A 56,128-nucleotide genomic window follows, 5' to 3' on the forward strand; every position below is an offset into this window, starting at 1 on the left:
GTGTTTAAAAAGCAGGTAGACAGTGGGGGCGAGTCCATACATAGGAGCAAGCTTGCTCGCGAAAAACCTGAGATCACCGCGGGGTGTCAGGCTTCAAGCGTAATAGTTCGCCTTCATTCGCGAGCAAGCTCCTACAGCGGTTCAGCGGTGTTTACCGCCGGCGTTTTTCCAGCGAATAAACAAACGGTGCAACGATTTCGATGGAGCCGTTGGTCAACATGTCGGCCGGCGGCTTGGGCAGCGGTTGGGCGCGACGGATCATTTCCAGGGTGGCCCGGTCCAGATCCGCGGTGCCGGAGGCGCCAACCAGCTCGAACGACAACACATTGCCTTCACCGTCGACCACGAAGCGCAGACGGTTCATGCCTTCCTTGCCCCGTGCCTGTGCACTGGCAGGGTACTTTTTGTACTTCTGCAAGTGTGCCAGCAGCGTGCCTTGCCAGCTGGCCTTGGCCGCCAGTTGAGCGGGCGAAGGGCCTGGAGCAGGCTGAGCGGATTTCTCCGTCGGTGCCTGAGTCTGCTGGGTTTCGGCAGGTTTCTCTTCGGCCGGTTTTTCCTTCGGCGGCTCAGGTTTCTTTTCTACCGGCTTGGGCGGCTGTGGCTTTGGCTTGGGTTTGACGGGCTTGGGCACGGCAATTTCAGCTTTCGGCGCTTCGGCGAGCTTCGGTATCGGCAGTTCTTCAACCGGAGCCGGTGGCTGCGGAGGCGTGACGACTTTCGGCGGTGCTGGCGGTGGCGGGGCAGGAACGGGGGCCAGTTCGACCATCATTGCCTGGGGAGGCAGTTCGATGGGCGGGCGGGCGGACCAGTTCAGCGCCAGCGCGATGGCCAGCGCGTGAACGCCCAGCACCACGGCCAGGCTACCGCTGTAACGCGTCAGCTTATGGCGCGTCGTGATCATTTCTTGGCTGCCGTCTCGAGTCCGACCAGACCCACTTTCAGGTAACCGGCGGAGCGCAGGTTATCCATCACGCTCATCAGGTCACCGTAATCCACGCCTTTGTCGGCCTGGAAGAAGATCGTTGTGTCTTTCTTGCCTTGAGTCCTGGCGTCGAGGATGGCGCCGAGTGTTTCGGCCTTCACTTCTTCTTCGCCGAGGAACAGGCGCTGGTCAGCCTTGACGCTGAGGAACACCGGTTTCTCTGGTCGCGGCGCCGGTTTGGCGGTGGATGCAGGCAGGTCGACCTTGATGTCCACGGTGGCCAGCGGGGCCGCCACCATGAAGATGATCAACAGCACCAGCATCACGTCGATGAACGGCGTAACGTTGATTTCGTGGTTTTCGGACAGATCGTCGTCTGCCCCTTCCTTCAAATGCAGGCCCATGGCCGATTACCCCACTTTCACCATGTGCGGTTGCGAGCTGCTGCGCTCAGGCTGGTGGTCGAGGTCACGGCTGACCAGCAGCAGGACCTGCGCCGACGCGTCGGACACCTGGGCTTTGTAACCGGCGATGGAGCGGGCGAAAACGTTGTAGATCACAACGGCGGGAATCGCTGCAACCAGACCCAACGCTGTGGCCAGCAGGGCTTCGGCGATGCCGGGGGCCACGACGGCGAGGTTGGTGGTCTGGGTTTTGGCGATGCCGATGAAACTGTTCATGATGCCCCACACGGTACCGAACAGGCCGACAAACGGCGCGGTGGAACCGATGGTGGCGAGTACGCCGGTGCCGCTGCTCATGTTACGACCGCAGGCTGCAACCAGGCGCTCAAGGCGGAAGCTGACGCGTTCCTTGATGCCTTCTTTCTCACGGCTGCTGGCGGACAAGCGCATCTCTTCCAGGGCGTCATGCACCAGCAGGTTGGCAAGCGTGCCTTCCTTGGCCGCGGTAGCACTGGCTTCTTTCAGGGTGGCGGCTTTTTTCAGGTGGACAATTTCGGTGCGCAGGCGACGCTTGGCGCCCATCAGCTCAAGGCCCTTGGCGATCCAGATGGTCCAGGTGATGATCGAAGCGATGGCCAGGCCGATCATCACGATTTTCACGATGATGTCGGCGTTCTGGTACATGCCCCAAGGCGACAGGTCATGAGCCATGCCCAGGGTGTTGTCGGCTTCGAGGACTTCCGGCACGTCTTCACCCAGGGCGTCTGCCGGAACGGCTTGTGCTGGATCGGGCGCAGCGGGGGAGGCGTGATCGGCCGCAATTGGGGCCGAGGCGGCTGCCGGCGTGGCGGGCGCCTGAGCATCAGCGAAAGCGGCGACTGGCGCCAGCATCAGGCTGAGCAACAGGGCGGCCACCGCGCTCCAGGCGCGAGGTCGATTGGTTGGCGAAGCGGAGAAATGATTGCGTGTCATGCTGGGCCGGACCTGAGAGAAAAAAACGGATGATGTTCTTCCAGACCTCGAAAGCCCGAGAACAAAAGTGGGGCGTATTATTGCAAGTAATTCTTGTTAACAAAAGTAATAGAGTATCTTTTTTTCCTGCATTGCTAGCCGCTCGTCTATTGCCGGCGCTAGTCTGTCCGTTTCCTAGGGGAGTTTTCTGATGTCCGCGCCTTCTGTTTTGATCGCCGGTTGCGGTGATGTCGGCAGTCGTCTGGCCACCCAACTGCTGAGTGCAGGGTGGGAAGTTCATGGCCTGCGGCGCGACGTTTCACGCTTGCCCGAGGGGGTCATCGGCGTTGCCGGTGACTTGTTCAACAAGGATTGCCCGGACACCTGGCCAATCGGCGCGGTCGACTACCTGGTGTACTGCGCGGCCGCCACCGATCACGATGAAGCCGGTTATCGTGCGGCCTATGTCCAGGGCCTGGAGCATGTGCTGGAGTGGTTGAACGACTACGGGCAGGTGCCCAATCGCCTGCTGTTCGTGTCCAGCAGCAGTGTCTATGGTCAGCAGGAGGGCGAGTGGGTCGACGAGACTTCACCGGCTGTGGCCAGCAGTTATTCAGGGCGTGTGATGCTCGAAGCCGAGCAGGTCGCCCTTAAAAGCGGTATCCCGTCCAGCATCGTGCGTTTGACCGGTATTTATGGTCCGGGCCGCGAATGGCTGCTGACACAGGTGCGTCGGGGGTATCGCGTAGTAACCGATCCGCCGTTGTATGCCAACCGTATCCACGCCGACGACGCCGCAGGATTGATGGCGTGCCTGCTGGAGGCGGATCGTCGTGGCGTGGCGCTGGACGATTTCTATATTGGTGTCGACGACACGCCAGCCGCACTGGCGGATGTGGTGGGCTGGTTGCGGGAGTATCTGGGTGTGACGGAATGGGCCGATGACGCCAGCGTGCGTCGTACGGGAAGCAAGCGATGCACCAATGCGCGGGCAAAAGCGTTGGGCTGGACGCCGACGTATCCGAGTTTTCGCGAGGGGTATGCGGCGATTCTTGAGGGGCGTTGCTGATTTCCTGACAACCCGCACATTGTAGGAGCCGGCTTGCTGGCGAAAGCGGCGTACAACCAACATTGATGTTGAATGTAACGACCCTTTCGCCAGCAAGCCGGCTCCTACAGTGGGCTCAATTCAAGCTCGGATCACTGCTTTTCCAGCAACCACTTGCGATCACCCGTCGTGAACGAAGGCATTTCGTCCGCCTGGGCGGTGTTCACCGTCTGGAAAATCTCCAGCGCTTTACCCTTGCGCGCAAAGATCCAGGCATTGCCCTGGCCGTTGAGTTGCAGCCACATGTTGTCGTTGCCGCCGCTCATGGATGCGCAGTCGCCAGCCAGGCACAGCGCATAGCGATCACTGCCCGGCAGGCCGGTCACCTGGCCGTCGGCCTGAAATTGCACCGTGCCGCCTTCACCGGGGCCACTGACAATGGTCCAGCTGCCGCCCATGTAGGCTGAATACAGCGCACGTTCGAAGGTGGCACCCATCGGTGCGCCATCCGGAACCGGGGTCTGTGCGCGGTCGAAGACTTGTTCGGGCTCGTTGTCGCTAGCGGACTGGCTCAGTTGTTTGCCGTCACGCTTCAGTTCGCTGGCCGAGCTGCCATAAAAGTCGACTTTCCAGACACCGGACTGTTCACCCAGCAACTGGCCTTCGACTTTTTCAAAACCATTGGTGTAACGGGCCTGGCCGGCCTTGGGGTTGATGTCCCATTCCAGGTTCGGGCCATAGGCCTGGAGCGCTTCACGCAGGGGAACGCCTTTGGATGCAGCGTCGATCGCTACCTGGTTGATCCAGGTACCGCTGATATCACGGTCGGCAGGGTCGCTGGCACATCCGCCCAAAAACAGGGCGAGCAGCGAGAGAGCAAGCGCTTTGCGCATGGGTGGAATCCTTTCAGACTTTCTTTACAGCAGAGCAGTCGGCGCAGCCCTGGGCTGCGCCGTACGCATTACTCGATGACCAGGATGGCATCCATTTCAACCTGCGAACCCTTTGGCAGGGCTGCAACGCCGATGGCGGCGCGGGCTGGGTATGGCTGGTCGAAGTATTTGCCCATGATCTCGTTGACCTTGGCGAAGTGGCTCAGGTCGGTGAGGAAGATGTTCAGTTTGACGATGTCCTTGAACGAACCGCCGGCAGCTTCAGCCACGGCTTTGAGGTTCTCGAACACCTGGACGGTCTGGGCTTCGAAGCCTTCAACCAGTTCCATGGTTTTTGGGTCCAGAGGAATTTGACCCGACATGTAAACGGTGTTGCCAGCCTTGATCGCCTGGGAATAAGTGCCGATGGCGGCCGGGGCTTTGTCGCTGGTGATAACAGTCTTGGTCATGAATAGCTCCTTAAGGGGTGGGTCAAGCGCGCATGCGGGTGATGCGGATCACCCCGGTCAGGGCGCGCAGTTTCTTGATCACGCGGGCCAGGTGCACACGGTCGTGAACGCTGACCACCAGTTGGACCACGCTGATGCGACCATCGCGTTCGTCCATGCTGATTTTCTCGATATTGCCATCGGCCGCGTTGACGCTGCTGGCCAGCAGGGCGATCAGGCCGCGCTGGTGTTCCAGTTCGACGCGCAGTTCGACGTTGAATTCGCCGGTGACATCCTTGGCCCACGAGAGCTGGATGCATTTTTCCGGGTTGTGGCGGATTTCGGTGATGTTGCGGCAGTTGTCCAGGTGCACCACCATGCCTTTACCCGCAGACAGGTGACCGACAATCGGGTCGCCCGGGATCGGCGTGCAGCACTTGGCGTAGCTGAGCACCAGGCCTTCGGTGCCACGGATCGCCAGCGGGCCTTCCGGACTTGGCAGCTGTTCGCCTTCGCCCAGCAGGCGGCGGGCGACCACATAGGCCATGCGATTGCCCAGGCCGATGTCTTCGAGCAAATCTTCAATCAGTTCCAGACGGTACTCGGCGAGCATCGCCTTGACGCGCTCGGCCGGGATTTTTTCCAGCGAGCTGTCGAAGCCGTTGAGGACCTTGTTCAGCAGGCGTTCGCCCAGGCTGATGGATTCGGAGCGGCGTTGCAGTTTCAGTGCATGGCGGATGTGCGTGCGCGCCTTGCCGGTGACCACGAAGTTGAGCCAGGCCGGGTTCGGCCGGGCACCTGGGGCACTGACGATCTCGACCGTGGAGCCACTTTGCAGCGGTTCGGACAGCGGCGCAAGACGACGGTTGATCCGGCAGGCGATGCAGCTGTTGCCCACGTCGGTGTGCACCGCGTAGGCGAAGTCGACCGCGGTGGAGCCTTTTGGCAGCTCCATGATCCGGCCCTTGGGCGTGAACACATAGACCTCGTCCGGGAACAGGTCGATCTTCACGCTTTCGATGAATTCCAGCGAATTGCCGGCGCGTTGCTGCATTTCCAGCACGCCTTTGACCCACTGGCGGGCGCGGGCGTGAGTGCCTTTCGGCTGTTCGTCACCGCTGGATTTGTACAGCCAATGAGCGGCGATGCCGTTGTTGGCCATCTCTTCCATTTCACGGGTGCGGATCTGGATCTCGATCGGAACACCGTGCATGCCGAACAGCGTGGTGTGCAGCGATTGGTAGCCGTTGGCCTTGGGGATCGCGATGTAATCCTTGAAGCGCCCCGGCAACGGTTTGTACAAATTATGTACAGCGCCTAACACGCGGTAGCAGGTGTCGACCTTGTCGACGATGATCCGGAACGCGTAGACGTCCATGATCTCGTTGAAGGCCCGACGCTTGCCGCGCATTTTCTTGTAGATGCCGTAGAGGTGTTTCTGACGACCGCTGACCTCGCCCTGAATGCCGTCGATGGCCAGGCAGTGGCTGAGGGATTCTTCGATCTTGTTGACGATTTCCTTGCGGTTGCCCCGGGCGCGTTTGACCGCCTGGTAGATCCGCGCGGAACGCATCGGGTGCATCGCCTTGAAGCCGAGATCTTCGAATTCTATGCGAATGGCGTGCATGCCCAGCCGGTTGGCGATGGGTGCATAGATTTCCAGGGTTTCCTTGGCGATGCGCCGGCGTTTTTCGCCGGACAGCACTTCCAGCGTGCGCATGTTGTGCAGGCGGTCGGCCAGCTTGACCAGGATCACGCGAATGTCGCGCGCCATGGCCATGGCCATTTTCTGGAAGTTTTCGGCTTGCGCCTCGGCTTTGGTCTCGAAGTTCATCTGGGTCAGTTTGCTGACCCCGTCGACCAGTTCGGCCACGGTTTCGCCGAACTGCGCTTGCAGCGCTTCCTTGGCAATACCGGTGTCTTCGATCACGTCATGCAGCATCGCAGCCATCAGGCTCTGATGGTCCATGTGCATGTCGGCAAGAATATTCGCCACCGCAAGAGGGTGCGTGACGTACGCCTCACCGCTACGGCGGCGTTGGCCATCGTGGGCTTGTTCGGCGTAGAAATACGCTCGGCGGACCAGATTGACCTGGTCGTTGCCGAGGTAGGTCGATAAGCGATCGGCGAGGGCGTCTATGCTCGGCATGATGTCTCCTGCCGCAAGCTGTAATCCCGCGCCGTGCTACGTCGACCAGGCATAGGCTTAGACGGCCTCGTTGGACTCGTCCTCGAACGCTGCGAACAGCGGTTCGTCTTCGACGATTTCTGCGTTGGCGATGAACTCGTAGCTCATCAGGCCTTCCGCGATTTCACGCAGGGCTACAACGGTAGGCTTGTCGTTTTCCCACTGGACCAGTGGCTCTTTGCCGCCGGTGGCCAGTTGACGGGCACGCTTGGTAGAGAGCATGACCAGCTCAAAGCGGTTTTCCACGTGTTCTAGGCAGTCTTCAACGGTTACGCGGGCCATGGTATTCCTCGGAGCGAATGCAATATGCGCGCTGCCCGGTTGGGCGAGCGGACTCGACAGTTTAAAAAATCACCAGCGTTTAGGGAAGCGCTGATTTTTTGACCAAGCCCTCCAACGCGCTACAAGTGCCAATGTAAAGCCCCTGCAGCGGTTTTGGGAAGAGCTGTTTAGCCGAGCAATTCAGCCAACAATTTGCCGAAACGTTGCTGCTGGCGTTTCTGAATCAGCTGATTGGCGCGGAAAATCGCCTTCAAATCGTGCAGCGCATGGGCGAAATCGTCGTTGATGATCAGGTAGTCGTAGTCGACGTAGTGGCTCATCTCGCTGACGGCTTCGCGCATCCGGCCGTCAATGATCTCGTCGCTGTCCTGGCCACGGTTGGTCAGGCGCTGGTGCAAGGCTTCAAGTGACGGCGGCAGAATGAAGATCGAGCGAGCCTGAGGCATCAACTTGCGCACCTGCTCCGCACCTTGCCAGTCGATTTCCAGAATCAGGTCGTGGCCTTGATCCAGGGTCTGCTGCAAGTGGCTTTGCGAGGTGCCGTAGAGGTTGCCGAACACTTCGGCGCGCTCGAGGAAGTCCCCGTGTTCGATCATTTTCACGAACTGTTCGCGCGCGACGAAGTTGTAGTTCACGCCGTCCACTTCGCCCGGGCGCATGGCGCGGGTGGTGTGGGAGACCGAGACGCGGATCTCCGGATTGGCGTCGGTCAGGGCCTTGACCAGGCTGCTCTTGCCCGCACCCGAGGGGGCGGAAATGATGTACAGGGTGCCGGTGCTGTGGGTCATGTCGGGGTTGCCTTACTCAATATTCTGTACTTGTTCGCGCATCTGCTCGATCAACACCTTGAGGTTGACCGCAGCCTGGGTGCTGCGCGGGTCGAAGGCTTTGGAGCCCAGTGTGTTGGCTTCGCGGTTGAGTTCCTGCATCAGGAAGTCCAGGCGCCGCCCGGCCGCGCCGCCGGACTTGAGCACCCGGCGAACTTCGATGATGTGAGTGCTCAGGCGATCCAGTTCTTCGGCGACGTCGCTTTTTTGCGCGAGCATGACCATTTCCTGCTCCAGGCGCTGCGGGTCCATTTCGGCCTTCATGTCGGCGAAACGGTCGAGCACTTTCTGGCGCTGGGTGGCGAGCATTTGCGGAACGAGTTCGCGCAGGGTCACCACGTCTTCTTCAATGGATGTCAGGCGTTCGTTGATCAGTCGGGCCAGCTCCGAGCCTTCGCGTTCACGGCCGGCCTTGAGCTCTTTCAAGCCTTGATTGAACAGCGCCAATGCCTCGGCATTCAAGGCCTGCGGGTCGGTTGCGTCACCCACCAACACCCCGGGCCAGGCCAACACTTCGAGTGGGTTCAGTGCTGCCGGATTCTTGATCAGGCCGGCAATGGTTTCGGCGGCAGCGACCAGTTGCGCTGCGCGTACCTGATCCACTTGCAGTGCTTTGCCGGTGTTTTCTTCAGTGAAGCGCAGGGTGCATTCGAGCTTGCCCCGCGATACGCCTTGACGCAGGGCTTCACGCACGGCGCCTTCGAGGTCGCGAAAGGACTCCGGCAGGCGCAAGTGCGGTTCCAGGTAGCGGCTGTTGACCGAGCGCAGCTCCCAGCTCAGGGTGCCCTGGACGCCGGCTTTCTCGACGCGGGCGAAGGCGGTCATGCTGTGCACCATGGAGGTACCTCGCAATGCAGATCGGTGCAGAACTGACGTTCCGGCAATCCGCTATCAATGAATTAAAGCCGACTGGCAGCAAAGGCGCAGGATTGTAGCGCAGTGGCGCCGATGCGCCCAAACACACGGTGTGACAAACGGCTGCAGGTCGTCGGGCGTGGGCTGTTCAGCGCCTTCGCTCGTCAGAGGATTTTTTTAGAAGTGCCCAGGCGTGGCTGGCGGCTCTATAATGCTCCGCAGTTTTCCGTCCCCGTACAGGTATCCCTTATGAAACGTCCAAGTGGTCGCGCTGCCGATCAGCTCCGCTCGATCCGCATTACCCGCAACTACACCAAACACGCCGAGGGTTCTGTGCTGGTCGAGTTCGGTGACACCAAAGTCATCTGCACCGTCAGCGTCGAAAACGGCGTGCCGCGTTTCCTCAAAGGTCAGGGCCAAGGCTGGTTGACCGCCGAGTACGGCATGCTGCCGCGCGCCACCGGCGAGCGTAACCAGCGTGAGGCGAGCCGCGGCAAGCAAGGCGGCCGCACCCTGGAAATCCAGCGCTTGATCGGCCGTTCCCTGCGCGCTGCGTTGGACATGTCCAAACTGGGCGACGTGACCCTGTACGTCGATTGCGATGTGATCCAGGCCGACGGCGGCACGCGTACTGCGTCCATCACCGGCGCCATGGTTGCACTGGTTGATGCCTTGAAAGTGATCAAGAAGCGCGGCGGCCTGAAAGGCGGCGACCCGCTCAAGCAAATGATCGGTGCCGTGTCGGTCGGTATGTATCAGGGTGAGCCAGTGCTCGACCTCGACTACCTGGAAGATTCGGCTGCCGAAACCGACCTGAACGTCGTGATGACCAGCACCGGTGGCTTCATCGAAGTCCAGGGCACCGCCGAAGGCGCTCCGTTCCAGCCGGAAGAGCTGAACGCCATGCTGGAACTGGCGAAGAAAGGCATGAGCGAAATTTTCGATCTGCAAACGGCTGCGCTGGCTGACTGAACGGATTGTTCCATGCAAGGAGGACGTTATGAGTGATGAGCAACTGCCACTCCCCACGCCGAGCCGTGAGGTTCGCCAGTGGGCCATGTTTTGTCACTTGTCCGCCTTGCTGGGGATCTGGATTCCGTTCGGAACGCTGATCGGCCCGCTGATTCTCTGGCAGATGAAGCGCGAGATGGATCCGTTCATTGATGCGCAAGGCAAGGAGGCGCTGAACTTTCAGATCACCGTTGCCATTGCTTCCACCATTTGCTTCCTGCTGATGGTGGTAATTGTCGGGTTCTTCCTGCTGGGTCTGGTGGCGATCGGTGCTTTGGTGCTGACGATTATTGCCGGGGTGAAGGCCAACGAAGGGTTCCCCTATCGGTATCCGTTCACCTGGCGGTTGATCAAGTAAGCCAGGCGTCAGGTTCAAAAAAATGCCCCGACTTGTCGGGGCATTTGTATTTCTGATATCTCATTTTTCAACGAAAGTGTATTTACGCTTCTTACACTTTTAGTCACAACTGCAAAGCGTTGATACCGCCCATATGCTTGGCAATAAGACTGGGTGATTGTTAAAGTTCCACCAAGTCATATTCCTTAGAAATATTTCGATATATTCAGACCATTGACGGATCCTGAAACTAAAAATAATCAGCGTTGAGTTTAATCAGCCTGTTCGAGAGGCGTGTCCAGGTAAATAGTTCGCCCCTGAATGAATGTACAAGAATATCCCAATGGTTCAGCTTGATTTTTATGGAACACTTGTAGCCGCCTCTTTAGTCCTGCTTCTGGGTCGTGGACTTGTTTCACGAGTCGGTTTTTTGCGTGCCTACAATATCCCCGAGCCTGTAGCGGGCGGCCTGGTGGTTGCCCTGGTTCTTTTGGGTTTGCGCCTTCTTGATATTCAAGTCCAATTTGATACCTCGCTGCAAACTCCCTTGATGCTCGCGTTCTTCGCCACCATTGGCTTGAGTGCCGACTTCGCCAGCTTAAAGAAAGGCGGGCGCGTGGTGGGGGTTTTCGTACTGGCGGTCACCGGCCTTCTGGTGGTTCAGAATGCCATGGGCATCGGGCTCGCAACGGCATTTGGGCTCGATCCCCTGATGGGCTTGCTGACAGGCTCGATTACCTTGGCGGGTGGTCACGGTACAGGTGCCGCGTGGGGGGCGACGTTCAGTGAGAAGTACGGTCTGGCTTCCGCCACTGAGCTTGCAATGGCCTCTGCGACGTTTGGCTTGGTGCTGGGCGGTTTGATTGGTGGGCCGGTCGCGCGTTTGCTTATCAAGCGCATACCAGTCCCGGGTTGCGGTAATCAAGATAAGCCAAGACTGCCAAAGGGCTTTGAACAGCCGAACAAAGAGCGCTCGATCACACCCTTTTCGTTTATCGAGACACTCGCGCTGATCGCCGTCAGCTTGCTGGCGGGTAATCTGTTGAACGGTGCACTCCGAGAAACCGCCTTTGAGTTGCCGACATTCGTTTGCGTATTGTTCGTGGGCGTTCTTTTGCGCAACGGACTTTCAGCGCTTGGCTTGTATCAAGTATTCGAGAAAGAAGTTTCTGTGTTGGGGAATGTCAGTTTGTCGCTGTTCCTGGCAATTGCGCTGATGTCGCTCAAGTTGTGGGACCTGGCTGCGCTGGCTTTGCCGTTCTTCGTTATTCTGGCTATGCAAACGCTGGTCATGGCTCTGTTTGCGATTTTCGTGACATTCAGAGTGATGGGCAGTAATTACGATGCGGCGGTATTGGCGGCAGGGCATTGCGGCTTCGGACTGGGTGCCACTCCGACGGCCATCGCCAACATGCAGGCAGTGACACAACGGTACGGTCCTTCGCAGATAGCGTTCCTGGTCGTGCCGATGGTGGGGGCATTCTTCATCGACATCATCAATGTCATCGTGATCAAGTTGTACCTCACGCTGCCGTTTTTCGGCGCTGCTTGATGTTCTGATCACTGATTGCGGCTCATAAAAAATGCCCGTATCTCGCGATACGGGCATTTTTTGTCTGAGCGGTTTCTATTCGCTTAGATAGTCAGCGTCCAGTCGTAGTCCACGATCAGCGGTGCGTGCTGCGAGAACCGCGGCTGACGTGGCAGGCGTGCGCTGCGTACAAAGCGGCGCAGGCCCGGGGTCAGCAGCTGATAGTCGAAGCGCCAACCAAGGTTGAGCATTTCGGCCTGTTCGTTATCCGGCCACCAGCTGTACTGGTCGCCTTCACGGCTGACTTCTCGCAGGGCATCGACATAACCCATGTTGCCGACAATCTCGTCCATCCAGGCCCGTTCAGGCGCCAGGAAGCCCGGAGATTGCTGGCTGTCGCGCCAGTTCTTGATGTCCAGCTTCTGTTGCGCCACGTACAGCGAGCCACAGTAAATGTACTCGCGGCGTTTGCGCCGCTGCTTGTCCAGGTACTTGGCGAAGTCGTCCATGAGCTTGAATTTCTGATTCAAGTCTTCATCGCCGTTCATACCGGACGGAAGCAACAAGGTTGCAATACTGACTTTGTCGAAATCTGCTTGCAGGTAGCGCCCGTAGCGGTCGGCCGTCTCGAAACCGAGACCGCTGATGACTGCCTTCGGTTGCAACCGCGAATACAAAGCCACACCGCCTTGGGCGGGAACTTCGGCGTCGCAGGCATAAAGGAAGTATCCATCCAGTTGGAAGGCTGGATCGTCCAGTTCAAAGGCGGAGGCACGGGTGTCCTGCAGGCAGATGACGTCGGCATTCTGTGCCTGCAGCCAACTGAGCAAACCTCGCTCGACTGCGGCCTGAATACCATTGACGTTCACACTGATGATCCGCATAAATGGCCCCAAAAATCGCGTGCGTGTATGATACACGGCGTCTACCTAATTAGCTAAATCCGTGGTATTTGGGGTTTTTTACATGCAAGCGTATCAGCGCGATTTCATTCGTTTTGCCATCGATCGCGGCGTTTTGCGCTTCGGTGAGTTCACCCTGAAGTCCGGGCGCACCAGTCCTTACTTCTTCAATGCCGGCCTGTTCAACTCGGGTTCGGCGCTGGCGCAGCTGGGTCGTTTCTACGCCGCAGCCATTGCCGAAAGCGGCATTTCCTTCGACGTTCTGTTCGGTCCGGCCTACAAAGGCATCCCTTTGGCGGCGACCACTGCCGTCGCGTTGGCCGAGCATCACAACCGTGACCTGCCTTGGTGCTTCAACCGCAAGGAAGCCAAGGCCCACGGCGAAGGCGGTAGCCTGGTTGGCGCACCGTTGACCGGTGACGTGCTGATCATCGACGACGTGATCACTGCTGGCACCGCCATCCGCGAAGTGATGCAGATCATCGCTTCCCAGGACGGTGCCAAGGCCGCCGGCGTGCTGATCGCCCTGAACCGTCAGGAGCGTGGTAACGGTGAACTGTCGGCGATCCAGGAAGTGGAGCGTGACTTCGGCATTCCGGTGATCAGCATCGTTTCGCTGAACCAGGTGCTGGAATTCCTGGCGGATGATCCGCAACTCAAGCAGCACTTGCCTGCCGTTGAAGCGTACCGCGCGCAATTCGGCGTCTGACGCAGCCTTCGGCAGCTCCTACAGGTATCAGGATGCAAAAAAAGACCCCGGTCAGCCAGGCTGAACGGGGTCTTTTTATTTCTGCTGTTTTTTTGCATCAGCAGGATTATCGGTATTCGGATACGGATCTTTTACCGCGTCACCCTGGCCAGTCAGAATCTTCCAGCCATGGCGGATATGTGGGGTTTTGCGCATTTGCGGGCAGGGCGGCATCGAGGTTTTTGCCTGATTCGAATACTGATGACCGCAGTCCACGCACGCGTAAGTGCCTGCCGAAACATCGCTGCCGTAAGGCACGTAGTCTTTTTTCATGGGTCGTTCTCCTGTGGATAGAGAGAAGATCCTAGGCAGATTATTTCTTTCCCGATGTCAGACATTTCGCTGTGATCGGTCAGGCATTTCCTGTGCGCGTAAAAAAGATCGCAGACTTCGTCAGCTCCTACGGACTTTTCGTACATCTGAAAAGACTCTGTTGTAGGAGCCGCCGAAGGCTGCGATCATTTTTGTGATTTTGAATCAGGGACGCTTGCGATTGCTGATCAGGGTGCCCACACCGGTGTCGGTGAAGATTTCCAGCAGGATCGCGTTCGGTACGCGACCGTCGATGATCAGCGAGCTGCCCACGCCGCCTTGCACCGCTTCCAGCGCACAACGGATCTTCGGCAGCATGCCGCCGTAGATGGTGCCGTCGGCGATCAGGTCGTCGACTTGTTGAGTGGTCAGGCCGGTCAGGACCGTCCCCGACTTGTCCATCAGGCCGGCGATGTTGGTCAGCAGCATCAGCTTTTCGGCTTTCAGCGCTTCGGCCACTTTGCCGGCCACCAGGTCAGCGTTGATGTTGTACGACTCACCGTTGGCGCCAACGCCGATAGGCGCGATCACCGGGATGAAATCACCCTTGACCAGCAGGTTCAGCAGGTCGGTGTTGATCCCGACCACTTCGCCGACGTGGCCGATGTCGATGATTTCCGGAGTCGTCATCTCCGGCGTCTGGCGGGTCACGGTGAGCTTTTTCGCGCGGATCAGCTCGGCGTCTTTACCGGTCAGGCCGATGGCGCTGCCACCGTGACGGTTGATCAGGTTGACGATGTCCTTGTTGACCTGGCCGCCCAGGACCATTTCCACCACGTCCATGGTCGCGGCGTCGGTGACGCGCATGCCGTCGACAAAGTGGCTTTCGATGGACAGACGCTTGAGCAGGTCACCGATTTGCGGACCGCCACCGTGAACCACCACCGGGTTGATGCCCACGGCCTTCATCAGCACGATGTCGCGGGCGAAGCCGGTTTTCAGCTCCTCGCTTTCCATCGCGTTGCCGCCGTATTTGATCACCAGTGTCTTGCCGACATAGCGGCGGATATAAGGCAGCGCTTCGGACAGGACCTTGGCGGTGTTGGCGGCGGCTTCGCGTTCGAGGGTCATTCAGGGCTCCGGGTGAATCAGAACGGTAGTTGGAGATCAGGTGCAACACGCTTCAACTGGACTTTGAAAACGTCCTTGATGCGTTGCAATTCAGCCTCGTCATCGGCCTCGAAACGCAGCACCAGCACCGGTGTGGTGTTGGAGGCGCGCACCAGGCCCCAGCCTTTGGCGTAGTCGACTCGCACGCCGTCAATGGTGGTCAGGTCAGCGCCTGCGCCCCACTGTGCGTCGTGCAATGCATCAATGATGCTGAATTTGCTCTCTTCGGTCACATGGATATTGATTTCCGGCGTAGAAATATCGTTCGGGAAGGTCGCGAATAGCTCTTCGGCCGAAGATTTTTCCTTGCTGAGGATCTCCAGCAACCGCGCAGCGCTGTAAATGCCGTCGTCGAAACCGAACCAGCGCTCTTTGAAAAAGATGTGCCCGCTCATTTCGCCAGCCAACAGGGCGCCGGATTGTTTCATTTTCTTTTTGATCAACGAATGACCAGTCTTCCACATTAACGACCGGCCGCCGTATTCCTTGATCAGGGGAAACAGGCGACGGGTGCATTTGACGTCGAAGATGATTTCCGCGCCGGGGTTGCGCGCCACGACGTCGCGGGCGAACAGCATCAGCAGGCGGTCCGGGTAGACGATGCTGCCGGTGTTGGTTACCACGCCGACGCGGTCGCCGTCGCCGTCGAAGGCCAAGCCGATGTCTGCGTTGGTTTCCTTGACCTTGGCGATCAGGTCGACAAGGTTTTCAGGCTTGCCCGGGTCCGGGTGGTGATTCGGGAAGTTGCCGTCCACTTCGCAGAACAGCGGGATGACTTCGCAGTTCAGCGCTTCGATCAGTTGCGGGGCGATCACGCCGGCCGCGCCGTTGCCGCAGTCCACGACCACTTTCAGGCGGCGGGCCAGTTTGATGTCCTGGACGATTTCGGTGGAGTAACGGTTGAGAATCTCGACCTGGGTGATGCTGCCCTGGCCGCTGCTCAGGTTGTTGGTCTTGAGGCGGTCGTGCAGGGCCTGGATCTGTTCGTTGGCCAGGGTGTCGCCGGCAATGACGATCTTGAAGCCGTTGTAATTCGACGGGTTGTGGCTGCCGGTCAGCATCACGCCGGATTTACCGGCCAGCACGTTGGCGGCGTAGTACAGCGCCGGCGTCGGCACCAGGCCGACATCACTGACGTGGCAGCCACTGTCGGCGATGCCCTTGATCAACTGCGCGACCAGTTCCGGGCCGGACAAGCGGCCATCGCGACCGACGGATACGTTTGGCTCGCCCTGGGCCAGGCTTTGGGAGCCGACGGCGCGACCGATCCAGTAAGCGGTTTCAGCGTTCAGGAATTCAGGGACAGTGCCGCGAATATCATAGGCGCGGAAAATGCTGTCGGGGAACTTGGGTGCGATTTTGGCCGGGGTGTTCATCTGTGGAAGTGCTCCATCTCGAAAGTGGCTGGACAGGTCACCGAAACATTTGGCGACACGTTCAAACTGAAGGTATGACGGCGATTTCCATGGAGAGTTCGTGGTGCGAAAGGGCCATGACAGCGACTTCTTCGACTGTTTGGGTGGCCAATGCCTTGATTTCAGGCGGTCAAACCTTTCAGTTGAGCAGAGCACAATGGATCTTTATCGAATCAACGGGTGCCGGTATGGCCGAAACCGCCGGTGCCGCGCTCGGTTTCGACAAACTCTTCAACCATTTCGAAGTGAGCCTGTACCACCGGTACCAACACCAGCTGCGCCAGGCGCTCGCCAACCGGCATGGTGAACTCGGTCTGGCCACGGTTCCAGCAAGAAACCATCAGTGGGCCCTGATAGTCGGAGTCGATCAGGCCCACCAAATTACCCAGCACGATGCCGTGCTTATGGCCCATTCCCGAGCGTGGCAGGATCAGCGCCGCGAGGTTCGGATCACCGATGTAGACCGACAGGCCGGTCGGGATCAGCACGGTTTCACCCGGTTTGATCACGGTGTCTTTGTCCAGCATGGCCCGTAGGTCGAGGCCGGCGGAGCCTGGCGTGGCGTACTGCGGCAGCGGGAATTCGGTGCCGATGCGGGGGTCGAGGATCTTGGCTTGCAAAGCGTGCATGTAAATTAAACCTGGTTCAGACGTTCGGCGATAAAAGTGATCAGCTGGCGAGCAATCTTGCTCTTGCTGGTCTGGGCGAAAACTGTGGCGTGTAGCTCACGGTCGATCACGCTGCAGGCGTTTTCTTCGCTGTTGAAGCCAATGGTCGGGTTGGCGACATCATTGGCGACAATCAGATCGAGATTCTTGTCTTTCAACTTGCGGGCAGCGTAATCGAGCAGGTGTTCGGTTTCGGCGGCGAAGCCGACACTGAAAGGACGGTCGGGACGTGTGGCAATGCTGGCCAGAATGTCCGGGTTGCGGACCATTTGCAGGACAAAACCGTCGCCGCTTGTAGGGTCTTTCTTGAGTTTTTGTGGGGCGACGACTTCCGGGCGGTAATCCGCGACCGCTGCCGAGGCGATGAAAATGTCGCACGGAATCGCGGCTTCGCACGCGGCGAGCATGTCGCGGGCGCTGACCACGTCGATGCGCGTGACGCGGTCCGGCGTCGGCAGATGCACAGGGCCGGTGATCAGAGTCACGCGGGCGCCGGCTTCTACCGCGGCTTCGGCCAGGGCAAAGCCCATTTTCCCGGAGCTGTGGTTGGTGATGTAGCGCACCGGGTCGATGTTTTCCTGGGTCGGACCGGCGGTAATCAGCACGTGTTTGCCGGTCAGCGCTTGACGCTGGAAGCAGTCGGCCGCGCATTGCGCCAGATCCGTGGCTTCAAGCATGCGCCCAAGGCCCACATCACCGCAGGCCTGGCTGCCGGACGCCGGGCCGAAGGCCTTGATGTCGCGGCTTGCGAGGGTTTGCAGGTTGGCTTGGGTGGCCGGGTCGCGCCACATGGCCTGGTTCATGGCCGGGGCAACAGCAACGACGGCGTCTGTGGCCAATACCAGCGTGGTCAGCAAGTCGTCGGCAATACCTTGGGCCAGTCGGGCGATCAGGTCCGCAGTAGCGGGAGCGATCAGCACCAGATCGGCCCATTTGGCCAGCTCGATGTGCCCCATGGCCGCCTCGGCCGCCGGGTCCAGCAAGTCCAGATGCACAGGGTGCCCGGACAGTGCCTGCATGGTCAGCGGGGTGATGAACTCCGCGCCGCCACGGGTCATGACCACGCGCACTTCGGCGCCTTGGTCGATCAGGCGGCGAACCAGGTCGGCGCTCTTGTAGGCAGCGATGCCGCCGCCGACGCCCAGAACAATGCGTTTCCGATACAGCCGCTGCATAGGCCTGCCTTTCATTTCGTTGATGACTGCATGGCGATACCCCCTCCCCAGGAGTGAAATCGCCCGCAAAAAAGATGGGCTACGATATCACAGCGACCGCTACGGAACAGCGGCGCCCACAGACAGGGAGGTGCTATGAGTATTCGCGATTGGCCGGCGGCGGAACGGCCGCGGGAGAGGTTGCTGGAACAGGGCTCGGGAAGCCTGTCGGACGCTGAATTGCTGGCGATATTTTTACGGACCGGCGTAGTGGGAAAAAGCGCCGTGGATCTGGCTCGACACCTGTTGAATCAGTTTGGCAGCTTGCGCTCACTGCTTGAGGCCGATCAGGAAACATTCAGTAAGCAGTTAGGCCTAGGGCCAGCGAAATTTGCTCAGTTGCAAGCAGCTCAGGAGATGAGCAGGCGTCATCTGGCCGAACGTGCGCGTCAGAAGTCGGCACTGGAGAACCCTCAGGCGGTGCGTGACTACCTGAAGTCGATGCTGCGCCACGAGCCACACGAGGTGTTTGGCTGTCTGTTTCTCGATTCCAGGCATCAGGTACTGGGGTTTGAAACACTGTTTCGCGGCTCCATCGACAACACTAGCGTGCACCCGCGAGAGGTGGTCAAGCGAGCCTTGGCCAACAACGCAGCGGCACTGATCCTCTGCCACAACCATCCGTCGGGCAACTCCGACCCCAGCCAGGCAGATCGGAAACTGACCAAACGACTGCAAGATGCTCTGGGCCTGATCGATGTGCGGGTGCTCGACCATTTCATCATCGGCGACGGTGATCCGCTGTCGATGGCGGAGTATGGGTGGATGTAGGAGGTACACGCGGACTTTGTAGGAGCCGGCTTGCTGGCGATGAGGCCATCGGATCCAGCATAGGTGCTGAGCCTGACGACGCTATCGCCAGCAAGCCGGCTCCTGCACGTTGTGGGGTGTGGCGGTTACTTCAGGTCAACCTTCGAGTAGTCCTGCCGCCCGAACGGGCTCACTGAATAACCCTCGACATCCTTGCGCGTCAGGGCGAAGGCGGTCGGATGCGCCAGCGGCAACCACAATGCCTGCTGCTGAATCTGCGTCTGCGCCTGTTCGTAAAGTTTGGTGCGCACACCTTGCTCGCCGGTGGTCTTGCCGGCGCTGATCAGCTTGTCCAGGTCTGGATTGCAGTAGCGGGCGAAATTGGTGCCGGATTTGAGCGCGGCGCAGGAAAACTGCGGCGTGAGGAAGTTGTCCGGGTCACCGTTGTCGCCGGCCCAGCCCATGAACAGGATGTCGTGCTCGCCGGCCTTGGCACGGCGGATCAGTTCGCCCCATTCGATCACCCGAATTTCGGCCTGGATGCCGATTTCCGCGAGATCGGCTTGCAGCAGTTGGGCGCCGAGGCTTGGATTGGGGTTGAGCAGGCTGCCCGACGGACGGGTCCAGATCGTGGTCTGAAAACCGTCCTTGAGCCCGGCCTTGGCCATCAATGCCTTGGCTTTCTGCACATCATGGGGGTAGCCCGGCAAGCTCTTGTCGTAGCTCCAGGTATTGGGCGGATACGGGCCATTGGCGGGCTCCGCGGTGTCTTCGAACACGGCTTTGACGTAGTTGGCCTTGTCGAAGGCGAGGTTGATCGCCTGACGCACTTCAGGCTTGTCCAGCGGTGGATGCTGGCTGTTGAGGGCGACGAACGCGGTCATGAAGGCGTCAGTTTTTTCCACTTTCAGCGTCGGTTCTTTCAGCGCGGCTTGTACGTCCAGCGGTTTGGGCGACAGGGCAATCTGGCATTCGTTACGGCGCAATTTCTGCAAACGCACGTTGGCGTCCGGGGTGATGGCGAAGATCAGCGGATCGACGGAAGGTTTGCCACGGAAATAGTCGGCGTTGGCCTTGTAGCGGATCGAGGCGTCTTTCTGGAATCGAGTGAAGACAAACGGGCCGGTGCCGATGGGTTGGCTGTTGAGTTTCTCCGGTGTGCCGGCCTTGAGCAGTTTGTCGGCATACTCGAGCGAATAGATCGAGGCGAAGCCCATGCTCAGGGTCGGCAGGAACGTCGAGTCCGGGTGGTCGAGCGTGAAGCGTACGGTCAGTGGGTCGAGGGCGTCGATCTTCTTGATCAGCGCAGGTAATTGCATCGATTGCGCATGCGGGAAGCCGCTCTGGGCAACCTTGTGCCATGGATTGGCGGGATCGAGCATGCGGTCGAAGCTGAAAATGACGTCTTCGGCAGTGACATCGCGCGTGGGGGAGAAGTATTCGGTGCGATGAAACTTCACCTGCGGGTGCAACTTGAAGACGTAGATCAGGCCGTCAGGGCTGACCTCCCAGCTGTCGGCGAGACCGGCGACCACTTTGCCGCTGGCGGTGTCGAAGTCCACCAGGCGGTTCATCAGCACGTCGGCCGAGGCATTGGTGGTGGTCAGCGAGTTGTATTGCACCACGTCGAACCCTTCCGGACTGGCTTCGGTGCAGACGCTCAGGGCGGCGGCCTGGGCCAGCGGGCTCAGCAATAAAGGGGCAAGCAACAGCGGTAGGGCAGCGAGGCGCATGGTCGGATTCCTTTACAGATCGAAGGCCCATCTGCAAGTGCAGTCTGGAAAAGGCTTACCCTAGTGGGCTCTATTGCAAATGACTATCTCCTTTTTCATTTTCGGGGGAGTATGGCGCCTGATTTTGCTGTGCAGTGGTTCTGGATTGACCTCGATTGGCAGGCTGGTCGATTCTCTGCGACGAGTGGTCGACATCGGCGATAGCCTTTGTCCAAAGCCCTTGGCGCTCGAAAAATGGGCTTTTTGTTAATTCAACGCACAGCGAATGTTGTTGCTCTCTAGTCTTTCTGGTATAAAGCAGCGCTCTTTTCTAGGGGCCCGGTTCCTTCGTTTGTAGGTGTAGCCGGTAAGACCCTTAAAGAAACGCGGCGCCTGGCGCCAAATGACTGAGAGATTAAGCGGCCAACCCATGCCGGGTTGGGCATGTGGTTTAGAGGGCTGAGGCATGTCTAGAGTCTGTCAAGTTACCGGTAAGGGTCCGGTGACTGGGAATAACATTTCCCACGCAAACAACAAAACCCGTCGTCGTTTCCTGCCGAACCTGCAGCATCACCGCTTCTGGGTTGAAGAAGAGAAACGTTTCGTGCGTCTGCGCGTATCTGCCAAAGGCATGCGTATCATCGACAAGCGCGGCATCACTGTCGTTCTGGCCGAAATCCGCAAAGCTGGCAAGATCTAAGGGAGCTAATCATGCGTGAATTGATTCGTTTGATTTCGAGCGCCGGTACTGGTCACTTCTACACTACCGACAAGAACAAGCGCACTACTCCGGACAAACTCGAGATCAAGAAATTTGATCCGGTTGTTCGCAAGCACGTGATCTACAAAGAAGGCAAAATCAAGTAATTGATTTTTCCCTCTTACGAAAAAGGCCCGTATCGCGAGATACGGGCCTTTTTTGTTTTTGCGCCTTACGTCAGGGCGAAAGGATCAGCCGAAGTAAATGGAAATGATGATGTCCTTTTCGTTGACGTTCAGGTTGATGCGTTCTGCGCGGGAGTCGTAGGTCGCGACGTAGTTGCCCCACGGGCGAGTAGGGCGACCGGTTGTGTCTTCGACCTGTTGGCGCAGTTCTTCGGAGTAAGGCGAGCCGACAATGGAGTTGATCAGGTCAAGTACCTGCTTGTCGGTGTAGGTGGTTGCGTTTGGCATGTTGCTTCCTTGCGGTGAGTGATCAATCGAGGCGCTTCGTCCTTCGAAGCGCCTGTGAATGATCCAACCGAAAAGGCTGCCTGGTGCGGTATATAGTTATTGCGAATCTCAGGCTTTCTGTTCAAACGCCACGTAGATCTTGCGGCACGGCTCCAGCACTTCCCACGTCCCTTTGAACCCGGCCGGGATTACGAAACGATCGCCCACGCGCAAGGTCTTGGCGTTGCCCTCGCTGTCTCGCAGCACCGAAACCCCCTGCACGATTTCGCAGTATTCGTGTTCGGTGAAGTTCACCATCCATTGCCCGGTTTCCGCTTCCCACACCCCGGCGTTCAGTTGACCGCACGGGCTGTTGTAGTGGTTGTACAAGGTTTGCTCAGGATCGCCCTTGAGCACTTTGGCCGCGTCTGGGCGGTAGCGTTCGGGTTCGGTGGTGGCCTGGCTGAAGTCGACGACGTTCTGGATGTTCATTGTTGTTATCCCCCGTAAATACGGCGCGAGTTGGTAGGTCAGCCCAAAGTCTATGTTTATTAAAATGAACATCGCAAGGCCGTTTGCCGGTGTTGTGTCAAATATATTGAAACTTCACCCGCCGCTGGTTTAGGGTGACGGTTGCCTTGAGCCGAAAAAGCAGGCTGGCCGGGCAGAATTCCTGACAGCGCCCGCGAAGAACGCGGGTGTCGTATTCAATAAGAGGAGGACACTCGCATGACCACCCTGACCCGTGCCGACTGGGAACAACGTGCCCGCGACCTGAAAATCGAAGGCCGCGCCTACATCAATGGCGAATACACCGATGCCGTCTCCGCCGAGACCTTCGAGTGCATCAGCCCGGTCGATGGCCGTCTGCTGGGCAAGATTGCCAGCTGTGATGCCGCCGACGCCCAGCGCGCTGTGGAAAACGCCCGTGCCACCTTCAACTCCGGTGTCTGGTCGCGTCTGGCACCAGCCAAGCGCAAATCCACCATGATCCGTTTCGCCGGCCTGCTCAAACAGCATGCCGAAGAGCTGGCCCTGCTTGAAACCCTGGACATGGGCAAGCCGATCAGCGATTCCCTGTACATCGACGTTCCAGGCGCGGCGCAAGCGCTGAGCTGGAGCGGTGAAGCCATCGACAAGATCTATGACGAAGTTGCAGCCACTCCGCACGATCAATTGGGTCTGGTGACCCGCGAGCCGGTAGGCGTGGTTGGCGCCATCGTGCCGTGGAACTTCCCGCTGATGATGGCCTGCTGGAAACTCGGCCCGGCGCTGTCCACCGGCAACTCGGTGATCCTCAAACCGTCGGAAAAATCCCCGCTGACCGCCATCCGCATCGCGGCGCTGGCCGTTGAAGCCGGCATTCCGAAAGGCGTGCTGAACGTGCTGCCAGGTTACGGTCACACCGTCGGCAAGGCCTTGGCCCTGCATAACGACGTCGACACCCTGGTGTTCACCGGTTCGACCAAGATCGCCAAGCAACTGCTGATCTACTCCGGCGAATCGAACATGAAGCGCGTCTGGCTCGAAGCTGGCGGCAAGAGCCCGAACATCGTGTTCGCCGATGCGCCGAACCTGCAGGACGCTGCCGAAGCTGCTGCCGGTGCGATCGCGTTCAACCAGGGCGAAGTCTGCACCGCCGGTTCGCGCCTGCTGGTGGAGCGTTCGATCAAGGACAAATTCCTGCCGCTGGTGATCGAGGCCCTGAAAACCTGGAAGCCGGGCAACCCGCTGGACCCGGCGACCAACGTCGGCGCGTTGGTGGACACCCAGCAGATGAACACCGTGCTGTCCTACATCGAATCGGGTCACTCCGACGGTGCCAAGCTGGTGGCTGGCGGCAAGCGCATTCTGGAAGAAACCGGCGGCACTTATGTCGAACCGACGATTTTCGACGGCGTGAGCAACGCGATGAAAATCGCCCAGGAAGAAATCTTCGGGCCGGTGCTGTCGGTTATCACCTTCGACAGCGCTGAAGAAGCCATCGCGATCGCCAACGACACGCCGTACGGTCTGGCCGCTGCAGTCTGGACGACCGATATCTCCAAGGCGCACCTCACCGCCCGCGCCCTGCGTGCCGGTAGCGTGTGGGTCAACCAGTATGACGGTGGCGACATGACCGCTCCGTTTGGTGGTTTCAAACAGTCCGGTAACGGTCGCGACAAATCGCTGCATGCGTTCGACAAGTACACCGAGCTGAAGGCGACCTGGATCAAGTTGTAAGCCGTTAGGGGGCCTGTTGTAGAGCAGGCCTCCAAACGACACAGATTCCTTGTGGGAGCGAGCCTTTGTGGCGAGGGAGCAAGCCCCCTCGCCACAAAGGCTCGCTCCCACAGTGCTTTGTGTTGCACATAAAAATATCCACAGGAGCGTGGAACATGCGTTGGGCGACGTATTTCGCCGTGTTGGCGTCTGTCTTGAGTGTTGGCCTGGCCCTGGGTGTCAGCATGCCGCTGGTGTCGTTTCGCCTGGAAAGCTGGGACTACGGCTCGTTTGCTATCGGCGTGATGGCGGCGATGCCGGCCGTTGGCGTGTTGCTGGGGGCGAAGATCTCGAGTCACCTGGCGGCGCGTTTCGGCACGGCGAATCTGATGCGCCTGTGTCTGTGGGCCGGGGCGGTTTCCATTGGTTTGCTGGCGCTGCTTCCGAGCTATCCGATCTGGCTGGTGTTGCGGTTGATGATCGGGGTGATCCTGACCCTCGTCTTCATCATCGGTGAAAGCTGGATCAATCAATTGGTGGTCGAACAATGGCGCGGACGGTTGGTGGCGCTGTATGGCAGCTGCTATGCGCTGAGTCAGCTGGCCGGGCCGGTGTTGCTGGGCTTCATCGGTACCGATCACGATTATGGTTTTTGGGTGGGCGTCGGATTGTTGATGAGCGCGCCGTTCCTGTTGTTCGGTCGAAGCGGCGCGCCCAGCAGCGAGGCCAGCAGCGTGACCCTGACCGACTTGCTTGCTTTCTGTCGTGGCCTGCCGGCGATTGCCTGGGCGGTGTCGCTGTTCGCGGCGTTCGAAGCGATGATCCTGACGCTGTTGCCGGTTTACTGCCTGCGCCAGGGCTTCACCACGGAGATCGCTTTGGCGATGGTCAGCACGGTGGTGGTCGGCGATGCGATCCTGCAGTTGCCGATTGGCGCCCTGGCAGATCGCCTGTCGCGGCGTGCTTTGTTCACCGGTTGTGCGGTGGTTCTGTTGGTGTCGAGCCTGGCGATTCCGATGCTGATCGATACGCTGCTGATCTGGCCGTTGTGGGTGTTGTTTGGCGCCAGTGCCGGTGGGCTGTTCACCTTGTCGCTGATCCTGATCGGCGAGCGTTATCGCGACGATGCGCTGGTGCGGGCCAATGCGCACGTCGCCCAGCTCTGGGGGATCGGATGCCTGATCGGGCCACTGCTGGCCGGTGCAGGCAGCCAGTGGATCAGCGGGCATGCGTTGCCGTTGTTGATGGCGGTCGGGGCCTTGGGTGTGTTGATTGTGGTGTCGCGGCAAGGGGCGTTTGGCACGGCCGCAGAACCAGCCTGAGGAACAACAAACTGTGGCGAGGGAGCTTGCTCCCGCTGGGCTGCGAAGCGGGCCCAAAGATTCTGTGGGCGCTGCGCACCCAAGCGGGAGCAAGCTCCCTCGCCACAATGGATCATTGGCTGGTTACAACATCTTCTCCAGGCCGACGGTATTGCTCAGCCAGGCATTGAATCGCCGCCACCAGTCTGCCGGCTCTCGGGTCAGGGTGTGCGTGTTGCCGTTGTCTTCGGTGGTCCACACGACCTGTTCGTTTTCCAGTTTCACCTGATAACTCAGGGCTGGCGCCATGCCTTGCATCGCCAGTTCGCGGACCTTCGCGGCCAGTTCCGGGCTGTCGACCAACACGCCGACTTCGGTGTTCCACAAGACCGAGCGCGGGTCGAAATTGAATGAGCCGATGAAGGATTTCTGCTGGTCGAAGATGATCGCCTTGCTGTGCAGGCTCGAATCGGATTCGCCGTAGGATTTGGTGGAGAACAGGCGAGGTCCGCTACCGCTTTCATCGCCGGGCTGGCGGCGCAGCTCGAACAGCTGCACGCCGTGTTCCAGCAGGGCCTTGCGATAAGGCGCGTAGCCACCGTGCACCGCCGGTACGTCCGTGGCTTCCAGCGAATTGGTCAGCAATTTCACCGAGACCCCGGCATCAGCCCGTCCGGTGAGGTACACCAGGCCCGGTTGTCCCGGTACAAAGTAGGCCGAGACCATGATCAGTTCTTTTCTGACGCCATCGAGTTCCGGCGCCAACTGTGTGGTCAGCAGCAAATGCGGATCAGGTTCGCCGTCGGCCAGCACCTTGCTCGGCGCATCCCACAGCGCCTGATTCCAGGCCCAGATCAGTTCCTGGCGCCAGGCGTCCAGGCGTGGATGTGTGGTGTAGGTCATCAGGTGCTGATAGAGCGCGTGATTCTGTTGGCGCGATTCGGCCAGGGATTTTTCCAGTCGGCTGCGGGTTTCTTCAAGGTCCTTGGCCGTCGGTTTTTTCGACAGGAATTCGTCGATCGGCTTGCTCAGGGCGCTGTTCCAGTACTGGTCGAAACTCTGTCCCAGCTGCTCGGCGACCGGGCCGACGCCGAGCAAGTCGATGTCGGTGAAGTTCATGTTGGTCTCGGCATCGAAATACTCGTCGCCCAGATTGCGCCCGCCGACAATGGCCATGCTGTTGTCCGCCAGCCACAGCTTGTTGTGCATGCGTCGGTGTTGCCGTGACAGGTTGAGAAACCGCCCCAAGGTTCGCGTGACGCCGGTGCTGCGGCCCAGATGCAAGGGATTGAATACGCGGATCTGGATCTTTGGATGGGCTGCCAGGGTCGCAATGGTGCGGTCCTGGCCGTCGCTGGTCGTGTCATCGAGCAGAATGCGAAAGCGTACGCCGCGGTCGGCAGCCTTGAGCATTTCATCCACCAGCATGCGTGTGCTGATGCCGTCATGCACGATGTAGTACTGCAAATCGATGCTGCTCTGAGCGTGGCGGATCAGTTCGGCTCGCGCGGTGAAGGCTTCAGTACCGTCAGACAGCAGACGAAAACCCGATTGCCCCTGATAAGGCGCGGCTTGCGCCTTGACCGAGCGACCGAACGCGGAATCCGTCGCCGGCAATACCTGGCTCGGTTGAACCTGAAGGTCGAAGTTGGCACAACCGCCTAGAAACGAGGCAAGTAGCAGAAGAGCAAGCAGGGGTTGTCTGGCGCTCACGTAGGCTCGTTCCGATTGGCGGCTGTTGGAATATGGACGCTGGTTTCCTGAGAAAAGTCAGTCGGTCAGTCGTGCGCTTTCTGCCAGCAACTGGATGGCGGTTGCGCCGACCTTGCGCACCGCTTCTTCAATCAGCGGTGTTGGTTTGGCAGCGTAGTTCATGCGCAGGCAATTGCGGTATTTGCCCGAGGCGGAAAAAATGCTGCCGACTGCAATCTGTACGCCTTGGTCGTGCAGGGCACGATTCAGTTTCAGCGTATCGAAGCCATCCGGCAGCTCGACCCACAACATGAAGCTGCCTTGGGGACGGCTGGCGCGAGTGCCAGCCGGGAAATAGCGGGTGACCCAATCGAACATCATGTCGCGATTACGCTGGTATTGCGTGCGCATCCGCCGCAAATGCGGTTCGAAATGCCCGCCCTTGAGGAATTCGGCGATAGCAATTTGCGGTTGCGGCGCCGTGGAGCCGGTGCTGATGTATTTCATGTGCAGCACCCGTTCCAGATAGCGGCCTGGCGCGACCCAGCCGATGCGCAGGCCCGGCGCCAACGTCTTGGAAAATGAACTGCACAGCAGCACGCGACCGTCCTCGTCGAAGGACTTGATCGTGCGCGGGCGCGGGTAGGTGTAGGCCAGCTCGCCATACACATCGTCTTCGATGATCGCGACATCAAACCGCTGGGCAAGCGTCAACAACGCACGTTTGCGCGACTCGGGCATGATGTAGCCCAACGGGTTGTTGCAGTTGGGGGTCAGCTGTATGACTTTGATCGGCCATTGCTCCAGCGCCAGTTCCAACGCTTCGAGGCTGATCCCGGTCAGCGGATCGGTCGGGATTTCCAGGGCTTTCATGCCCAGGCCTTTGAGGGTCTGCATGGCGCCGTGAAAGCTCGGCGAGTCCACCGCCACAATGTCCCCCGGTTCGCAGATCGCCCGAACGCTGGTGGACAGGGCCTCATGGCAGCCGGTCGTCACCACCAGATCGCTGGCGCTCAACTGGCAGCCGGAGTCGAGCATCAGGCGGGCGATTTGCTCGCGCAGTTCCAGGTTGCCGTGGATGTTGTCGTAATACAGGCCCGGCATGTCCTGCCGCCGACTGATCCGCGCCAGATCGCGCAGCAGCGGTTTCATGGTCGGCGAGCTGATGTCCGGCATGCCCCGGCCCAGTTGCACCACGTCTTTGCGAGGCACCGCGCGAATCAGCTCCAGCACCTGATCCCACTGGGAAATATCCACCGGACGCTGGGCCGGGCGGCCCACTGCGGGCAGATCGGGCAATTCTCGACAGGCCGGAACGAAATACCCGGACTTGGGCTTCGGCATCGCCAGGCCGCTGTCTTCCAGCACCCGATAGGCCTGCTGCACCGTGCTCAGGCTGACTCCATGCTCGACGCTCAATGCCCGCACCGACGGCAGCCGGTCACCGGGGCGATAGAAGCCCTGTTCGATACGTGTGCCGAGCAATTCGGCGAGGTTGACGTAGAGGGTCATGGCGCAGTCTCGGTGTTGGTGATTCGGTAGACCAGTACAGATGACGCAGAAATACGCCATTCAGTCGCAAAAACGGCAAATCTGTATGGAGTTAATACAGTTTGTTTGAATCTGTAACGATTTTATTCGCCCGCGCATCATGGAACCTCTGGCTACCCAAGTAAACAGGAGCGACCACCATGAACGGCTTGAGCGATGTGCGGCTGACGTTACACAGTCAGGAACTGGAGACCGGGCAGAAGGACACTGCGCGCCATGCGCTGATGCGCAACGCGTCGTCCGGCCTGGGTCGCTGGGATCTGTTCTGGCAGCGTCTGCACACGCGCAAGGCGTTGCTGGCGCTGACGCAAGATCAGCTCAAGGATATCGGGCTGACACGGGAGCAGGCGCGGGAGGAGGGGTTGAAGCCTTTCTGGCGGATCTGAGTTTTGCAGTGTCTTGTGGGCCTCTTCGCTGGCAAGCCAGCTCCTACAGGTTTTGCGCGGAACCTGTAGGAGCTGGCTTGCCAGCGAAGGCGCCGGAACTGCCACAAAACAATCTTTCAGACCAACTCTTTCAGCCGATGCCACAACATCCCCAGCGCCAACAGCGGCGAGCGCAGATGCTTGCCACCCGGGAAGGTGATGTGTGGCACCTTGGCGAACAAATCAAAACCACCGCCGTGCTGCCCGCTGATGGCTTCAGCCAGTAGCTTGCCGGCCAGGTGCGTGGCATTCACACCATGACCGGAATAGGCCTGGGCGTAATACACGTTCGGCTGGTCATTGAGTCGGCCGATCTGCGGCAGGCGATTGGCGCCGATGCCGATCATGCCGCCCCACTGATAGTCGATCTTCACGTCAGCCAATTGTGGAAAGACTTCGAGCATTTTCGGCCGCATGTACGCAGCAACGTCTTTCGGATCGCGTCCTGAGTAATGACAAGCACCGCCGAACAACAGGCGTCGGTCCGCCGAGAGCCGGTAATAATCCAGCGCCACCCGTTGATCACAGACCGCCATGTTTTGTGGCAGCAACGCGTGGGCGAGCTCTTCACTCAAAGGCTCGGTGGCAATGATGTAGCTGCCCGCCGGCAGGACTTTGCCGCTGAGTTCGGAATTGAGCCCACTGAGATAAGCGTTGCAGCCCAACACCAGCGTCTTGGCGCGAACCGTACCTTGGGCGGTATGGACCTTGACCTCTGGACCGTAGTCGATGCGCGTGACAGCCGATTGCTCAAACAGCTTCACCCCCAGTTGCTGCGCAGCGGCCGCTTCGCCCAAGGCCAGGTTCAAAGGATGCAGATGCCCGGAGCCCATGTCGATCAAACCGCCGACATAACGCTTGGAACCGACCACGGTGTGCATTTCATGGGCTTGCAGCAAACGGGTCTCGTAGCGGTAGCCGAGACCGCGCAGTTCTTCGGCATCTTCGGCGAAGCCTTCGAGGTCCCGGGGTTTGTTGGCCAGGTCGCAGTAACCCCACGTCAGGTCACAAGGGATCTGAAAACGCTCGACGCGCTGGCGGACGATTTCCACGGCTTCCAGGCCCATGAGTTTCATCTGCCGAACACCGTCGACGCCGATGATGTTGGCGAATTGATCGAGGCCATGGCCGACGCCGCGAATCAGTTGCCCGCCGTTGCGCCCGCTGGCACCCCAGCCGATTTTATGCGCTTCGAGCAGCACCACACTCAGACCGCGTTCGGCCAGTTCAAGGGCCGTGTTCAACCCGGAAAATCCCCCGCCGACCACGCAGACATCGGCCAGCACTTCGCCTGTCAGCGCTGGATATTCTGGCTGCGGCAAACTGCTGGCGGCGTAGTAAGACGCGGCGTGTTGGTGGCTTGGGGCGGGCTGTTGAGCACGGGCATTCATGTGCATGCTCCTGATTTTTGTGTCTGGAAAATTTGAAGGAGCATAAGCCGGACGTTCCTGAGTGGGCAACATTGGTCGGCTAGCGCTGTCTGGATCGGGTTTTTTGCGTCAGAATCGCGCTCTATTCCGCCTTCGGTTACCGCTTCAATGAGCTGCAACAGTCAGACAATTCGCACCTTGCGCCAACAGATTCCCTCGTTCGAGTGCGTCCCCGGCTGCCATGACTGCTGCGGGCCGGTCACCACCTCACCGGAAGAAATGTCGCGCCTGCCGCGCAAGACTCGCGCCGAGCAGGATGCAGCGATGGATGAACTCAATTGCGTTCATCTGGGCCCGAACGGTTGCACGGTGTATGAAGAGCGGCCGCTGATCTGCCGGCTGTTCGGGACCACCAAAACCTTGCCGTGCCCGAATGGGCGGGGGCCGTTGGAACTGATTCATCCGCGAGTGGAGAAGCAGGTGTTCGAGTACATGGCCTCGAACCGACAGGTGTTGGTTTAGACCCTCGAACCGAGTTTTCCGCATCGCTAGCAGGCTAGCTCCCACAGGGTGCGAGTGAACCACGGATTTGTGTTCACCACCGAACCTGTGGGAGCCAGCCTGCTGGCGATAGCAGCACCACAAATGTCAGTCCGGAATCGGCAGAGTCAGGCTCTCTTTCACCTCTTCCATCACGATGTAGCTCTTGGATTCCCGCACATGCGGCAGCTTGAGCAGAATGTCGCCCAGCAGCTTGCGATACGAAGCCATCTCGGAAATCCGCGCCTTCACCAGATAGTCGAAATCCCCTGACACCAAGTGGCATTCCAGCACGTGGGGCAATTTCAGCACCGCACGGCGGAACTCCTCGAACGTATCACCGGACTTGTAATCCAGGCTGATCTCGACGAACACCAGCAAACTCCCCTTCAGGTGCTGCGGATTGAGCCGGGCGTTGTAGCCCATGATGATCCCTTCGCGCTCCAGGCGCCGGACCCGCTCAGTACAGGGCGTGGTCGAGAGCCCGACCTTTTCTCCAAGCTCTGTAAAGGAAATCCGCCCGTCCGCTTGCAGGATCCGCAGGATATTGCGGTCGATCTTGTCCAGCTCACGTTTGGTCTGAGTGTTGGTACGCATAGGGGATGCGCCTCCGTGAAAAGGGTTTTTGCCGAGAATTGTCGCCAAATATAGGCGCTTATATAGTGAAAAGCACTGGCAAATCTTTTTTACACTGCGCGTATCTAAAGCTCTCAATAACAAACGTCAGCGGTTAGCCGCGATGAGGGATATAAAATGCGCGTCATGGTCTTGGGTAGCGGCGTCATCGGTACCACCAGTGCTTATTATCTGGCCCGTGCCGGGTTTGAAGTGGTGGTCGTGGACCGGCAGCCGGCTGCCGCGATGGAGACCAGTTTCGCCAACGCAGGGCAAGTGTCGCCAGGCTATGCCTCGCCGTGGGCCGCGCCAGGCGTACCGCTCAAGGCGATCAAGTGGCTGTTGCAGCGCCACGCCCCGCTGGCGATCAAGGCGACTGCGGACATCGATCAGTACCTGTGGATGGCCCAGATGCTGCGCAACTGCACCGCCAGCCGTTATGCGGTGAACAAGGAGCGCATGGTCCGTCTGTCCGAGTACAGCCGTGACTGCCTCGACGAACTGCGTGCTGAAACCGGCATTGCCTACGAAGGCCGCAGCCTCGGTACCACCCAACTGTTCCGCACCCAGGCTCAACTCGACGGCGCCGCAAAAGACATCGCCGTGTTGAAAGAGTCCGGCGTGCCGTTTGAACTGCTCGACCGTGAAGGCATTGCCCGCGTTGAGCCGGCACTGGCCAGCGTCACCGACATCCTCGCCGGTGCCCTGCGCCTGCCGAATGACCAGACTGGCGACTGCCAGATGTTCACCACCAAGCTCGCCGAGATGGCTACGAACCTTGGCGTGCAGTTCCGTTTCGGTCAGGATATTCAGCGCCTCGACTTCGCCGGTGATCGCATCAACGGCGTGTGGATCGACGGCAAGCTGGAAACCGCCGACCGCTACGTGCTGGCCCTCGGCAGTTACTCGCCGCAACTGCTCAAGCCGTTGGGGATCAAGGCACCGGTGTACCCGCTCAAGGGCTACTCCCTGACCGTGCCGATCACCAACCCGGCGATGGCCCCGACGTCGACCATTCTCGACGAGACCTACAAGGTCGCGATCACCCGTTTCGACAACCGCATCCGCGTTGGCGGCATGGCCGAGATTGCCGGTTTTGACCTGTCGCTGAACCCGCGTCGCCGTGAAACCCTGGAGATGATCGTCAACGATCTTTATCCTCAGGGCGGCGATCTGGCCCAGGCCGATTTCTGGACCGGCCTGCGTCCGACCACTCCGGACGGCACCCCGATTGTCGGCGCCACCCCGTTCAAGAATCTGTTCCTGAACACCGGTCACGGCACACTCGGCTGGACCATGGCGTGCGGTTCCGGTCGCTTGCTGGCTGACTTGATGGCGAAGAAAAAGCCGCAGATCAGCGCCGAAGGCCTCGATATTTCCCGTTATGGCAAAAAAATTCAGGAGTCTGCAAAGCATGTCAGTCCAGCGCCAGCTCACCAATGAGCGCATGAGTCAGATCGTCACCCATAACGGCACGGTGTACCTGGCCGGGCAGGTCGGCGACGACATGAACGCCGGGATTGAACAGCAGACCCGCGAAACCCTGGCCAACATCGAGCGTTTGCTCGATCTGGCCGGCACCGACAAAAGCAATCTGTTGTCGGTGACGATTTACCTGAAGGACATCGACGCGCATTTCGAAGGCATGAACGCGGTGTGGGACAAGTGGCTGCCAAAAGGCGTCGCCCCGGCCCGCGCCACCGTCGAATCGAAACTGTGCGAACCGGAAATCCTGGTCGAGCTGTCGGTTGTCGCCGCTCTGCCATAAGCTTTCAGACAGATCCCTCTCCCGGTGCTGCCGGCGGTTTACGCCACCAGTCAGCGCCGGTTTTTCTTCCCGATGACCCGACCAGAAGTCTGCCGCCATGCGTCCTGCCCGTGCCCTGATCGACCTTCAAGCCCTGCGTCACAACTACCGAATCGCCCGTGAACTCACGGGGGCCAAAGCCCTTGCCGTGATCAAGGCCGATGCCTATGGCCATGGCGCCGTGCGTTGTGCCCAGGCACTCGAAGCCGAGACGGACGGTTTTGCGGTAGCGTGTATCGAAGAGGCGTTGGAGCTGCGGGCGGCGGGCATTCGTGCGCCGATCCTGCTGTTGGAAGGTTTTTTCGAAGCCGATGAGCTGGCGCTGATCGTCGAGCACGATTTCTGGTGCGTGGTGCATTCGCTGTGGCAACTCGAAGCCATCGAGAAAGCCTCACTGAACAAACCGATTACGGTGTGGCTGAAGCTTGATTCGGGCATGCACCGCGTGGGGCTGCACCCGGCGGATTATCAGGCGGCCTACCATCGACTGTTGGCCTGCGGCAAAGTCGCGAAAGTGGTGCTGATGAGCCACTTTGCCCGTGCCGATGAACTGCACGAGCAGGCCAGTGCCGATCAGGTGGCGGTATTTGAAGCGGCGCGCAAGGGCTTGTCCGCCGAGGTCAGCCTGCGCAACTCGCCGGCGGTGCTCGGATGGCCGCAGATTCCGAGCGATTGGGTGCGCCCAGGCATCATGCTCTATGGCGCCACACCTTTCGAAGAAGCCAACGAAGTAGCATCGCGCCTGCAACCGGTCATGACCCTGGAATCGAAAGTGATCAGCGTGCGTGAATTGCCGGCCGGCGAACCTGTCGGTTACGGCGCCAAATTCATCACTCAAAAACCAATGCGCATTGGCGTCGTGGCCATGGGCTACGCCGACGGCTACCCGCGTCTGGCACCGACCGGCACGCCAGTGCTGGTGGCAGGGCAGCGCAGCCAGTTGATCGGCCGGGTATCGATGGACATGCTCTGCATCGACCTGACCGATGTGCCGCAGGCCGGTCTGGGGTCGACCGTCGAATTGTGGGGCAAAAACATCCTCGCCAGTGACGTGGCCATCGCCGCCGGCACCATTCCTTATCAGATTTTTTGCAACCTGCGCCGGGTGCCACTGCTCTATTCCGGGGCTTAGTGCCAAACGCGGCGGACCGGAAGTCGCCTCGCTGAACAGGATTCAGGTCAAAGTGTTGTAAATACTGAACGCTGTCGCCATGATAACGCTCACTATTCCAACAATTGAATCCTGGAGGCGCAAGCTTTGGACGTCGGTGAACGACTGCAATCCATCCGTAGGCTCAAAGGCCTTTCCCAGCGTGAACTCGCCAAACGGGCGGGGGTCACCAACAGCACGATTTCGATGATCGAGAAAAACAGCGTCAGCCCCTCGATCAGTTCGCTGCGCAAAGTGCTGGGCGGAATTCCCATGTCCATGGTCGAGTTCTTTTCCGAAGAAATCCTGCAGGAGAAACCGACTCAGATCGTCTACAAGGCCAACGAGCTGATCGATATTTCCGATGGCGCGGTGACCATGAAACTGGTCGGTCGGGCGCACCCGAGCCGGGCTATCGCATTCCTCAATGAAATTTACCCGCCAGGCGCCGACACCGGTGACGAGATGCTCACCCATGAAGGCGAGGAAACCGGCATTTTGGTCGAAGGCAAACTGGAGTTGGTGGTCGGGCAGGAAACTTTTGTGCTCGAAGCCGGCGATAGCTACTACTTTGAAAGTACCAAGCCACACCGTTTCCGGAATCCGTTCGATGCGCCAGCGCGACTAATCAGCGCAGCCACACCGGCGAATTTCTGATAGAGGCGGCGTCCTGTCAGCCTCGCAGAGGTGGTCAGGCTGCTTTTCCGCCGCCGCCTAAGACCCCTTCGACTTTGGGGTTGTTTCAGTGCGACGGGCTTACCGCTATACTTGCGCCCGCCTGCGAACCGTGGCCGTAGGCGTGACTAGCCACCATTGAGGGTGAACGCGTGAATCTAATTATGAAAATGCTGGCTGTACCAGCAACCGTATTGGCCCTATGGGCTGCCAGCGCTCAAGCTGCGACCAACGACGAAATTGCCAAACGCCTTGAGCCGGTCGGCCAGGTCTGTGTGACAGGTAAAGAGTGCAAGGGCATGGAAGTCGCCGCTTCGGCTGGCGGCGGTGGTGGTGCCAAGGCACCTAAAGATGTTATTGCCAAGCATTGCAACGCTTGCCACGGCACCGGCCTGTTGGGCGCGCCGAAAGTCGGCGACAAAGCAGCCTGGAAAGAACGCGCCGATCACCAGGGCGGCCTCGACGGCATCCTGGCCAAAGCCATTACCGGTATCAACGCGATGCCGCCTAAAGGCACCTGCGCCGACTGCTCCGACGACGAGCTGAAGGGCGCCATCAAAGAGATGTCCGGTCTGTAACCAGCCCGCCTCTTTCGCGAAGAAGCCGCTTTCGAGCGGCTTTTTTGTGCCTGCGATTTTTGTTGCTTACTGTAAGAGCGAGCCTGCTCGCGATGGTCGTTAACGATAACTTGGCGAACCTGAAACCCCGCGGCGTCTGAGAGTCCTTCGCGAGCATGCTCGCTCCTACACGGTTTTTGTGTGGGGCGATGGTTTTTTACAGGCTGTTCAATGCAGCAAAGACCCGGCAAGCTCGGTCCAACCCCATACCATGGAATGCAAGGGAGGTTCGGATGGTTCAGATGTGTGCTATCGAACAAGCGGTCGATGACGTTCTGGCGCGGTTGCCGGCGCATATTCACATGGGCCTGCCGTTGGGATTGGGCAAACCCAATCATTTCGTCAACGCGCTGTATCGACGTATCGCCCAGTTGCCCGAGCGGCGGCTGACGATCTACACCGCACTGTGCCTGGGCCGTCCGTCCTTGGGCGATGGCTTGCAGAAGCGTTTCCTCGAGCCCTTCACCGAACGGGTCTTCGGCGATTATCCGGAGCTGGATCTCCTCGCCGACCTGCGCCGCGACAACCTGCCGGGCAACATTCACATCCAGCAATTTTTCATGCAGCCCGGCAGCCTGCTCAACAGCCCGCCTGCCCAGCAGGATTACGTCAGCAGCAACTACAGCCACGCGGCGCGGGACATCAATGCGGCCGGGCTGAACCTGGTGGCGCAGTTGGTGGCCAGCCATGCCGAGCACCCTGATCGCTTGAGCCTGAGCTGCAACCCGGACATCACCCTCGACCTGCTGCCCATGATCGCCAAGCGCCGCGCCGCCGGGGAAACCATTCTGCTGGTCGGCCAGGTCCACAACGATCTGCCCTATATGCCGGGCGATGCGGAGGTCGGCATTGATACGTTCGACCTGCTGATCGACGAGAAAGACAGCACCACACTGTTTTCCACGCCCAACATGCCGGTAGGTTTTCAGGACCATTTCATCGGGCTGCACGCCAGCGCCCTGGTGCGTGATGGCGGCACGCTTCAGATCGGCATCGGTTCGATGGGCGATGCGCTGACGGCAGCGCTGTTGGCCAGGCAGACGGAAAATGATGGCTACAAAGCTTTGCTGGCGGATGTAAATCTCAGCCACTGGGCGCAGTTGATCGAGCGCGAAGGGGGCCTCGAACCTTTCGCCAAAGGCCTGTACGGTTGCAGCGAAATGTTCGTCAACGGCTTGCTGATGCTGTCCGACGCCGGAATCGTGCGGCGCAAGGTCTACCCGGATGTTGAAACTCAACAGCAGGCGAATGCCGGCACCCTCGACGAAGCGGCAACCGATGGCATCTCGGTACACGGTGGCTTCTTCCTCGGGCCGCGCAGCTTCTACGAACGCTTGCGTGAGTTGCCACAGAGCAAGCGGCTTGAATTCAACATGACCCGCATCAGCTACATCAACGAGCTCTACGGCCAGGAAGAACTCAAGCGGTTGCAGCGTCTCGATGCGCGGTTCATCAACACGGCGTTTACCGTGACCTTGCTCGGCGCCGCCGTGGCGGATCAGCTGGAAGACGGACGTGTACTTAGCGGCGTGGGCGGGCAGTACAACTTTGTGGTGCAGGGGCATGCACTGGCAGGCGCGCGCTCGGTCTTGTTGCTGCGCAGCTGGCGCGAATCCGGCGGCGACGTCAGCTCGAACATTGTCTGGGAATACGGCCACTGCACGATCCCCCGGCATCTGCGCGATGTCGTGGTGACCGAGTACGGCATCGCCGATCTGCGCGGCAAGACCGATGCGGCAGTGATCGAGGCGTTGCTCAATATCAGTGATTCACGCTTTCAGCAGGGGTTGATCGAGCAGGCGCAAAAAGTCGGCAAGTTGCCGAAGGATTTTCAGCTTGATCCACGTTTCAGCGATAACCGACCGGAGCGCTTGCAGGGCATTGAGGCGCGGCATCCGAATCTGTTTCCGGAGTATCCGTTGGGTTGTGATTTCACCGACGTGGAGCGGGATGTGTTGCGGGCGCTGAACTGGCTCAAGAGCAAATTCAAGCTGAGTGAAGTGCTGGAGTTGGGCAAGGCAGCGCTGGATGCGCCGGAACCCGGGGCGTTTCCTGAGCATCTGGAACGCATGCAGCTGAGCAAGCCGGAAGGGTTGAAGGAAGATTTGTATCAACGGCTGTTGCTGGCGGGCCTGAAGGCCACCGGGCAATAACTGCCCATCCCAAAACCAACTGTGGGAGCTAGCCTGCTAGCGATTTCAGTCTGTCAGTCATGAAGATTGTGACTGACACGACGCCATCGCTAGCAGGCTAGCTCCTACAGGGGGGGGTGCGGTGCGGCTTTATTCGATGAAGGTCACAACACCGTCAGCCAGCGACTTGACGCGGGCCAGCGATTCAACGCGATAACCCTGCGAATCCAGCTCCGCACGCCCGCCCTGGAACGACTTCTCGATCACGATGCCCAAACCGGCGACGGTGGCGCCAGCCTGCTTGATGATCGAGATCAGCGCCTGGGACGCCTTACCGTTGGCCAGGAAGTCATCGATGATCAGCACGCGGTCGCTGCTGGTCAGGTGACGCGGGGAAATCGCCACGGTGCTTTCGGTCTGCTTGGTGAACGAGTAGACGGTCGCCGACAGCAGGTTTTCAGTCAGGGTCAAGGACTGGTGTTTGCGGGCGAAAATCACCGGCACACCCAGGTTCAAACCGGTCATGATCGCCGGGGCGATGCCCGAGGCTTCGATGGTGACGATCTTGGTGATGCCCGAATCCTTGAACAGCGTGGCGAATTCGTCGCCGATCAGCTTCATCAGGGCCGGGTCGATCTGGTGGTTCAAAAAGGCGTCGACCTTCAGGACCTGGTCGGAAAGCACGATGCCTTCTTCGCGAATTTTCTTGTGCAGGGCTTCCATGAAGCTGTCCTCTGTTGGCGCTTTGTGCGCCCTAAGGTTGTAAAAAAGTGGTCAATTCTAGCGCTTTAACATCGCGCGTATATCCGCCAATGCGCTATTGCCCCGCACGGCTTTGACTTCGGTCGGTGTATCGTCGTTGCCTTCCCACGCCAGATCGTCCGGCGGCAGCTCATCGAGGAAGCGGCTGGGCGCGCAATCAATGATCTCACCATACTGCTTACGCTTGGCGGCGAAGGTGAACGCCAGCGTTTGACGTGCGCGGGTAATACCCACGTAGGCCAGGCGGCGTTCTTCTTCGATGGTGTCGGCTTCGATGCTGGAGCGGTGCGGGAGGATTTCCTCTTCCATGCCCATGATGAACACGTAGGGGAATTCCAGGCCCTTGGACGCATGCAAGGTCATCATCTGCACGCCTTCGGCGCCGTCTTCTTCTTCCTGCTGACGTTCGAGCATGTCGCGCAGGACGAGTTTGCCGATGGCGTCTTCGACGGTCATTTCGCCGTCTTCGTCTTTTTCCAGGGTGTTCTTCAGCGCTTCGATCAGGAACCAGACGTTACCCATGCGGTAATCAGCGGCCTTGTCGCTGGAGCTGTTGGTGCGCAGCCAGTTCTCGTAGTCGATGTCCATGACCATGCTGCGCAGGGCTGAAATCGGGTCTTCGCCCGCGCACTGCTCGCGCACCCGGTCCATGAAACGCTTGAAGCGCGACAGACGATCGGTGAAGCGGCTGTCCAGATGCTCGCCCAAGCCGATTTCGTCGGTGGCGGCGTACATCGAGATCTTGCGCTCGGTGGAGTAGTTGCCGAGCTTTTCCAGCGTGGTCGAGCCGATTTCGCGGCGCGGTACGTTGATCACCCGCAGGAAGGCGTTGTCGTCGTCAGGGTTCACGATCAGGCGGAAGTACGCCATCAGGTCTTTCACTTCCTGACGCCCGAAGAAGCTGTTGCCACCGGACAGGCGATACGGCACCTGGTGATGCTGCAACTTCAGCTCGATCAGCTTGGCCTGGTAGTTGCCGCGATAGAGGATCGCAAAGTCGCTGTACGGGCGATCGGTGCGCAAGTGCAGGCTGAGGATTTCCACGGCCACGCGTTCGGCTTCGGCGTCTTCGTTGCGGCAGCGGATCACGCGGATCTCGTCGCCGTGACCCATCTCGCTCCACAGCTGCTTTTCGAATTCGTGCGGGTTGTTCGAGATCAGTACGTTGGCGCAGCGCAGGATGCGGCTGGTGGAGCGGTAGTTCTGCTCCAGCATCACCACTTTCAGGGACGGGTAATCGTCCTTGAGCAGCATCAGGTTTTCCGGCCGCGCACCCCGCCAGGCGTAGATCGACTGGTCGTCGTCGCCTACCACGGTGAACTGGTTGCGTTTGCCGATGAGCATTTTCACCAGCAAATATTGGCTGGCGTTGGTGTCCTGGTATTCGTCGACCAGCAGGTAACGCACCTTGTTCTGCCACTTTTCCAGGATGTCGGCGTGCTCTTCAAACAGCTTCACCGGCAGCAGGATCAGGTCGTCGAAGTCCACCGCGTTGAACGCCTTGAGCGTGCGCTGGTAGTGGGTGTAGACGATGGCAGCGGTCTGTTCCTTGGGGTTGCGCGCGTTTTCCAGGGCCTGGGGCGGCAGGATCAGGTCGTTTTTCCAGGCGCCGATCATGTTCTTGATCTCGTCGACGCCGTCTTCGCCCGAGTATTCCTTCTGCATGATGTCGGTCATCAGGGCTTTGACGTCGGTCTCGTCGAAAATCGAGAAGCCCGGTTTGTAGCCCAGCCGCACGTGTTCCTTGCGGATGATGTTCAGGCCCAGGTTGTGGAAGGTGCAGACGGTCAGCCCGCGGCCTTCGCCGGCGCGCAGCAGGGTGCCGACCCGCTCCTTCATCTCGCGTGCGGCCTTGTTGGTGAAGGTCATGGCGACGATGTACTGGGCGCGGATGCCGCAGTTCTGGATCAGGTGCGCGATTTTGCGCGTGATCACGCTGGTCTTGCCGGAGCCTGCGCCGGCGAGCACCAATAGAGGGCCGCCGACGTAGTTCACGGCTTCTTGCTGCCGGGGATTGAGTCGGGACATACGTAAATTCAGAAGTCAGTCACGAAATGGGCCGGCATTTTAACAGGCTCAGCGAATTGTGCTGCTCTGTCCGACTTGTGACGTACAACGCTTTCTGTATTTGCCGGTTTTGTTACTTTCACGCAGGATGCGCAATAAATTTGCGGCTAATGTTCGTAATTCCAGATACAAAGACCGCGTTTTGATAATTGATGTCATTGCCATTGGTTATCGGCACGGCATAATGCCGGTCGCCTACATCTTTGCAGAGTCTAGGGAGCTAGCTTGTCTACGCCTGTCGAACCCTTGCGTTTGCTGTTACTGGCCGAAGAGCCAGCGTGGGCAGCGTTGTTGCGCGAGTGTCTGGCTCCGATGGGGAGCACGGCCGTGCTTATCAGTGCGCCGAGCTGGGACTCGGTCAGCAGTCTGTTCGATGACAACCGCAGCGCGGTGTTATTGACGATCCCGGCACTTCAGCCGGCACCCGGGCGTTGCAATCTGCCGACGGTGTTGCTGCTGGATCACGAGCCCCAGACCCCGCCCGATGGCGTGAGTGACTGGTTGGTGCGCGATCTGCTCGATCACGGCATGTTGCGCCGTTGCCTGCGCCATGTGCGCGAACGTGGCGTGCTGGAAAACACCCTGCAACGCCTGGCCGAGCAAGACCCGCTGACCGGCATCGCCAATCGCCAGGGTTTTCAGACCTTGCTGACAGCGCGGCTGGCGGAAAACGACGGGCGCGGTCTGGCTCTCGGTCACCTCGACCTCGACAATTTCCGTTACGCCAATGATGCCCTCGGTCATCAGGCCGGTGACCGCCTGATCCTGCAAGTGGTGGCGCGGCTCAAGAGCCAGCTTGAGGCCGGCGATCAGTTGGCGCGCCTGGGCAGTGATGAATTTGCTCTGCTGATCGACACTCGTCGCGCTCCCCAGCGTGCCGAGTGGATGGCCGAGCGCATCAGCGAAGCATTGGCCGAGCCTTATTGGGTCGATGGCGAAAGCCTGCTGATCGGCTCCAGCCTGGGCATTGCCCATGCACGGGCCCAGGCCGGTGCGGACCCGCTGATGTGGCACGCGCACATCGCCATGCAACAGGCCAAGAGCACCCAGGGCTGCACCTTTCACATTTTCAACGAACGCATCAACCGCAATGCCCGCAGCATCGCCGACCTTGAAAGCGAACTGCGCCGGGCGTTGCGTCGTGACGAACTGGAACTGCATTACCAGCCACGGCTGAACCTTGAAGACGGGGAGATCGTCGGCCTCGAAGCCCTGGTCCGTTGGCGTCATGCCGAGCGCGGTTTGCTGCCACCGAGTGAATTTGTACCGCTGGCCGAGCAAAGCGGCCTGATCGTGCCGCTGGGCTACTGGGTGATTTCCCGGGCCTTGCGCGACATGCAGGCGTTGCTTGAACTGGGTTTGCCGCCGCTGCACATGGCAATCAACCTGTCGTTCCGTCAGTTCCAGGACAGCCAGTTGCTGTCGACCCTGAGCCGTTTGATCGCCGAACGCGGTGTCGAGGCGCAATGGCTGGAATTCGAATTGACCGAAACCGCGGTCATGCGTCGCAGCGATCTGGTCAAGCAGACCATGGACGCCCTCGGGCGCCTCGGTGTGCGCTTCTCCCTCGACGACTTCGGAACGGGTTTTTCGTCGTTCGTGCACCTCAACAGCCTGCCGATCACGCTGCTGAAGATCGACAAGAGCTTTGTCGGCGGCATGGAGCAGCGCGAGGAGAACCGCAAACTGGTCCACGCGATGATCAACCTGGCGCACAACCTCAACCTCGAGGTCGTGGCTGAAGGCGTGGAAACGCCGGAGCAGCTGGATTTGTTGCGCGGGTTTGATTGCGATCAGGTGCAAGGGTATTTGATCAGCAAACCGTTGCCGCTGGCCGAGTTGGTGGAGTACCTGACGTTCGACGCCAGACAGCAGCCGATGATGGAAATCGTTAGTTAAGGCGCCACAAGTCACCTGTAGGAGCCGGCTTGCCGGCGATGATGGCCTGACAGCCAGCGATGATGTGACGGTCAGATCGCTATCGCTGGCAAGCCAGCTCCTACAGGGATCTCAGTCTGGCTGAGCGACTGTGAAACCGTTCCGTTGCGCTGGCTCGCGCTCGATCATCCGTTTCATCTTCCACTCAAATCCAAGCGTCAGGCTCACCGCCGCGCACGCCAGCCCCAGCGCCAAACCCCACCAGACGCCGGTCGGTCCCCAGTTCAGGTGAAACGCCATCCACCAAGCCGCAGGCGCGCCAATCAGCCAGTAGCAACCCAGGCCGACGAGGAACGTGGTCTTCGCATCCTTGAGCCCGCGAATGCAACCCATGGCAATGGTTTGCACGCCGTCGAACAGCTCGAACCACGCGGCCACCGCCAACAGGCTCACCGCCAGACTGATGACTTCGCGGAAGGCCGGGTCATTGTGGTCGAGGAACAGACCCACCAATTGATTCGGCAGCAGCCAGAACACCATCGCGAAACACAACATCGCCGCCGCACCGAAGACTATGCCGACACGGCCAGCCAGGCGTGCGCTCAACAGTTGCCCCGCGCCGTAGTGCTGACCGATGCGCATGGTGATCGCGTAAGAAATCCCCGCCGGCACCATGAACGCCACCGACACGATCTGCAGGGCGATCTGGTGCGCGCCCAGTTGCGTACTGCCCATGGTGCCCATGCACAGCGCGGCGAAAGCAAACAGCCCGACTTCCACCGCGTAGGTGCCACCAATCGGCAGGCCCAGGCGCCACAGCTCCTTCAGGTACTGACGGTTGAGTCGCGATAGACCCTGGCGCAGCGGATAGTCGTTGTAGGCCGAGTGCCGACGGATGTGCCACGCCAGTGCCAGCGCCATGAGGTTGGCGACAATCGCCGTCACGAGCCCGATCCCCATCAGCCCCAGTTTTGGCAGGCCGAACATGCCGGTGATCAACGCATAGTTGAGCAAGAAGTTGGCGACCGTACCGCCCACGCTGATGACCATTACCGGTGTTGCGCGGCCGATGGCACTGGTGAACCCGCGCAGGGCCATGAAGCTCAGGTAACCGGGCAGGGCGAACGGCAGGAAGATCAAAAACTGACCGGCCGCGTTGACGTTGGTTTCGGTTTGGCCAAACAGCAACAGGACCGGTTTGAGGTTCCACAGCAGCAGGCCGGCAACCAGTGCCATCAGCCACGCCAGCCATAACCCGGCCTGGGTCAATCGGGTCGCTCCGAGGATGTCGCCGGCACCTTGCCGGATCGCCACCAGGGTGCCGACCGCGGCAATCACGCCGATGCAGAAAATCGACACGAACGAATAAGTCGCCGCACCGAGGCCGCCTCCGGCCAGCGCCTCGGGACTCAGGCGCGCCATCATCAATGTGTCGGTGAGGACCATCAACATGTGCGCCAACTGCGAGGCAATCAACGGCCCCGCCAGCCGCAGGATGGCCCAGAGTTCAATACGCGCTGGATGCTGCATGGTCATCACGCTCGAATATCAGAGAGAACAGGAAAGCGTCGATTCTCGGCGCTTTGCGGGGATTGCACAAAGGGATAAAAAGGATGGATGGCATGATTCAAACTCATGCTGAATAGTTTCTGCTAGGGTTGGCGAGTCCCGCTGTAGGAGCATTCCTGATGTCACGTCGTCTTCCTCCCTTGTATGCCCTGCGCGCATTCGAAGCGGCGGCGCGGCACAGTTCGTTTACCCGCGCCGCCGAAGAACTGTCGATCACCCAAAGTGCGGTCAGCCGGCATATTCGTACGCTGGAAGATCATTTTGCCTGCCGCTTGTTTCACCGCAGTGGCCGCAACCTGCAACTGACCGAGTCGGCCCGTTTGCTGTTGCCGGGTATTCGCGAGGGTTTCACAGCCCTGGAGCGGGCCTGCAACACCCTGCGTGCCGAAGACGACATCCTGCGCATGAAAGCCCCGTCGACCCTGACCATGCGCTGGTTGCTGGCGCGCCTCAGCCGCTTCCGTCATCTGCAACCGGGCAACGAAGTGCAATTGACCAGCGCCTGGATGGACATCGATACGGTGGACTTCAATCACGAACCCTTTGACTGTGCCGTCATCCTCAGCAACGGGCATTTTCCTCCGGACTGGGAGACAACTTTCCTATTCCCCGAAGAGCTGATTCCGGTGGGCGCACCGAATCTTCTGAAGGATCAACCGTGGGACGTTGCGCGCCTGGCCAGCGCCGAGCTGCTGCACCCGACGCCGGACCGCCGTGACTGGCGCAAGTGGCTGGAGCGCATGGGCCTGACCGATCAAGTCTCGCTCAAGGGCGGGCAGGTGTTCGACACACTGGAACTGGGCATGATCGCTGCCGCCCGAGGCTATGGTGTGTCCATGGGCGATTTGCTGATGGTGGCGGAGGATGTTGCGCAGGGACGTCTGAGTTTGCCGTGGCCGACAGCCGTCGCCAGCGGTGAGAATTATTACCTGGTCTGGCCGAAAACCCGCCCTGGAGGTGAACGTTTGCGCCGCCTCAGCGTTTTCCTCTTGGGTGAGGTTCGGGCCATGGAGTTACCGGCGGTCGAGCACCTGAGCTGAATCGATGTGGCACTGTGACTGCCTGGGGGCTGGAAAGCCTGGCGCGGACTTGCGGCATGATGTTGACCGGTTTCGTTGAGGCGCCTCTGAGATAGCCATCGCGAGCAGGCTCCAACACTGTATTTGTGATCGACACAAACCCTGTGAGAGCGAGCCTGCTCGCGAATGGGGTCACTTCATTTCAGCATGCTTCCCAAGCTAATCACACTTGGCATTACTGGATAATTCCTTGCTTGCCTGTTTCAACTGGTTGCCCAGTTCAGCCGCGTTGGTGCTGTTGTAAACCCGGCCGCCGGTGTTTTCAGCGATGCAACGTGACGGGCCGCCAACACCGATTTTCACCACGTTGACCCGCAGGCGCGGTTGTTCCCTGGCGATTCGACGGGATACCGCGCAAACGTCCTGCCCGCAACCGTCTTCTCCGTCGACAAACATCACGATAACCGCATCGTTATTGCGCCCGTCGACGGTGCTCGCCGCGTGGGCCAGGCTGTCGGCCAGCGGTGTGCCATCGTCGGGAACCAGACCTCGAATCCCGTTGATCAGCCTCGGGCGGTCGCCGAACCTGAACACACCCCGGTCCGGTGTTCTTTCGCAGCCGGCGAAGGTGATCAGGCGTGTGTCGATCTTCGGGTCCAGCCCGTTGATCATGCTGGCCAGCGAGTCCTTGGCGACGTCCATGCGGCTGGGTCTGGCGGTGAGCCGCATGGTGCGGTTCGGGTCCAGGAGCTTGTTGAGGTCACTACCGAAGAACCAGTCCTCGTCGGCTTTCACTGACTTGATGTTCAAGTTCATCGAACCCGAGGTGTCGAGCACCACCACGAATTGCGGGATCTCTGAGTTCGGCGCATTTTTACGGCATGCGAAGTTGTCCAGCGTTGGGGCTGGTGGCGGGGCAGCCACTACCGGTTTGGGTGGTGGAACCGGTTTGGGTGGCGGAATCGGCTTGGGTTCCGGTGCTGGTTTTGGTGGCGGGACCGGCTTGGGTTCCGGTACTGGTACTGGTACTGGTACTGGTACCGGTTCTGGCGCTGGTACCGGAGCAGGTTTCGGTTCCGGTTCCACGACAGGCTCGGGAGCAGGCTCAACCGGTTTCTCAACCGGCGTCACCACGGGCGCCACCGGCACGACAGGCGGAACCACAACAACCGGCTCACGGTGCAGGAACCACCAGAGCCAGAGCGCCAGAAGCAGCAGCAACAACGCGAGCAAGGCCGCCGCGATCCACCAGCCTCGACGCGATGGCGGCACGACCGGAGCGAGAGGTACCACCGGCGGCACGATCGGTTTGGGCGGACGCAGGTTCCAGCGCACCACCAAAGGCTCACCGTTGAGGCTGTAGAGTTTGTCCAGCTCAGGCGCGCCGAGCAGGCTGCGCAGGTCATCCGCTTCCGTCGGTTGACCGCGTTTTTGCAGTTCGTCCGCCAGCTGTCCAAGGGACGTCTGTCGCACTTCATAGGTTTCCAGCAAACGTCGTTGCGCGTCCTCGTTGAGGTCGGCATAGGGCGTGGGTTGGCCGCCCAGTTCGGTCCACCATTCCAGCACGTCGCCGCTGCCCATTCGCGGGATGGCAAACAGACTGGCGACGGTCGGCGGAAAGTGTTTCTGGATGAGGGCGACTTTGGCTTGCAGCGCACTCATCCCCTCCGATGTGGCTTGCGCATCCCTGATGACCCGCTGCATGACGACGATTCCTGAAAAAGTGCAGGCATCCGTCGGGATGCCCTGCGGGGTGAAAAGTTACTCTTCGTAGCCGAGGCTGAATTGCAGCTGATTGACCTTCTTCTGCAACGTTTTCAGTTCTTGCTGCTTGGCCGCCAGCGTCGCTGGCGTTGATTGGGTCGTTGGCGCCGCTTGCGAAGCCTTGAGCTGCTTCTCGAGGTCGGCAATTTGCTTCTGCACCTGGGCTTCATTGCCACGGCGGGCCTTGAGCGAGGTCAGCAGTTGCGCCAGCGACTGATTCAGCGCCGCCTGGGATTTCTGCTGGCTGGCCAGATCGGTCTTGGTGCTGAGCTGCTGGGCCTGAATGTTCTCGTACACCTGATGGAACATTGCGTTTTGCTGGCGGGACTCGCTCAGGGCCAGTTCCTTCTGCTTGACCTGGTCGCTGTAACCACCGGAGTAGTCGCAATTCATCTTGGTCAGCATGCTGCTGTCGCGATTGGTTGCATCGCACTCGCCGGGCGTGGTCGCGCAACCGCTCAGGGCCAGGACGGCGGTGATAACCACCAGTTTTCGTAGCGTCATGTGCTTAGCCCAGTGTGATTGCGGAGCGTTGGCTGTACAGAGCATCGACTTCCTTCTGGAGGGTGACGACTTTCTGGTTCATTTTCTGAATGTTCATGTCCACCTGCCTGATCTCGGCGCTGGTGCCTTGTGAGCGCTCGGCGTCTGCCACTTTGCTGTACTCGGTGACTTTGGTACGCATGTTGGCCAGGTCCTTACGCAGGCGCGCGATGTCCGAATCGATCCCGGCGATTTGCGCCTGAGCCCTGGACTTGTCGACCCTCTTGTTGGCGATGTCCTTTTTGATCTGGGCGATTTGCGCCTGGTCATCATTGATCACTTGCTGAGCGGTCGCGGTACGGGCGATCACCTTCTGCGTGTCTTGCTCGACGTCGCTGTTCATTTTCGCCAAACGGGTGGTGGTGTCGGCGTATTCGGCGCGACGTTGATCCAGGTAATAGTTGGCGCCCATGGCCACGCCGCACGCGGTAATACCGGCGGCGACGACGCACACGGTTTTGTTGTTGCTGTTGGACAGTGCGCAAGCGAGGATGGCGACACCGGCGCCGACGGCGCAGGCCTGGTATCCGGACTTGCTGAAGAAATCTGCGTCATTGCCCTGGGTCAGGCGCGGGTCGGCACCGTCGCCCTCGCCGAGCATGGAGCTGCCAGTGTTGGCGCAACCGGTCATTAGCAGGCTGCCGGCGACTACGAAAGCGATCTGTAGCTTGAAGCGAGTCCAAAGGCTGCGCGACATGGTGAAACTCCTACATAACGGTGTTGACGCGTTGTTATTGAGTGACGGTTTTGCAGCTGGTCAGCCAGGCTTCAGTGTCGATTTTCTGCTTTTGCAGGAACGCCTTCTGATTGGCCCAGTGGGTGCGCAAGTAAGGCTTGAGGTCTTGCAGCTGTTTGTTGCGGCTGATGATTTCTTCCATCACCGGGACTTGCGTTTCAAGCAGAGGCTGGCCGTACAAGGTAGCCGATTCCACCAGGCTACTGGCGTAGTAACGGCTGAGTTTGTGCAGGCGATCCTTTTGCTCTTCGAGCTTGCCTTTACGCATGTCGCAACTGGCGTCTTTGTCCGCGCCTTCGCAATTGAGCTTGTAGTTTTTTTGCAGGAAGTCCACGTACTGGCCATCGTCGAGCATCTTGGTGCACAGGAAAGCACCCAGGTTGAGGCTGGCACGGATCGCCTGGTCGCGGGTTTCTTCCTGCTGCTGGTTGCTGGCACGCAGCTGGCTTTCCAGGGCCTGGAGTTTTTCCTTGAGCGCTTTGTCTTCGACGCCCGAGGCGAGGCTGTTCAGGGATTGTACGGTGCCTTTGTCGGCGGATTCGGGGTCCTTGCTGCCGGTGCCGAGTTTCTTCCAGCTGCTTTCGATGCTGGCGACCCGTTCGCGAGAGGTGAGGGTCGGTGAGACCATGACCAAGCGCAGGCCGGTGGTCTTGTTTTTCACCTGGCCTTCGGCGTTGTAATACGGCTCTTCCTGGCGCAATGCCGTACGCAGGTCGGCTTGCGCGGTCAGGTAGTTGCCGCCACGGACGACGTAGCCGCCGGCCTGACCGTGCTGGCGGTCGAGTTTGTTCAGGCGAAACGGCTCGAACATCATTTCGTCGACGTTACCGAGCATGTCATGCAGGCCCAGCGAGTTGGGCTTTTGCAGACCGGTCAATTGCACTTTGCCGTTGGACGATTGCGCCCCGGCGAACCACTCGTAGGCGTTGATGCCTTCAGGCATCGGGTAGTGCGTGTCGCGGAATTCAGCGGCACTGACTTCCAGACCGCCGCGTGCGGCGAACTCCCATTCGACTTCGGTTGGCAGGCGCAGAAAGCCTTGCGCGCCGTCTTCCTTGGGCAGCTTGCCGGCGGCGTTTTTGCGCAGCCACAGGTTGTACTTGTCGGCGGCGTCGATGGCTTGCACCCAGCTCACCGCCGTTTGCGGCAAGCGCATTTTGGTGGCGGCGGTGGGGCAGGTCGCTTCGGTCAGCGCGGCGTATTGCAACTGACTCATCTCGTACTTGGCCATCAGGTAGTAGCGGGATTTGTCGTTCTTGGCCCCGGTAAAACTGCCGGCGATAAAGGTCGGACGGGTCTGTTCGACATAGCCGTATTCCGCGCCGTCCTGACCGATGTTGATCGGGTAGTCATCCAGCGGGCCGGCGACCGGAATGAACACCTTGCGAAACACCATCGAGCCTTCGCAGGGCATTGGCAGCACCACGTCGGCGGCGTCTGGCATCGGGTTGTAATACTTCGCTTCCCAGCCTGCCGCCGAGGCGCAAAGCACGTAGCCGAGGCTCAGGGGCAACAGCAAGCCAAAACGTTTATAGCTCACGCAGACTCTCCGCAGGTTGGATGTTGATGGCTCGCAGGGCGCCGATCGCGGCCACCCATGCAGCGACCAGGAAGGTCAGGAGCAGGGCGGCAACGCCATGCCAAGCGGTAATGTGGCAAACGAAGGTGCCGGTCGCCTGGCTGCTGCCGAGCAAGTAGTCGAACAAATGACTGCCTACAGCATAAAACCCCAGCCCGCCAATGTAGCCGGCAAGGCTCAGCACCAGCGCTTGCAGGACCACGAAACCGCCAACGGCCCGGCGTTTGAAACCCAGCAGGCGCAGGACCGCCAGGCTTTTGCGTTTACGGTCGATGTTGGCCAGGAACGCGCCCACCATCGACGCCACGCAGCCGATCAGTGCCGCCATGGCGATTACACCGAAGATCAGCCCCAGCACATGGTTGATGGCTTTGACGTTGTCGATGTCGGCCAGTCGGCTGGAGGTTTCGATGTGTTGTTCGTTGAGCCAGTGTTCCAGCGGTGCGACCTGATCGATGTCGCGTGCATAGACGCGGGCGCGGGCATACAAGGGTTGCAGATTACCCTGAGGCTTGCCGGTGTCAACGCCGAACCCGCTGACCTGATAGCCGTCGCGAAAGCGCTCCAGATCCAGCAGCAGCGGCGGGGCGACAAACCCGGCAGCGCGACCGAAGCGGGCACCGTCGAGCACGGCCAGTACCGTCAGCGTCATCTCGCCACGTTCATTGACACCGTCCAGGCGGCGCAAGGCCCGCATCTGCACGCTGTCGCCTACCTTGGCCTGCAAGCGTTGCGCTGCGCTGGCGCTGAGGATCACTTGATTGCCGACGGGGTTGAGTGACGCCAGGTTCAGTTGTGGGTCGCCCGGCTCGGTCGCGATGATTTCTGCGCCTTCGACAAACCGTTGCATGCCAATCTGCAAGTCAGCCTGGGTATTGAGGGAGCGGGTCTGGCCGAGGGCAAAACCGGTCTCGGGGCGCTGGCGCAAACGCTCGATCCAGGCCGTGTCGTAATTGCCGTTGCTGAGCATTTTCACTTCAAGGTTGCGCGGGTCACGCAGCAGTTCGTCCTGCAGCTGGCTGACCACCCCGTGTTTGAGCCCGAACAGCAGCAACAACGGTGCGATCACCGCCACCAAGGACGCGGCGATGCACAGAGAGACCTTGCGGTCGTGCCAGAGGTCTTGCAGCGCCAGTGAGCCCAGCAGGTGCAAGCGATCAGTCCATCGGTTCAAACAGAGTCTCTCCCTGGCGGCTGATAGCGCCGAGTCGCGGCAAGCCGAAATCCTTCAGCAAGGCCCAGTCATGGGACACAACGAGTGCGCTCAGGCCCATGCTCGACACCAGGCTCAGCAGCAACTCGAACAAACGCCGGGCACTGTGAGGGTCGAGCGCGGCGGTCGGCTCGTCGGCCAACAGCAGCAGCGGTTCATGGGCAATTGCCCGAACGCAGGCCACGCGCTGGCGTTCACCGATCGACAAGGCCTGCGGTTGTTTATCCAGTAACCCTTGCAGGCGCAACACATCAACGGCGTGGTCGATGTGCTCGCTCCTCGCCGGCATCCCGAGCAAACGGCGCGGCAGGCTGATGTTGTCCCGCACGCTCAGGAATGGCAGCAAGCCGCCGCTCTGCAAAATGAATCCCAAATGCCGTGAACGCACCGCTGCCAGAGCAGGCTGGTCGTCAGTCGCCAGCAGATGGGCGATATCCTGAGCGGGCGCCGCGCCCAGTCGAAAGCGCTCGAGTTCCACCGGCGCGAGCAACAGGCCGATGGCTTCGAGCAACGTGCTTTTACCACTGCCGCTTTCGCCGGTGATGGCGAGGATTTCCCCGGCGCCAACCTGCAAGTGCGGCAATCGCACGTGATGAGCCTGTGCGCCTTCACCACGGCGCACCAGCAGGTTCTTGATATCAAGCATGGGCGTCTCGTTAAGGCATCATTTCCAGTGGTACGGGGTAGACGTTATCCCGCGCATCGCTGTCCTTGGCCAACGCTACCCAGCGGTCGACATCGGCGTTGTAACGCTGGTAATGCCGCAGTTTGGTGTTCAGCGTGCGGATGAATTTCTCTTGCGCCAGACCGTCCCAGCTCTTCCAGGTCTCTTCATCCAGGTTCAGCACTTCACTGTGATAAGGCAGGTCTTCGAGGTATTCACCGAGGACGCCCATGTCCGCCAGTTTGGCGTTGCCGTTCTGTTTGAGCTGATTGGGATCGGCGCCCATGGTCGCCGCCACGGAACGCAGGCGATCGAACATTTCCGTCGGCGAAATCAGGCCTTCGTTGGCGGCATCGAGAATCTGCTTCATCACGTCGCTCAAGTCGCTGAGCTGGGATTTGGTCAGCAGCACCCGCACATCGGTGGTCGGAATGTTCTGCTTGATCAGGTCGCGGTCAGTGATCCACGCCTTGAACACCGGCGGGGCCTTGCTGTTGGTCTTCTCGCCGAGGTAGGCGAGTTGCATGGCGTGGCCGATCAGCGCCGCGTCTTCGAGCATTTTCTTCTCGGCCGGGTCCTGCTTGGCATTCGCCGCGCTGCCGATGGCGTCCTCGCCCATGTAGGCGGCTTTCACCTGTGTCGTGATCGCCCCGGCCAGGGCGTCAACCTTGCGCCCGAATTCTTGCACATCCCCAGCATTCACCGGGTAGTACAGCGAGGTGTTGGTGCCCGGGTAGGTCGACAGGTTCTGGTACTGCGCCTCGGCCTTGGCGTGGTCCTTGGCCCCGGCCGGGGTTTTCAGGTGCAGGGTGTAAATCGCCACGCCCGGGTTGGCGGCTTCCATACGCACCTGTGAGGCACTTAAACCGGTCTTCGACAGCTTGTCGTCACCTTCGATGGCGCCCGCGTCAGTGATCAGCACCACGTAGCGCGCGCCGAACTGGTTCCAGTCGACCTTGTCGATGCTCTCCATGACGCCAGCAAACGAGTCTTCATCGAAACTGCTGCTCGACACGGTAGCCTGCTTGAGGTCGGCGATTTTGGCGAAAAAGTCGGCGCTGTCTTTCACCTTGGTAGGGTCGGCGTACATTTTGGTGGTGTATTCCAGCCCAGGTACCGCCTGGGTGTTGGAGCGGAAAGCCACCAGGCCGAATTTGACCTGCTTGCCGAGATTCTGCGCTTCGATCTTCTGGTATACCTTGCGGATCGCCTCGCGGGTGCGGTCGATGTAGGGGTCCATCGAAATCGTCGAGTCGATGACAAATACCACGGCCGCACTGAACTCCTTCAGCTGGTTGGCCTTTTTCTCTTCGGCTTCCTTGCTGCCGGCAGCGCTGGTTGCAGCACCACCCTTGGCGCTCTTGTCATCCGGCTTGCTGACGGAGGCGACGTTGAGCAGGCGCGTGCGGAAACCGCTTTCGGTCATGACTTCTTCGCCACTGAGCACCGGCAGCAGGTAGAACTGCTTTTGCAGGTCGACGAAGTATTCAGGTTCTTCAGCCAGTACGCCCGGTGCTTGCTGGCCCTTTTTCAGCGTGGCCCGCAGCGGCGCGACTTTGCTGACCGGGTCCGGTGCATCAAGAATGCCTTCGACGGTGGCGCGGTCCTTGAAGAACAACAGCCGGTCACGGTTGGCCGGATTGGTGAAGGCCAGCGTCAGCTGCATCTTCCAGTCGGTGGTGCAGCTTGCAGGCAGCCAGCCAATGGTTTTGCCATAGCTGTCGGGGCCGACTTTCAGCCATTCGGCGTTGCCTGCTTGCGCGCGCTCGTACACATAAAAGCGGCTGAAGACCGGTTGTGCGTCACCTTCGGCACCGCCCGCCGTCGGGCTGATTTTGCAGCCCGGCGTGGTCAGCACGCGTTGAAACAGGGTCTTTTTACCGGCCTGGATCAGCGGTTTGTCACCGGCCTGGGACAGCGGGCTGATGCACAGTGCGAGCAAGGCGGCAGCGCTCAGCAGGAATCGACTCATGGGCGAACGGATCACTTCTGCAACTCCTCGAAGCGCTGCTTGGCTTCGGCGTTGTTCGGGTCCTGGGTGAGGATGGTTTCGTACCAGTAGGCGGCGGTAGCGTTGTCCGCGGTCGGGAAGCACTCGCTGGCCTTCAGGTATTTAGGGTCGTATTCGCGGGCATAAGCATTGGCGATCAGCGTGTCACCGGCCTGGGCACGGTTGGCGTACAGACGCTGGGCGACGCCGCAGTGTTTACCGGCCTTGGCCTGGTTGATGATCTCCAGCAACCTGGCGCTGTCGGGGGCCGCCTTGATGCAGGTCTGGACGAAGGTCAATTCGGGCAGGCTGTTCATGCTGTCGAGGGTGCAGGCTTGAGCATCGGCGCCGGCGGGTGCGGCGGCAGTGGCGGTAACCGCAGGGGCCGGGGTGCGTTTGTAGAACCAGAATCCGGCACCCGCTGCCAGCAACAACACCACAATCAACAGACCGATCAGGCCTTTGTTGCTTTTCTTCACCGGTGGAGGCGGCGGCGTGTAGGCGGGCTCGGTGAGCACCGACTCCAACTCCACTTCGGGTTCGGCGGTGGACAAGACCAGTTCAGGCATGTCCGGGATCTCCGGGATCTCCACCGGTGGTACGCTCGGCGTCGTCAGTTCGGCGCTGCCGTAGGTCGAGCGCGTCTGGCCGCCGGCCGTGGACGGCAGCAGCCCAACGCCTGGGCGAACCACGCCTTTATCGGCATGACCGTGGTTCTGTTGGCGCAGTTCGATCTGGAATTGCGAATTGGCGCCGCCTTCCAGCAGCGGGTCGACCACGTTCGGGCCGACCTGCGTTTCCAGGGCTTCGTCGTTGGCCGTGAGGTTGAAACGCGAGACCTTGAACCAGAATGGATTGTTGCTCCAGGTCTTGTGGTCCTGGAGGTAAAAACCGTCCTGGTTACGCTGAATGGAAAACTCCAGTTGTTCCTCGTCACCCTGCCATTTCTTCACAGTGAGGCGGGCCTGGCCAGGCACATTGGGCTCTAACGCGAGCAGGTCGACACGAATGGGCATTGCTTATCTCGCTGCGAAGGCTGTGAGCACTTGGCCCAGCCGTTCGTTCTGTTCAGGGGTGATTTCTCGTCCGGCACCATGGCCGGCATTGTCCTGCGTGATGTAGGCCAGGCCCGAGAGCCAGTCGCCCAGATACCGCTGTGCCTGATTCGCCGGTTGCGCTGGCAGCACGGGCACTTGTCCCGGGCCAATGTCGGTGTAGAACGAAAACAATGGCTCCTTGGCCCCGGCGCGGCTGTTTGGGCGCTCGCTCACCGGTTTCTGGAGGTAGCCGAACCAGGACACGTAATCGCGCAGCACCCGTTGCACTTCCAGTACCTGGCGCTCGACCAGTTGATCGCGCCGCGCGCCGCTTTGTGCACGTTTGAGGACGGCGCGGCTCAGTTGCCCCGGCAAGTCCTGGCGATAACCGGCGGTGATCAGTTCATCGACCACCGCTTCCAGCAAGGCCTTTTCCAGCCCCAGCAGGTTGAGCAGGCTTTGCCGGGTGGTCAGTTCACGCAGGTGTGCGATCCAGGCCTTGAACGCCGCTTTGGCGAAACGGTGCTCGTTGCTTTGCAGTTCGGGCGCCGGGGTGCCGGTTTTGCTGCTGACGGGCGCTTCGTGGCTGAGGTCGTCACTGAAATCGAAATTGAAACCGGCGTCGTTGCCATACAGGCTCTGGCTCGGTGTCGGGGCGACCGGCTCGTCTTTCGCGGCCGGCACGTCATCGGTTTCGTACACGCCGCTGAGGTACAGGTCGCGGACCTCTTCGCTCGGTATGTCGAGTTGATCGATCAACTCACCGAGCACCGCCGGACGACGACCCAGGCCTGTCAGAATCATTTGCGCCTTGGCTTTCTTGGCGGCCGCGGCGCTGTCGTCGTCGGCGTGGTACCAGGTGCTGAGGCCGTGAGTGGTCAGACCTTCGAGGCATTCGCTCAATTGCTCGCGGATGCGCTGCAATTTGAATTCGATATTGGCCACGCCTTTGAAACTGCCGCTGAAGTGGCTGATGCCACCGTCATCGTTGCGCAGCATTTCTGCCCAGGCGTTGACCGGGTTCTTGATGTGTTTGCACACCAGGGCGTTGCTGGCAAAGCTGGAACCCAGTGCGTCGACACGTTCTTGATAGATGGCGTTGAGGCCGGTTTCCGCGCCGGTCGCGTCTTGCCCGATGAACGCCGCGTCCATACGCGGTTTGCGCACCAGGTAGGTATTCTGGAACGGTGTGCCGGCCCAGTCGTTCATCCAGCTCAGGCTGCCGAAGCGCTCCAGCATGGTCAGCTTGACCATGCCGTTCCAGCTCTCGTCGTACTGATCGGGTGTCAGGCTGAGGGAGTTGGTAATGCGCAGGTCGAGCATGGTCAACGCCCAGATCAGCCCGGTGTCGCGTTTGCTGCGAGCGGCCGAGTCGGCGCCCTGGGTTTTTTCGATCCAGCGGGTCAGCACCGGGCCCACGTCGTTGACGTCGCTTTGCTTGGTCGAACCGGTGCAGACCACCAGTGCGTTCATTTCCTGGTTGTCGGTGTAGCGTTCGAACAGATAGGCGACCTTGCCGCGCAGGATCAGTTGGGAAACGGAGTTGTCCTTGGCGGTGGATTGCGGGTCG

General features: G+C 59.9%; 53 protein-coding genes and 1 pseudogene (1 of these 54 cut by a window edge). 20 read left to right on the forward strand and 34 right to left on the reverse strand.

The genetic code is table 11. The features are described from left to right. Positions 1–151 precede the first annotated feature (151 nt). From QYH43_RS07035 to exbB, 3 genes are read right to left on the reverse strand one after another with little or no spacing between them, the layout of a single operon-like run. On the reverse strand, positions 152–901 hold the full coding sequence (locus QYH43_RS07035) for an energy transducer TonB (protein ID WP_053163899.1): 750 nt from the start codon (positions 899–901) through the stop codon (positions 152–154). Next, positions 898–1,326, reverse strand: a complete 429-nt coding sequence (gene exbD / locus QYH43_RS07040) for a TonB system transport protein ExbD (protein WP_095057663.1) — start codon at positions 1,324–1,326, stop codon at positions 898–900. Before exbD ends, QYH43_RS07035 begins: the two co-directional genes overlap by 4 nt. 6 nt (positions 1,327–1,332) lie before the next feature. Beyond that, positions 1,333–2,298: a tonB-system energizer ExbB gene (gene exbB, locus QYH43_RS07045; RefSeq protein ID WP_301156713.1), complete on the reverse strand. Its 966-nt coding sequence runs from the start codon at positions 2,296–2,298 to the stop codon at positions 1,333–1,335. 190 nt (positions 2,299–2,488) lie between these two features. Here exbB and QYH43_RS07050 point away from each other — a divergent pair, with 190 nt between their 5' ends. Beyond that, positions 2,489–3,346: an SDR family oxidoreductase gene (locus QYH43_RS07050; protein ID WP_095057661.1), complete on the forward strand. Its 858-nt coding sequence runs from the start codon at positions 2,489–2,491 to the stop codon at positions 3,344–3,346. Between the two features lie 131 nt (positions 3,347–3,477). Here QYH43_RS07050 and QYH43_RS07055 read toward each other — a convergent pair whose 3' ends face one another. From QYH43_RS07055 to QYH43_RS07080, 6 genes are all read right to left on the reverse strand, one after another. Next, positions 3,478–4,218 (reverse strand): hypothetical protein, encoded by a 741-nt coding sequence (locus QYH43_RS07055; RefSeq protein WP_301156714.1) that lies wholly within the window; start codon positions 4,216–4,218, stop codon positions 3,478–3,480. A gap of 68 nt (positions 4,219–4,286) precedes the next feature. Further along, positions 4,287–4,667, reverse strand: coding sequence for a RidA family protein (locus QYH43_RS07060; protein ID WP_003229509.1), 381 nt, complete (start codon positions 4,665–4,667; stop codon positions 4,287–4,289). A 22-nt stretch (positions 4,668–4,689) separates the two neighbouring features. Further along, the gene (gene spoT, locus QYH43_RS07065; protein WP_095152941.1) at positions 4,690–6,795 is read right to left on the reverse strand and encodes a bifunctional GTP diphosphokinase/guanosine-3',5'-bis pyrophosphate 3'-pyrophosphohydrolase; all 2,106 of its coding nucleotides are present in this window, start codon (positions 6,793–6,795) and stop codon (positions 4,690–4,692) included. A 57-nt stretch (positions 6,796–6,852) separates the two neighbouring features. Continuing rightward, positions 6,853–7,116, reverse strand: a complete 264-nt coding sequence (gene rpoZ, locus QYH43_RS07070; protein ID WP_003177259.1) for a DNA-directed RNA polymerase subunit omega — start codon at positions 7,114–7,116, stop codon at positions 6,853–6,855. A gap of 167 nt (positions 7,117–7,283) precedes the next feature. Further along, positions 7,284–7,904, reverse strand: a complete 621-nt coding sequence (gmk, locus tag QYH43_RS07075; protein ID WP_095057658.1) for a guanylate kinase — start codon at positions 7,902–7,904, stop codon at positions 7,284–7,286. Between the two features lie 12 nt (positions 7,905–7,916). Continuing rightward, a complete protein-coding gene (locus tag QYH43_RS07080) occupies positions 7,917–8,780 on the reverse strand; it encodes a YicC/YloC family endoribonuclease (RefSeq protein WP_095152940.1) in 864 nt (287 codons plus the stop codon). Positions 8,781–9,047: 267 nt separating this feature from the next. Between QYH43_RS07080 and rph the strand changes: the two genes are divergently transcribed. From rph to gltS, 3 genes are all read left to right on the forward strand, one after another. Further along, positions 9,048–9,770: a ribonuclease PH gene (rph, locus tag QYH43_RS07085; RefSeq protein WP_095057656.1), complete on the forward strand. Its 723-nt coding sequence runs from the start codon at positions 9,048–9,050 to the stop codon at positions 9,768–9,770. A gap of 28 nt (positions 9,771–9,798) precedes the next feature. After that, complete coding sequence (locus QYH43_RS07090) at positions 9,799–10,167, forward strand: DUF4870 domain-containing protein (RefSeq protein WP_095152939.1); 369 nt, start codon at positions 9,799–9,801, stop codon at positions 10,165–10,167. A gap of 322 nt (positions 10,168–10,489) precedes the next feature. Further along, positions 10,490–11,698, forward strand: coding sequence for a sodium/glutamate symporter (gene gltS / locus QYH43_RS07095; protein WP_095057653.1), 1,209 nt, complete (start codon positions 10,490–10,492; stop codon positions 11,696–11,698). An 83-nt stretch (positions 11,699–11,781) separates the two neighbouring features. On the opposite strand, the gene QYH43_RS07100 is transcribed toward gltS, so the two are convergent. Next, the gene (locus QYH43_RS07100; protein WP_053163881.1) at positions 11,782–12,561 is read right to left on the reverse strand and encodes an exodeoxyribonuclease III; all 780 of its coding nucleotides are present in this window, start codon (positions 12,559–12,561) and stop codon (positions 11,782–11,784) included. Between the two features lie 82 nt (positions 12,562–12,643). Between QYH43_RS07100 and pyrE the strand changes: the two genes are divergently transcribed. Beyond that, complete coding sequence (gene pyrE / locus QYH43_RS07105) at positions 12,644–13,288, forward strand: orotate phosphoribosyltransferase (protein WP_095057652.1); 645 nt, start codon at positions 12,644–12,646, stop codon at positions 13,286–13,288. A gap of 75 nt (positions 13,289–13,363) precedes the next feature. On the opposite strand, the gene QYH43_RS07110 is transcribed toward pyrE, so the two are convergent. The 5 genes and pseudogenes from QYH43_RS07110 to coaBC form a co-directional block, all read right to left on the reverse strand. Further along, positions 13,364–13,600, reverse strand: a complete 237-nt coding sequence (locus QYH43_RS07110) for a hypothetical protein (protein ID WP_095152938.1) — start codon at positions 13,598–13,600, stop codon at positions 13,364–13,366. Between the two features lie 204 nt (positions 13,601–13,804). Continuing rightward, positions 13,805–14,710, reverse strand: a complete 906-nt coding sequence (gene argB, locus QYH43_RS07115) for an acetylglutamate kinase (protein WP_008047078.1) — start codon at positions 14,708–14,710, stop codon at positions 13,805–13,807. Between the two features lie 17 nt (positions 14,711–14,727). Beyond that, positions 14,728–16,131, reverse strand: a pseudogene (locus QYH43_RS07120) (phosphomannomutase/phosphoglucomutase); the annotation flags it as partial. A gap of 206 nt (positions 16,132–16,337) precedes the next feature. After that, positions 16,338–16,793, reverse strand: coding sequence for a dUTP diphosphatase (gene dut / locus QYH43_RS07125; protein WP_095057649.1), 456 nt, complete (start codon positions 16,791–16,793; stop codon positions 16,338–16,340). 5 nt (positions 16,794–16,798) lie between these two features. Continuing rightward, positions 16,799–18,007, reverse strand: a complete 1,209-nt coding sequence (gene coaBC / locus QYH43_RS07130; protein ID WP_095057648.1) for a bifunctional phosphopantothenoylcysteine decarboxylase/phosphopantothenate--cysteine ligase CoaBC — start codon at positions 18,005–18,007, stop codon at positions 16,799–16,801. Positions 18,008–18,142: 135 nt separating this feature from the next. On the opposite strand from coaBC, the gene radC reads away from it, so the two are divergent. Beyond that, positions 18,143–18,817 (forward strand): DNA repair protein RadC, encoded by a 675-nt coding sequence (radC, locus tag QYH43_RS07135; protein ID WP_301156715.1) that lies wholly within the window; start codon positions 18,143–18,145, stop codon positions 18,815–18,817. 125 nt (positions 18,818–18,942) lie between these two features. Here radC and QYH43_RS07140 read toward each other — a convergent pair whose 3' ends face one another. After that, complete coding sequence (locus tag QYH43_RS07140) at positions 18,943–20,529, reverse strand: ABC transporter substrate-binding protein (RefSeq protein WP_095057646.1); 1,587 nt, start codon at positions 20,527–20,529, stop codon at positions 18,943–18,945. A 445-nt stretch (positions 20,530–20,974) separates the two neighbouring features. Between QYH43_RS07140 and rpmB the strand changes: the two genes are divergently transcribed. Beyond that, positions 20,975–21,208, forward strand: a complete 234-nt coding sequence (rpmB, locus tag QYH43_RS07145; protein WP_007894701.1) for a 50S ribosomal protein L28 — start codon at positions 20,975–20,977, stop codon at positions 21,206–21,208. A gap of 11 nt (positions 21,209–21,219) precedes the next feature. After that, on the forward strand, positions 21,220–21,375 hold the full coding sequence (rpmG, locus tag QYH43_RS07150; RefSeq protein WP_095057645.1) for a 50S ribosomal protein L33: 156 nt from the start codon (positions 21,220–21,222) through the stop codon (positions 21,373–21,375). Between the two features lie 84 nt (positions 21,376–21,459). Here rpmG and QYH43_RS07155 read toward each other — a convergent pair whose 3' ends face one another. Further along, complete coding sequence (locus QYH43_RS07155) at positions 21,460–21,681, reverse strand: hypothetical protein (RefSeq protein WP_095057644.1); 222 nt, start codon at positions 21,679–21,681, stop codon at positions 21,460–21,462. A 108-nt stretch (positions 21,682–21,789) separates the two neighbouring features. Further along, positions 21,790–22,152 carry a cupin domain-containing protein gene (locus QYH43_RS07160; protein WP_095057643.1) on the reverse strand — a complete coding sequence of 121 codons (363 nt, stop codon included), beginning with the start codon at positions 22,150–22,152 and terminating at the stop codon, positions 21,790–21,792. A gap of 237 nt (positions 22,153–22,389) precedes the next feature. Here QYH43_RS07160 and QYH43_RS07165 point away from each other — a divergent pair, with 237 nt between their 5' ends. Further along, on the forward strand, positions 22,390–23,883 hold the full coding sequence (locus QYH43_RS07165) for an aldehyde dehydrogenase (RefSeq protein ID WP_301156717.1): 1,494 nt from the start codon (positions 22,390–22,392) through the stop codon (positions 23,881–23,883). 155 nt (positions 23,884–24,038) lie between these two features. Then, a complete protein-coding gene (locus QYH43_RS07170) occupies positions 24,039–25,184 on the forward strand; it encodes an MFS transporter (protein ID WP_301156718.1) in 1,146 nt (381 codons plus the stop codon). 123 nt (positions 25,185–25,307) lie between these two features. On the opposite strand, the gene QYH43_RS07175 is transcribed toward QYH43_RS07170, so the two are convergent. Then, positions 25,308–26,876: a phospholipase D family protein gene (locus tag QYH43_RS07175; protein ID WP_301156719.1), complete on the reverse strand. Its 1,569-nt coding sequence runs from the start codon at positions 26,874–26,876 to the stop codon at positions 25,308–25,310. 57 nt (positions 26,877–26,933) lie between these two features. Next, on the reverse strand, positions 26,934–28,367 hold the full coding sequence (locus QYH43_RS07180) for a PLP-dependent aminotransferase family protein (RefSeq protein ID WP_301156720.1): 1,434 nt from the start codon (positions 28,365–28,367) through the stop codon (positions 26,934–26,936). A gap of 179 nt (positions 28,368–28,546) precedes the next feature. Between QYH43_RS07180 and QYH43_RS07185 the strand changes: the two genes are divergently transcribed. Beyond that, positions 28,547–28,792, forward strand: coding sequence for a DUF1127 domain-containing protein (locus tag QYH43_RS07185; protein ID WP_301156721.1), 246 nt, complete (start codon positions 28,547–28,549; stop codon positions 28,790–28,792). Between the two features lie 116 nt (positions 28,793–28,908). Here the strand turns inward: QYH43_RS07185 and QYH43_RS07190 are convergent, their stop codons facing one another. After that, positions 28,909–30,222, reverse strand: a complete 1,314-nt coding sequence (locus QYH43_RS07190; RefSeq protein ID WP_095057637.1) for an FAD-binding oxidoreductase — start codon at positions 30,220–30,222, stop codon at positions 28,909–28,911. Between the two features lie 147 nt (positions 30,223–30,369). On the opposite strand from QYH43_RS07190, the gene QYH43_RS07195 reads away from it, so the two are divergent. Then, positions 30,370–30,723, forward strand: a complete 354-nt coding sequence (locus QYH43_RS07195; RefSeq protein WP_301156722.1) for a YkgJ family cysteine cluster protein — start codon at positions 30,370–30,372, stop codon at positions 30,721–30,723. Between the two features lie 126 nt (positions 30,724–30,849). Here the strand turns inward: QYH43_RS07195 and QYH43_RS07200 are convergent, their stop codons facing one another. Beyond that, positions 30,850–31,338, reverse strand: coding sequence for an Lrp/AsnC ligand binding domain-containing protein (locus QYH43_RS07200; RefSeq protein ID WP_007975155.1), 489 nt, complete (start codon positions 31,336–31,338; stop codon positions 30,850–30,852). A 156-nt stretch (positions 31,339–31,494) separates the two neighbouring features. Between QYH43_RS07200 and dadA the strand changes: the two genes are divergently transcribed. The 6 genes from dadA to QYH43_RS07230 all read left to right on the forward strand — a co-directional run bounded on the left by dadA (position 31,495) and on the right by QYH43_RS07230 (position 37,758). After that, on the forward strand, positions 31,495–32,799 hold the full coding sequence (gene dadA, locus QYH43_RS07205) for a D-amino acid dehydrogenase (protein ID WP_095057635.1): 1,305 nt from the start codon (positions 31,495–31,497) through the stop codon (positions 32,797–32,799). Continuing rightward, positions 32,771–33,124, forward strand: a complete 354-nt coding sequence (locus QYH43_RS07210) for a RidA family protein (protein ID WP_095057634.1) — start codon at positions 32,771–32,773, stop codon at positions 33,122–33,124. The genes dadA and QYH43_RS07210 overlap by 29 nt, the downstream gene beginning before the upstream one ends. Before the next feature lie 97 nt (positions 33,125–33,221). After that, positions 33,222–34,295, forward strand: a complete 1,074-nt coding sequence (gene alr, locus QYH43_RS07215; RefSeq protein ID WP_095057633.1) for an alanine racemase — start codon at positions 33,222–33,224, stop codon at positions 34,293–34,295. A 126-nt stretch (positions 34,296–34,421) separates the two neighbouring features. Next, positions 34,422–34,970, forward strand: coding sequence for a cupin domain-containing protein (locus QYH43_RS07220; protein WP_053163807.1), 549 nt, complete (start codon positions 34,422–34,424; stop codon positions 34,968–34,970). Positions 34,971–35,152: 182 nt separating this feature from the next. Then, a complete protein-coding gene (locus QYH43_RS07225; protein ID WP_095057632.1) occupies positions 35,153–35,566 on the forward strand; it encodes a cytochrome c5 family protein in 414 nt (137 codons plus the stop codon). 272 nt (positions 35,567–35,838) lie between these two features. Next, positions 35,839–37,758, forward strand: a complete 1,920-nt coding sequence (locus QYH43_RS07230) for an acetyl-CoA hydrolase/transferase C-terminal domain-containing protein (RefSeq protein WP_301156725.1) — start codon at positions 35,839–35,841, stop codon at positions 37,756–37,758. A gap of 129 nt (positions 37,759–37,887) precedes the next feature. On the opposite strand, the gene QYH43_RS07235 is transcribed toward QYH43_RS07230, so the two are convergent. Both QYH43_RS07235 and rep read right to left on the reverse strand, forming a co-directional pair. Next, positions 37,888–38,460, reverse strand: a complete 573-nt coding sequence (locus tag QYH43_RS07235) for a xanthine phosphoribosyltransferase (RefSeq protein ID WP_046038985.1) — start codon at positions 38,458–38,460, stop codon at positions 37,888–37,890. Between the two features lie 57 nt (positions 38,461–38,517). Further along, the gene (rep, locus tag QYH43_RS07240) at positions 38,518–40,527 is read right to left on the reverse strand and encodes a DNA helicase Rep (protein WP_095057630.1); all 2,010 of its coding nucleotides are present in this window, start codon (positions 40,525–40,527) and stop codon (positions 38,518–38,520) included. 264 nt (positions 40,528–40,791) lie between these two features. Between rep and QYH43_RS07245 the strand changes: the two genes are divergently transcribed. After that, positions 40,792–42,465 (forward strand): bifunctional diguanylate cyclase/phosphodiesterase, encoded by a 1,674-nt coding sequence (locus QYH43_RS07245; protein ID WP_095057629.1) that lies wholly within the window; start codon positions 40,792–40,794, stop codon positions 42,463–42,465. Between the two features lie 111 nt (positions 42,466–42,576). On the opposite strand, the gene QYH43_RS07250 is transcribed toward QYH43_RS07245, so the two are convergent. Then, on the reverse strand, positions 42,577–43,974 hold the full coding sequence (locus QYH43_RS07250; RefSeq protein WP_301156726.1) for a NorM family multidrug efflux MATE transporter: 1,398 nt from the start codon (positions 43,972–43,974) through the stop codon (positions 42,577–42,579). 158 nt (positions 43,975–44,132) lie between these two features. On the opposite strand from QYH43_RS07250, the gene QYH43_RS07255 reads away from it, so the two are divergent. Then, positions 44,133–45,053 (forward strand): LysR substrate-binding domain-containing protein, encoded by a 921-nt coding sequence (locus QYH43_RS07255; protein WP_095057627.1) that lies wholly within the window; start codon positions 44,133–44,135, stop codon positions 45,051–45,053. A gap of 198 nt (positions 45,054–45,251) precedes the next feature. Here QYH43_RS07255 and QYH43_RS07260 read toward each other — a convergent pair whose 3' ends face one another. The 9 genes in view from QYH43_RS07260 to QYH43_RS07300 are tightly spaced (at most 57 nt apart) and all read right to left on the reverse strand, a layout consistent with a single transcriptional unit that may run on beyond the window. Then, positions 45,252–46,736, reverse strand: a complete 1,485-nt coding sequence (locus QYH43_RS07260) for a VWA domain-containing protein (RefSeq protein ID WP_301156728.1) — start codon at positions 46,734–46,736, stop codon at positions 45,252–45,254. A 57-nt stretch (positions 46,737–46,793) separates the two neighbouring features. Beyond that, positions 46,794–47,300, reverse strand: a complete 507-nt coding sequence (locus QYH43_RS07265; RefSeq protein WP_301156729.1) for a hypothetical protein — start codon at positions 47,298–47,300, stop codon at positions 46,794–46,796. A gap of 4 nt (positions 47,301–47,304) precedes the next feature. Then, positions 47,305–48,036: a hypothetical protein gene (locus QYH43_RS07270; protein WP_095057624.1), complete on the reverse strand. Its 732-nt coding sequence runs from the start codon at positions 48,034–48,036 to the stop codon at positions 47,305–47,307. A 34-nt stretch (positions 48,037–48,070) separates the two neighbouring features. Continuing rightward, the gene (locus QYH43_RS07275; protein WP_301156730.1) at positions 48,071–49,615 is read right to left on the reverse strand and encodes an SUMF1/EgtB/PvdO family nonheme iron enzyme; all 1,545 of its coding nucleotides are present in this window, start codon (positions 49,613–49,615) and stop codon (positions 48,071–48,073) included. Beyond that, positions 49,605–50,828, reverse strand: a complete 1,224-nt coding sequence (locus QYH43_RS07280) for an ABC transporter permease (protein ID WP_301156731.1) — start codon at positions 50,826–50,828, stop codon at positions 49,605–49,607. The genes QYH43_RS07275 and QYH43_RS07280 overlap by 11 nt, the downstream gene beginning before the upstream one ends. Continuing rightward, on the reverse strand, positions 50,812–51,513 hold the full coding sequence (locus tag QYH43_RS07285) for an ABC transporter ATP-binding protein (protein WP_301156732.1): 702 nt from the start codon (positions 51,511–51,513) through the stop codon (positions 50,812–50,814). Before QYH43_RS07285 ends, QYH43_RS07280 begins: the two co-directional genes overlap by 17 nt. Positions 51,514–51,523: 10 nt before the next feature. After that, positions 51,524–53,503: a vWA domain-containing protein gene (locus QYH43_RS07290; protein ID WP_301156883.1), complete on the reverse strand. Its 1,980-nt coding sequence runs from the start codon at positions 53,501–53,503 to the stop codon at positions 51,524–51,526. Between the two features lie 11 nt (positions 53,504–53,514). Continuing rightward, positions 53,515–54,537 (reverse strand): hypothetical protein, encoded by a 1,023-nt coding sequence (locus tag QYH43_RS07295; RefSeq protein ID WP_301156733.1) that lies wholly within the window; start codon positions 54,535–54,537, stop codon positions 53,515–53,517. 3 nt (positions 54,538–54,540) lie between these two features. Continuing rightward, a protein-coding gene (locus QYH43_RS07300) for a virulence factor SrfC family protein (protein WP_301156734.1) crosses the window boundary here: on the reverse strand, positions 54,541–56,128 show its 3' portion. 1,124 nt of this gene lie beyond the right edge of the window; the window shows 1,588 of its 2,712 coding nt (coding positions 1,125–2,712); its start codon lies off the right edge, out of view — the gene reads right to left on this strand; it ends in the stop codon at positions 54,541–54,543.

Origin of the sequence: Pseudomonas sp. C32 (genome assembly GCF_030417915.1) — a bacterium.
In the GTDB taxonomy this organism is placed as follows: domain Bacteria; phylum Pseudomonadota; class Gammaproteobacteria; order Pseudomonadales; family Pseudomonadaceae; genus Aquipseudomonas.

Excerpts from the sequence above, each read along its gene's own strand:
- QYH43_RS07140 (WP_095057646.1), bottom strand. The coding sequence starts at position 20,529 with ATGCGCCTCGCTGCCCTACCGCTGTTGCTTGCCCCTTTATTGCTGAGC.
- QYH43_RS07225 (WP_095057632.1), top strand. The coding sequence starts at position 35,153 with ATGAAAATGCTGGCTGTACCAGCAACCGTATTGGCCCTATGGGCTGCC.
- gmk (WP_095057658.1), bottom strand. The coding sequence starts at position 7,904 with ATGACCCACAGCACCGGCACCCTGTACATCATTTCCGCCCCCTCGGGT.
- dadA (WP_095057635.1), top strand. The coding sequence starts at position 31,495 with ATGCGCGTCATGGTCTTGGGTAGCGGCGTCATCGGTACCACCAGTGCT.
- QYH43_RS07050 (WP_095057661.1), top strand. The coding sequence starts at position 2,489 with ATGTCCGCGCCTTCTGTTTTGATCGCCGGTTGCGGTGATGTCGGCAGT.
- QYH43_RS07270 (WP_095057624.1), bottom strand. The coding sequence starts at position 48,036 with ATGTCGCGCAGCCTTTGGACTCGCTTCAAGCTACAGATCGCTTTCGTA.
- QYH43_RS07210 (WP_095057634.1), top strand. The coding sequence starts at position 32,771 with ATGTCAGTCCAGCGCCAGCTCACCAATGAGCGCATGAGTCAGATCGTC.
- dut (WP_095057649.1), bottom strand. The coding sequence starts at position 16,793 with ATGCACGCTTTGCAAGCCAAGATCCTCGACCCCCGCATCGGCACCGAA.
- QYH43_RS07170 (WP_301156718.1), top strand. The coding sequence starts at position 24,039 with ATGCGTTGGGCGACGTATTTCGCCGTGTTGGCGTCTGTCTTGAGTGTT.
- argB (WP_008047078.1), bottom strand. The coding sequence starts at position 14,710 with ATGACCCTCGAACGCGAAGCCGCCGCCAACACCGCCAAGGTCCTGTCC.
- QYH43_RS07090 (WP_095152939.1), top strand. The coding sequence starts at position 9,799 with ATGAGTGATGAGCAACTGCCACTCCCCACGCCGAGCCGTGAGGTTCGC.
- QYH43_RS07165 (WP_301156717.1), top strand. The coding sequence starts at position 22,390 with ATGACCACCCTGACCCGTGCCGACTGGGAACAACGTGCCCGCGACCTG.
- QYH43_RS07230 (WP_301156725.1), top strand. The coding sequence starts at position 35,839 with ATGGTTCAGATGTGTGCTATCGAACAAGCGGTCGATGACGTTCTGGCG.
- rpmG (WP_095057645.1), top strand. The coding sequence starts at position 21,220 with ATGCGTGAATTGATTCGTTTGATTTCGAGCGCCGGTACTGGTCACTTC.
- QYH43_RS07290 (WP_301156883.1), bottom strand. The coding sequence starts at position 53,503 with ATGAGTCGATTCCTGCTGAGCGCTGCCGCCTTGCTCGCACTGTGCATC.
- exbB (WP_301156713.1), bottom strand. The coding sequence starts at position 2,298 with ATGACACGCAATCATTTCTCCGCTTCGCCAACCAATCGACCTCGCGCC.
- QYH43_RS07255 (WP_095057627.1), top strand. The coding sequence starts at position 44,133 with ATGTCACGTCGTCTTCCTCCCTTGTATGCCCTGCGCGCATTCGAAGCG.
- QYH43_RS07110 (WP_095152938.1), bottom strand. The coding sequence starts at position 13,600 with ATGAAAAAAGACTACGTGCCTTACGGCAGCGATGTTTCGGCAGGCACT.
- QYH43_RS07195 (WP_301156722.1), top strand. The coding sequence starts at position 30,370 with ATGAGCTGCAACAGTCAGACAATTCGCACCTTGCGCCAACAGATTCCC.
- QYH43_RS07285 (WP_301156732.1), bottom strand. The coding sequence starts at position 51,513 with ATGCTTGATATCAAGAACCTGCTGGTGCGCCGTGGTGAAGGCGCACAG.
- alr (WP_095057633.1), top strand. The coding sequence starts at position 33,222 with ATGCGTCCTGCCCGTGCCCTGATCGACCTTCAAGCCCTGCGTCACAAC.
- QYH43_RS07190 (WP_095057637.1), bottom strand. The coding sequence starts at position 30,222 with ATGAATGCCCGTGCTCAACAGCCCGCCCCAAGCCACCAACACGCCGCG.
- QYH43_RS07060 (WP_003229509.1), bottom strand. The coding sequence starts at position 4,667 with ATGACCAAGACTGTTATCACCAGCGACAAAGCCCCGGCCGCCATCGGC.
- QYH43_RS07250 (WP_301156726.1), bottom strand. The coding sequence starts at position 43,974 with ATGCAGCATCCAGCGCGTATTGAACTCTGGGCCATCCTGCGGCTGGCG.
- rpmB (WP_007894701.1), top strand. The coding sequence starts at position 20,975 with ATGTCTAGAGTCTGTCAAGTTACCGGTAAGGGTCCGGTGACTGGGAAT.
- QYH43_RS07295 (WP_301156733.1), bottom strand. The coding sequence starts at position 54,537 with ATGCCCATTCGTGTCGACCTGCTCGCGTTAGAGCCCAATGTGCCTGGC.
- radC (WP_301156715.1), top strand. The coding sequence starts at position 18,143 with ATGAGTATTCGCGATTGGCCGGCGGCGGAACGGCCGCGGGAGAGGTTG.
- rph (WP_095057656.1), top strand. The coding sequence starts at position 9,048 with ATGAAACGTCCAAGTGGTCGCGCTGCCGATCAGCTCCGCTCGATCCGC.
- QYH43_RS07185 (WP_301156721.1), top strand. The coding sequence starts at position 28,547 with ATGAACGGCTTGAGCGATGTGCGGCTGACGTTACACAGTCAGGAACTG.
- rep (WP_095057630.1), bottom strand. The coding sequence starts at position 40,527 with ATGTCCCGACTCAATCCCCGGCAGCAAGAAGCCGTGAACTACGTCGGC.
- spoT (WP_095152941.1), bottom strand. The coding sequence starts at position 6,795 with ATGCCGAGCATAGACGCCCTCGCCGATCGCTTATCGACCTACCTCGGC.
- QYH43_RS07180 (WP_301156720.1), bottom strand. The coding sequence starts at position 28,367 with ATGACCCTCTACGTCAACCTCGCCGAATTGCTCGGCACACGTATCGAA.
- exbD (WP_095057663.1), bottom strand. The coding sequence starts at position 1,326 with ATGGGCCTGCATTTGAAGGAAGGGGCAGACGACGATCTGTCCGAAAAC.
- QYH43_RS07235 (WP_046038985.1), bottom strand. The coding sequence starts at position 38,460 with ATGGAAGCCCTGCACAAGAAAATTCGCGAAGAAGGCATCGTGCTTTCC.
- coaBC (WP_095057648.1), bottom strand. The coding sequence starts at position 18,007 with ATGCAGCGGCTGTATCGGAAACGCATTGTTCTGGGCGTCGGCGGCGGC.
- QYH43_RS07155 (WP_095057644.1), bottom strand. The coding sequence starts at position 21,681 with ATGCCAAACGCAACCACCTACACCGACAAGCAGGTACTTGACCTGATC.
- QYH43_RS07265 (WP_301156729.1), bottom strand. The coding sequence starts at position 47,300 with ATGACGCTACGAAAACTGGTGGTTATCACCGCCGTCCTGGCCCTGAGC.
- QYH43_RS07200 (WP_007975155.1), bottom strand. The coding sequence starts at position 31,338 with ATGCGTACCAACACTCAGACCAAACGTGAGCTGGACAAGATCGACCGC.
- pyrE (WP_095057652.1), top strand. The coding sequence starts at position 12,644 with ATGCAAGCGTATCAGCGCGATTTCATTCGTTTTGCCATCGATCGCGGC.
- gltS (WP_095057653.1), top strand. The coding sequence starts at position 10,490 with ATGGTTCAGCTTGATTTTTATGGAACACTTGTAGCCGCCTCTTTAGTC.
- QYH43_RS07260 (WP_301156728.1), bottom strand. The coding sequence starts at position 46,736 with ATGCAGCGGGTCATCAGGGATGCGCAAGCCACATCGGAGGGGATGAGT.
- QYH43_RS07080 (WP_095152940.1), bottom strand. The coding sequence starts at position 8,780 with ATGGTGCACAGCATGACCGCCTTCGCCCGCGTCGAGAAAGCCGGCGTC.
- QYH43_RS07160 (WP_095057643.1), bottom strand. The coding sequence starts at position 22,152 with ATGAACATCCAGAACGTCGTCGACTTCAGCCAGGCCACCACCGAACCC.
- rpoZ (WP_003177259.1), bottom strand. The coding sequence starts at position 7,116 with ATGGCCCGCGTAACCGTTGAAGACTGCCTAGAACACGTGGAAAACCGC.
- QYH43_RS07035 (WP_053163899.1), bottom strand. The coding sequence starts at position 901 with ATGATCACGACGCGCCATAAGCTGACGCGTTACAGCGGTAGCCTGGCC.
- QYH43_RS07055 (WP_301156714.1), bottom strand. The coding sequence starts at position 4,218 with ATGCGCAAAGCGCTTGCTCTCTCGCTGCTCGCCCTGTTTTTGGGCGGA.
- QYH43_RS07100 (WP_053163881.1), bottom strand. The coding sequence starts at position 12,561 with ATGCGGATCATCAGTGTGAACGTCAATGGTATTCAGGCCGCAGTCGAG.